The organism is Pseudoselenomonas ruminantium (assembly GCF_900104055.1).
GTDB classification, from domain to species: domain Bacteria; phylum Bacillota; class Negativicutes; order Selenomonadales; family Selenomonadaceae; genus Selenomonas_A; species Selenomonas_A ruminantium_C.
In genome coordinates, this window is record NZ_FNJQ01000002.1 from 1 (window position 1) to 57671 (window position 57671).

The 57671-nt window shown below is 50.6% G+C and carries 51 protein-coding genes, 1 tRNA gene and 1 riboswitch (1 of these 53 running past the window's edge); of the genes, 47 read left to right on the forward strand and 5 right to left on the reverse strand.

Annotation, left to right across the window (positions count from 1 at the left end; all coding sequences use genetic code 11):
• The coding region (locus BLQ59_RS00920) for a helix-turn-helix domain-containing protein (RefSeq protein ID WP_176756682.1) at positions 1-287 on the reverse strand (287 nt) is incomplete at its 3' end.
• Positions 288-398: 111 nt separating this feature from the next.
• On the opposite strand from BLQ59_RS00920, the gene BLQ59_RS00925 reads away from it, so the two are divergent.
• The 6 genes from BLQ59_RS00925 (at position 399) to BLQ59_RS00950 (ending at position 12893) form a co-directional block, all read left to right on the forward strand.
• Positions 399-755 (forward strand): arsenate reductase family protein, encoded by a 357-nt coding sequence (locus tag BLQ59_RS00925; RefSeq protein WP_218122846.1) that lies wholly within the window; start codon positions 399-401, stop codon positions 753-755.
• Between the two features lie 216 nt (positions 756-971).
• On the forward strand, positions 972-4229 hold the full coding sequence (locus tag BLQ59_RS00930) for an ATP-binding protein (protein ID WP_074570871.1): 3258 nt from the start codon (positions 972-974) through the stop codon (positions 4227-4229).
• A gap of 1 nt (position 4230) precedes the next feature.
• On the forward strand, positions 4231-4806 hold the full coding sequence (locus BLQ59_RS00935; RefSeq protein ID WP_074570874.1) for a DUF7680 family protein: 576 nt from the start codon (positions 4231-4233) through the stop codon (positions 4804-4806).
• Positions 4807-4828: 22 nt separating this feature from the next.
• Positions 4829-7951, forward strand: coding sequence for a DUF1156 domain-containing protein (locus BLQ59_RS00940; protein ID WP_074570876.1), 3123 nt, complete (start codon positions 4829-4831; stop codon positions 7949-7951).
• A 146-nt stretch (positions 7952-8097) separates the two neighbouring features.
• Positions 8098-9066: an Abi family protein gene (locus BLQ59_RS00945; protein ID WP_074570879.1), complete on the forward strand. Its 969-nt coding sequence runs from the start codon at positions 8098-8100 to the stop codon at positions 9064-9066.
• A 17-nt stretch (positions 9067-9083) separates the two neighbouring features.
• Entirely contained in the window at positions 9084-12893 is a 3810-nt protein-coding gene (locus BLQ59_RS00950) for a helicase-related protein (protein ID WP_074570883.1), read from the forward strand.
• A gap of 19 nt (positions 12894-12912) precedes the next feature.
• Here BLQ59_RS00950 and BLQ59_RS00955 read toward each other — a convergent pair whose 3' ends face one another.
• Entirely contained in the window at positions 12913-14115 is a 1203-nt protein-coding gene (locus tag BLQ59_RS00955; protein WP_074570885.1) for a Fic family protein, read from the reverse strand.
• 244 nt (positions 14116-14359) lie between these two features.
• On the opposite strand from BLQ59_RS00955, the gene BLQ59_RS00960 reads away from it, so the two are divergent.
• The 8 genes from BLQ59_RS00960 (at position 14360) to BLQ59_RS00995 (ending at position 22580) form a co-directional block, all read left to right on the forward strand.
• Positions 14360-15235: a phosphoribosylaminoimidazolesuccinocarboxamide synthase gene (locus BLQ59_RS00960; RefSeq protein ID WP_074570887.1), complete on the forward strand. Its 876-nt coding sequence runs from the start codon at positions 14360-14362 to the stop codon at positions 15233-15235.
• Positions 15236-15478: 243 nt separating this feature from the next.
• Positions 15479-15964, forward strand: a complete 486-nt coding sequence (gene purE / locus BLQ59_RS00965; RefSeq protein WP_074570889.1) for a 5-(carboxyamino)imidazole ribonucleotide mutase — start codon at positions 15479-15481, stop codon at positions 15962-15964.
• A gap of 56 nt (positions 15965-16020) precedes the next feature.
• Entirely contained in the window at positions 16021-17463 is a 1443-nt protein-coding gene (gene purF, locus BLQ59_RS00970) for an amidophosphoribosyltransferase (protein ID WP_074570892.1), read from the forward strand.
• A gap of 14 nt (positions 17464-17477) precedes the next feature.
• Positions 17478-18530: a phosphoribosylformylglycinamidine cyclo-ligase gene (gene purM, locus BLQ59_RS00975; protein WP_074570895.1), complete on the forward strand. Its 1053-nt coding sequence runs from the start codon at positions 17478-17480 to the stop codon at positions 18528-18530.
• Positions 18523-19131: a phosphoribosylglycinamide formyltransferase gene (gene purN, locus BLQ59_RS00980; RefSeq protein WP_074570897.1), complete on the forward strand. Its 609-nt coding sequence runs from the start codon at positions 18523-18525 to the stop codon at positions 19129-19131. The genes purM and purN overlap by 8 nt, the downstream gene beginning before the upstream one ends.
• 12 nt (positions 19132-19143) lie before the next feature.
• Positions 19144-19737 carry an IMP cyclohydrolase gene (locus tag BLQ59_RS00985; RefSeq protein WP_074570900.1) on the forward strand — a complete coding sequence of 198 codons (594 nt, stop codon included), beginning with the start codon at positions 19144-19146 and terminating at the stop codon, positions 19735-19737.
• A gap of 11 nt (positions 19738-19748) precedes the next feature.
• Positions 19749-21020 carry a phosphoribosylamine--glycine ligase gene (gene purD, locus BLQ59_RS00990; RefSeq protein WP_074570902.1) on the forward strand — a complete coding sequence of 424 codons (1272 nt, stop codon included), beginning with the start codon at positions 19749-19751 and terminating at the stop codon, positions 21018-21020.
• Between the two features lie 141 nt (positions 21021-21161).
• Positions 21162-22580: an alanine/glycine:cation symporter family protein gene (locus tag BLQ59_RS00995; protein ID WP_176756683.1), complete on the forward strand. Its 1419-nt coding sequence runs from the start codon at positions 21162-21164 to the stop codon at positions 22578-22580.
• Positions 22581-22700: 120 nt separating this feature from the next.
• Here BLQ59_RS00995 and BLQ59_RS01000 read toward each other — a convergent pair whose 3' ends face one another.
• Positions 22701-23234, reverse strand: coding sequence for an LptA/OstA family protein (locus BLQ59_RS01000; RefSeq protein WP_074570904.1), 534 nt, complete (start codon positions 23232-23234; stop codon positions 22701-22703).
• Positions 23235-23455: 221 nt separating this feature from the next.
• Here BLQ59_RS01000 and tgt point away from each other — a divergent pair, with 221 nt between their 5' ends.
• The 8 genes from tgt (at position 23456) to BLQ59_RS01040 (ending at position 29357) form a co-directional block, all read left to right on the forward strand.
• Positions 23456-24571: a tRNA guanosine(34) transglycosylase Tgt gene (tgt, locus tag BLQ59_RS01005; protein ID WP_014423902.1), complete on the forward strand. Its 1116-nt coding sequence runs from the start codon at positions 23456-23458 to the stop codon at positions 24569-24571.
• A 21-nt stretch (positions 24572-24592) separates the two neighbouring features.
• On the forward strand, positions 24593-24880 hold the full coding sequence (yajC, locus tag BLQ59_RS01010; protein WP_074570907.1) for a preprotein translocase subunit YajC: 288 nt from the start codon (positions 24593-24595) through the stop codon (positions 24878-24880).
• A gap of 1 nt (position 24881) precedes the next feature.
• Positions 24882-25478: a 5-formyltetrahydrofolate cyclo-ligase gene (locus BLQ59_RS01015; RefSeq protein WP_074570910.1), complete on the forward strand. Its 597-nt coding sequence runs from the start codon at positions 24882-24884 to the stop codon at positions 25476-25478.
• Positions 25479-25484: 6 nt separating this feature from the next.
• Positions 25485-26195, forward strand: coding sequence for a PP2C family protein-serine/threonine phosphatase (locus tag BLQ59_RS01020; RefSeq protein WP_074570912.1), 711 nt, complete (start codon positions 25485-25487; stop codon positions 26193-26195).
• A gap of 48 nt (positions 26196-26243) precedes the next feature.
• On the forward strand, positions 26244-26621 hold the full coding sequence (locus BLQ59_RS01025; protein ID WP_256324563.1) for a hypothetical protein: 378 nt from the start codon (positions 26244-26246) through the stop codon (positions 26619-26621).
• 14 nt (positions 26622-26635) lie between these two features.
• On the forward strand, positions 26636-27877 hold the full coding sequence (secD, locus tag BLQ59_RS01030; RefSeq protein ID WP_074571203.1) for a protein translocase subunit SecD: 1242 nt from the start codon (positions 26636-26638) through the stop codon (positions 27875-27877).
• Positions 27864-28781 carry a protein translocase subunit SecF gene (gene secF, locus BLQ59_RS01035; protein WP_074570917.1) on the forward strand — a complete coding sequence of 306 codons (918 nt, stop codon included), beginning with the start codon at positions 27864-27866 and terminating at the stop codon, positions 28779-28781. Before secD ends, secF begins: the two co-directional genes overlap by 14 nt.
• Positions 28782-29021: 240 nt before the next feature.
• A complete protein-coding gene (locus BLQ59_RS01040) occupies positions 29022-29357 on the forward strand; it encodes a hypothetical protein (protein ID WP_074570919.1) in 336 nt (111 codons plus the stop codon).
• A 51-nt stretch (positions 29358-29408) separates the two neighbouring features.
• Here BLQ59_RS01040 and BLQ59_RS01045 read toward each other — a convergent pair whose 3' ends face one another.
• Positions 29409-30326 carry a serine hydrolase gene (locus BLQ59_RS01045; RefSeq protein WP_074570922.1) on the reverse strand — a complete coding sequence of 306 codons (918 nt, stop codon included), beginning with the start codon at positions 30324-30326 and terminating at the stop codon, positions 29409-29411.
• A gap of 214 nt (positions 30327-30540) precedes the next feature.
• Here BLQ59_RS01045 and BLQ59_RS01050 point away from each other — a divergent pair, with 214 nt between their 5' ends.
• The 19 genes from BLQ59_RS01050 (at position 30541) to BLQ59_RS01140 (ending at position 52263) form a co-directional block, all read left to right on the forward strand.
• The gene (locus BLQ59_RS01050; protein WP_074570924.1) at positions 30541-31032 is read left to right on the forward strand and encodes a CarD family transcriptional regulator; all 492 of its coding nucleotides are present in this window, start codon (positions 30541-30543) and stop codon (positions 31030-31032) included.
• Positions 31033-31143: 111 nt separating this feature from the next.
• On the forward strand, positions 31144-32295 hold the full coding sequence (locus BLQ59_RS01055; RefSeq protein WP_074570927.1) for a PIN/TRAM domain-containing protein: 1152 nt from the start codon (positions 31144-31146) through the stop codon (positions 32293-32295).
• A 57-nt stretch (positions 32296-32352) separates the two neighbouring features.
• Entirely contained in the window at positions 32353-33108 is a 756-nt protein-coding gene (gene ispD, locus BLQ59_RS01060) for a 2-C-methyl-D-erythritol 4-phosphate cytidylyltransferase (RefSeq protein WP_074570931.1), read from the forward strand.
• The gene (gene ispF / locus BLQ59_RS01065; RefSeq protein ID WP_074570933.1) at positions 33105-33581 is read left to right on the forward strand and encodes a 2-C-methyl-D-erythritol 2,4-cyclodiphosphate synthase; all 477 of its coding nucleotides are present in this window, start codon (positions 33105-33107) and stop codon (positions 33579-33581) included. Before ispD ends, ispF begins: the two co-directional genes overlap by 4 nt.
• 15 nt (positions 33582-33596) lie before the next feature.
• On the forward strand, positions 33597-35024 hold the full coding sequence (gene cysS, locus BLQ59_RS01070) for a cysteine--tRNA ligase (protein ID WP_074570936.1): 1428 nt from the start codon (positions 33597-33599) through the stop codon (positions 35022-35024).
• On the forward strand, positions 35021-35509 hold the full coding sequence (locus tag BLQ59_RS01075; RefSeq protein ID WP_074570939.1) for a Mini-ribonuclease 3: 489 nt from the start codon (positions 35021-35023) through the stop codon (positions 35507-35509). The genes cysS and BLQ59_RS01075 overlap by 4 nt, the downstream gene beginning before the upstream one ends.
• 3 nt (positions 35510-35512) lie before the next feature.
• Positions 35513-36205, forward strand: a complete 693-nt coding sequence (thyX, locus tag BLQ59_RS01080; RefSeq protein WP_074570942.1) for an FAD-dependent thymidylate synthase — start codon at positions 35513-35515, stop codon at positions 36203-36205.
• A 4-nt stretch (positions 36206-36209) separates the two neighbouring features.
• Positions 36210-37148: a 23S rRNA (guanosine(2251)-2'-O)-methyltransferase RlmB gene (gene rlmB, locus BLQ59_RS01085; protein WP_256324564.1), complete on the forward strand. Its 939-nt coding sequence runs from the start codon at positions 36210-36212 to the stop codon at positions 37146-37148.
• Positions 37149-37291: 143 nt separating this feature from the next.
• Positions 37292-38041, forward strand: coding sequence for an RNA polymerase sporulation sigma factor SigH (gene sigH / locus BLQ59_RS01090; RefSeq protein WP_014423919.1), 750 nt, complete (start codon positions 37292-37294; stop codon positions 38039-38041).
• Positions 38042-38166: 125 nt separating this feature from the next.
• A riboswitch (molybdenum cofactor riboswitch) is annotated at positions 38167-38307 on the forward strand.
• Entirely contained in the window at positions 38300-39085 is a 786-nt protein-coding gene (gene modA / locus BLQ59_RS01095; protein ID WP_074570945.1) for a molybdate ABC transporter substrate-binding protein, read from the forward strand. Its footprint overlaps the riboswitch before it by 8 nt.
• A 10-nt stretch (positions 39086-39095) precedes the next feature.
• Positions 39096-39767, forward strand: coding sequence for a molybdate ABC transporter permease subunit (gene modB / locus BLQ59_RS01100; RefSeq protein ID WP_074570948.1), 672 nt, complete (start codon positions 39096-39098; stop codon positions 39765-39767).
• Entirely contained in the window at positions 39758-40804 is a 1047-nt protein-coding gene (locus tag BLQ59_RS01105; protein WP_074570951.1) for a sulfate/molybdate ABC transporter ATP-binding protein, read from the forward strand. The genes modB and BLQ59_RS01105 overlap by 10 nt, the downstream gene beginning before the upstream one ends.
• Positions 40805-40931: 127 nt before the next feature.
• A complete protein-coding gene (locus tag BLQ59_RS01110) occupies positions 40932-43193 on the forward strand; it encodes an anaerobic ribonucleoside triphosphate reductase (protein WP_074570955.1) in 2262 nt (753 codons plus the stop codon).
• A 158-nt stretch (positions 43194-43351) separates the two neighbouring features.
• Positions 43352-44146: an HD domain-containing protein gene (locus tag BLQ59_RS01115; RefSeq protein WP_074570957.1), complete on the forward strand. Its 795-nt coding sequence runs from the start codon at positions 43352-43354 to the stop codon at positions 44144-44146.
• 25 nt (positions 44147-44171) lie between these two features.
• Entirely contained in the window at positions 44172-45848 is a 1677-nt protein-coding gene (locus tag BLQ59_RS01120) for a glutamine--tRNA ligase/YqeY domain fusion protein (RefSeq protein WP_074570959.1), read from the forward strand.
• Positions 45849-45890: 42 nt separating this feature from the next.
• Positions 45891-47159, forward strand: coding sequence for an ArsB/NhaD family transporter (locus BLQ59_RS01125; RefSeq protein ID WP_074570962.1), 1269 nt, complete (start codon positions 45891-45893; stop codon positions 47157-47159).
• Between the two features lie 67 nt (positions 47160-47226).
• Positions 47227-47303 (forward strand) — tRNA-Pro (locus BLQ59_RS01130).
• Between the two features lie 72 nt (positions 47304-47375).
• Positions 47376-48932 carry an ABC-F family ATP-binding cassette domain-containing protein gene (locus BLQ59_RS01135; protein ID WP_074570964.1) on the forward strand — a complete coding sequence of 519 codons (1557 nt, stop codon included), beginning with the start codon at positions 47376-47378 and terminating at the stop codon, positions 48930-48932.
• 163 nt (positions 48933-49095) lie between these two features.
• Positions 49096-52263 (forward strand): ATP-binding protein, encoded by a 3168-nt coding sequence (locus BLQ59_RS01140; RefSeq protein ID WP_074570967.1) that lies wholly within the window; start codon positions 49096-49098, stop codon positions 52261-52263.
• 55 nt (positions 52264-52318) lie between these two features.
• On the opposite strand, the gene BLQ59_RS01145 is transcribed toward BLQ59_RS01140, so the two are convergent.
• Entirely contained in the window at positions 52319-52861 is a 543-nt protein-coding gene (locus BLQ59_RS01145; protein ID WP_074570970.1) for an NADH peroxidase, read from the reverse strand.
• A 305-nt stretch (positions 52862-53166) separates the two neighbouring features.
• Between BLQ59_RS01145 and tsaE the strand changes: the two genes are divergently transcribed.
• From tsaE to BLQ59_RS01175, 6 genes are all read left to right on the forward strand, one after another.
• Complete coding sequence (tsaE, locus tag BLQ59_RS01150) at positions 53167-53649, forward strand: tRNA (adenosine(37)-N6)-threonylcarbamoyltransferase complex ATPase subunit type 1 TsaE (protein WP_074570973.1); 483 nt, start codon at positions 53167-53169, stop codon at positions 53647-53649.
• Complete coding sequence (gene tsaB / locus BLQ59_RS01155; protein WP_074570975.1) at positions 53630-54364, forward strand: tRNA (adenosine(37)-N6)-threonylcarbamoyltransferase complex dimerization subunit type 1 TsaB; 735 nt, start codon at positions 53630-53632, stop codon at positions 54362-54364. The genes tsaE and tsaB overlap by 20 nt, the downstream gene beginning before the upstream one ends.
• A 23-nt stretch (positions 54365-54387) precedes the next feature.
• Positions 54388-54879, forward strand: coding sequence for a ribosomal protein S18-alanine N-acetyltransferase (gene rimI / locus BLQ59_RS01160; RefSeq protein ID WP_256324565.1), 492 nt, complete (start codon positions 54388-54390; stop codon positions 54877-54879).
• A 28-nt stretch (positions 54880-54907) separates the two neighbouring features.
• On the forward strand, positions 54908-55939 hold the full coding sequence (gene tsaD / locus BLQ59_RS01165) for a tRNA (adenosine(37)-N6)-threonylcarbamoyltransferase complex transferase subunit TsaD (RefSeq protein ID WP_074570980.1): 1032 nt from the start codon (positions 54908-54910) through the stop codon (positions 55937-55939).
• Positions 55940-56039: 100 nt separating this feature from the next.
• Complete coding sequence (locus BLQ59_RS01170) at positions 56040-57464, forward strand: sensor histidine kinase (protein WP_074570982.1); 1425 nt, start codon at positions 56040-56042, stop codon at positions 57462-57464.
• 3 nt (positions 57465-57467) lie between these two features.
• Positions 57468-57671: the 5' end (the start) of an ANTAR domain-containing response regulator gene (locus BLQ59_RS01175; protein WP_074570984.1), read on the forward strand. Its footprint extends 390 nt past the window's final position; only the first 204 of its 594 coding nucleotides appear in the window; the start codon lies at positions 57468-57470; its stop codon lies beyond the right edge, outside the window.

Genomic DNA, 57671 nt, shown 5'->3' on the forward strand with positions numbered 1-57671 from the left:
CGAGGACTGCGAATTTTGTAATTTTTACAGACATCCAACAGACTCCCTTCACCATTCAAGTAGGAAAGAACCGCTTTTGTCTTCACTTCTGCTGTATAAGTACGATTCTTCTCATATGGCAGGAATGCAGCTTCCCCTTCAGCCTCGTACTGCTTAATCCATCGCTGAATGGAGGCAAGACTTACCTCTAGCTCACGAGCTGCGGCTCGTTGTCCAATTTTTCCAGCTAAGTATTTGCGGATAGTTTTTAATTTATCTTTCGCTGACACTTTTGACTTGTGTAACATAAAAAATACTCCCCCCAATGATGACAGTTTAATTTTTTTACTGTCTCTCATAAGGGGAGCATATCAAATTTGACTGGTCAATCGTGTATCTGAAATTAAGGAGTAAAGAAGATGAAAAAGCTGACCTTTGTATGTTATCCCCGTTGCACAACCTGCCAGAAGGCACAGAAATGGCTGATGGAGAAGGGGATTGCCATTGATGTCCGGGACATAAAGAAAAACAACCCCACAGAAGCAGAACTGCGTAAGTGGCATCAGCTAAGCGGCCTGCCCTTGAAGCGCTTATTCAACACCAGCGGCCTGAAGTACAAGGAACTGGGCCTGAAGGACAAATTGCCCGCCATGAGCGAGGACGAGCAGTATAAGCTGCTGTCTACAGATGGCATGTTGGTAAAGCGGCCAATATTAGTTGGTGATGATGTAGTATTGGTAGGCTTCAAGGAAAATGAGTGGTTAGCAGTGGAATAAGCAAAATGGAAATGAGACAGAGTCCTTTACAAAGCCAATTCTAAAAGGTATACTTTTACATATGGCATTTTTTGAAATCGAAGTCTATTAGAAGATACCATTTTTAACACGAGCACAAAAATTTACAAAGTCAGGAGCTGTGAGGATGTGGACACATGATGAGGCACTATCTTCACAGCATCTTATTTTTATGCCACAGAGGGAAGGATTTTTGCAATGAAGACTGTTATAGAAGCATGCAGGCCGCATCAGGGGCTTATTGATGGAACTCTAAATTTGGAAGTTTTTACTGCAGCTTTGGGGCCAGTAATTGATTTCTATCATAAAAAGGGTAAATCCAATATTGATAGAGTATATACTGATGCGGAGATGTTTTTTCGTGATGCAACTTATCCTACTGATGGCTTGAAACGAATATTAGACAATGTTTTTCGGCGTATCGCTGGTGACATGACGGCTGGTTCTGTGATGAAACTGGAAACTGCCTTCGGTGGTGGTAAGACTCATTCGCTTATTTCCTGTGTTCATATTGCGTATCGTGGTCGAGAGTTGGAACCTGTTACGAAGGGCATTATTGACAGTGATTATTTGCCTGAACCCGGTACAGTAAGTGTAGTTGGTATCGCAGGTGACGAATTACCTGTAAGAAAAACACAGGGGGATAAACTCAGTCCATACACGATTTGGGGTGAGATGGCTCTGCAGCTCGGTGGGGAAAAACTTTATCGGGAAGTGCAAGCAGAGGCGGAAGATTATGCAGCTCCGGGGAGCGAATTCTTTGAAAAGGTGTTGGGCAATCGCAAGGTTATCCTGATGTTTGATGAATTAGCTCAATATGCTGCCCGGTTGGAAGTTGTAATGCCAGGGCATGGATCTGATCAGTTAAGTGCTTTTCTTATGTCCTTAAATAATCATGCACAAAATCATCCAGGAATTGCGGTGATTGTGACTTTAGCCAGCGCCAGTGATGCGTTTGCTAAACAGACAGAGGCGCTTTCACAGAAGCTGAATGAAATTATAGGTAAAAACAAGTTTACAAAAGAGGATGCAGGGGCAATTGCACAGCGTGCAAATAAAAGTGTAATCAGTGTTGTCAATCGCAATGTCAAGGTGGAGACACCTGTGCAGGCCAGTGAAATTGCGCCTATACTGGCTAAGAGATTATTTACTAGCATAGATATGTCAGCTGCAGAGGAAGTAAGTCGTGCCTATGGGGATATGTATGTCAAGAATGCCTCATTATTGCCAGAAGAGGCTAATATGGCAAATTTTGCGCAGAGAATGGTGGAAAATTATCCGTTTCACCCAACGTTCATTGACTTCCTTAACAACAGGTTATCGTTAGCGGAAAATTTTCAAGGCACTCGAGGTGTATTGCGTGTGCTTGCCTTGACAATCCGGGATATTTGGCAGAAAAAATTGCCGATAAGTCTCATCCATACCTGTAACATAGATATGCGCAATGCAGCTACAGTCAATGAAATCTTAGGCAGGACGGGCAGTGCTGACTTGAAAACGGCACTTAATACAGACATAGGTTCCGTAGAAACAACTAGTCTTGGTAGTGGCCTAAGTCAGGCAGAGCGTGCTGATAGGAAAAATCCCCATCCGGATGGGCTTCCGATGTATGAACTGACTTGGAAAACGGTATTCCTTAATAGCCTGGTAGCCAGAGGCGAAGGAAAGACGGCGAAAGCATTCGGCATCAATCAGCAGGATGCACTATTTATGATTAGTTCTCCTGTTTTGCCACCTGCTCAGGTTGATATCGCCTTGGAAGAAATCAGTAATAGTGCCTTCTATTTGCGTTGTGAAGATGGCAAATATTTTGCGCATCAGGATCCTACGCTCAACAGTGTCTTGGCTCAGATCCGGGAAAATGTAAATAGTAAGCGGATTCAGCAGAAGTTAAAGAGTTTGGCAGGTTCCCTATTGTCAGATAATCATTTGTTTTCGATTCAGCAGGATGTACGTCAGCCACAGGATATTCCGGATAACAATACTAAGCCTGCTGTGGCCGTGGTGGCATTGGACGCTCAGGAAATAGATCCAATGAAACTGTTGCAGGAAAAGGGGGATGGTATGCCCCGATTGCATCAGAATATGGTAGTTATGCTGATTCCCAGTACGGTAAAGGTTCTACTGGATAATAGCAGTCAAAATTTGTTTGGTACGGAAAACGATAATAGTCATTCTCTAAGCTATGTGGAGGATTTAGCTCGGCAGGTTATTGCAATTAATGATCTTAAAGATAGGCCAACTGCCTATGGCATCAATGCACATAAACTGGAAGATCCCGAATTTGTGGAGACAAGCAGGGAACGTGAAATGGCGTTGACAATGGAAGTAGCGGCGATGTATAACAAGCTCTACTTTGCTAATGGAACGCAAATAGAATGTCGGGAACTTAGAACTGCGGCTGGTGATTCTGGGGCAACGATTCTCAATCAGGTGGCGCAAACACTGATTGCGTCTAATAAAATGATTCATAAAGAAGCCGGTGGATTTAATGCTACGGATTTGAAGTCCTTACAGAAGATGTTTTTTGCGAATGGGGATCGTATATCTGTAACAGATGTCAAAAATTGTTTCTATAGGCATCGCATGTGGCCGATGTTGGCGAATACAGCTGATTTGGATCGTTTGTTACGTGAAGGCGTGCAAAAAGGTACATGGATAGTTTATGCTATGGGAGATAGCAGCGAAGAACTGCCACATGAAATATATACGCAGGAACAGTTGGTGGATATGAATGCAGATCTTTTGCAGGGCAAATATTCACTTATGACCATAGAGGGGGCGAAACAGCGCCATTGGTTGGAAAAGGATCGTGTACCAGCTGAAAAGATTCAAGCCAAAATAAAGGAAATTTTGGATGTTAGTGGTGCAGCGCCTGTTAGTGACCTTCAGGAGGCCGTAAAAGCAAGCTATGCCAATGCAAAAGATGAGCAGATAATAGAAGGCGTCCGGGAAGTGATGAAAACCGCAGGTTATAGTGCCTATGTGGGAGATGTAAACCAGCAGGACAAACCGGAGAACATGATTGACAGCTATAGTGCGCAATTCCATGATATACAACTTACCGATATTATCATCACACAACGGGAAAAAAGTGAGCGTGGTTGGTTGCAAAACGCAGCAGGTGCGGGCTTTTTGGAAAATATGAGTGATAATGAACGTGCCAATAAACTATACAAGGTATTGAATAATATTAGTGGCTGGTACAATCGTGGTAAGGCGCATCAGGATATTGAGGAACTGGAATTCACGGATTTGCGTCTGCCTAGTGGTGCTACCATGCGTATCTGCTTTAATAATCTGACTCCGATGGATATCAAAAAGCTGGATGAGCTTTTTCTGGATATTCTGGGTGTGGCCAAGGTATCAGATAATACATGCGGCTATATCACGATTCAAGATACTTCGGATGATGAGGATGAACTTATCAAAGAACTTAAAAAGCAAGGAGAATAAGATGTCAGACCTCAGCAAGCGACAAGCGGAAATCATAAGGACGGTAGAGCCTTTATTAAAATCTTCCCCTTGGGTTATGCGGATTACGGTAAGAAAGGATTATACGGGGCCAGTTTTGGTCCTTTCTGAACGTTACAGCACAGAAAAAAAGACAGAGAAGTTGCGGGAGTATGGTTGTATCTATAATGGAGCTTTGCGTTATTGTCGCAAGGCGATACAGATAATGTTATCTGAAGTAACAGATGAAGCAGGTCGCAGCTTGGGTTTGGATGAATTGATTGATGATAAAATTGTTTATCGAGGCAACCTGCCGCTCAATGAAACCATTGGAGCGAAGTTGGCGTTATTGGCCAAGCTTCATCCGCAGGTACGCCGGGCAGATAGACTGGAGCTGATGGCGTGGCGTATCGAGCGCTTCACTCGGGAAGAAACGCTTTATTGGCTTACGAAGGTCAGTGTTCCCACCTATGGCAGACGAGGTATAGAGTGGGCAAAATCTGGACTGAGGCTCATGCTGGCCGGACGGCAGGATGATAAAAAAGTTATTCAGGACATATTGGACAAGATTCGCAAATAATAAGTTTTAGGGAGAGACGGCTATGGAATATCAGCAGAAACTAATCGAGGGAAAATTCCCGTGCCAACAGGTAGGGGCGGAGACCAATAGAGAATTAGCAGTAGGTAAGCAGCCACCGGTACAAAGGCTACATGTCTGGTGGGCACGTCGTCCTCTTACTCCCAGCCGGGCAGCAGTGTTGGGAAGCATTTTGCCAGCAGATACCAATCCTGAGGTGTTTTTGAAGGATTTAGGGATAGTTAAGAAACAGGCTGTAATAGGTAATAAGCGTTGGACTCTGGTGGGAAAAAATCTGGAGCTTATTGAACGAGATGGAAATAGTGAGTATATTCTTGTTACTGAAAAATTAACAAAGGCTATAGCTAAAGAAAATCGTAGAAGGGATATTGTCCGTGAAAAACTTTTCAAGGTGGCTATGGATAATCCTTTGCTAAGAAGAGATGAGACTTATAAAAAATGGCTCGAAGATGTAGAGAATTTAACGTTGAATATGTTGGCTACGTCGTATGATGTGAAAACAGTTGCTGCAAATCCAGCTGCAACCAATGAAAGGTTGAATCTTGCTTCATCTCAGGTAGTAAGGGAATCTTTGGGAAATGAGATAAGGTTAGATGATGAAGACCGTTATGGGTATAGTAGAGCATATAGTACCTATGTAGAACCGTTAGCTGATAATGATATTTGCATATTGGATCCGACTGCAGGTGGTGGGTCAATTCCATTTGAGGCACTTCGTTTGGGGGGTAAAGTAATTGCAAATGATCTTAATCCTGTCGCGACAGGGATTCAGTATGCTACGTTGAGATATCCAAGTATTTATGGAATGGAATTGTTGCCCTACTTAGAAAAATATGGCGATATATTATGTAACAAGGTAAGGAAAGAAATCGGAGATTTTTTTAAGAACCCAGTAGATTCACAAAATGACGCATATCTATATTGTCGTGAAATAACATGCCCTCATTGCGGAGAACGCGCGCCACTTTTAAATTCATTTGCCTTGGCCAAGAAAAAAGATGGCTGGATGGTCGTGCCGAAGATTGAGGGCATAACTGGACATAAGAAAGTTCGGTTTGTTCCTGTGCGGCTTGTAAATGGCAAGGGGCCGAATGGGGAAAATCCTGAAGAAGGAACGGTAAAAAAGGGAACAGGCCGTTGTTTGCATTGTGGACAGGCGATTGACAGTGAGGAAATCAAGCGTCAGGCCAGAGGTGAATCTGATTATGGCACCTGGCAGGATAAGCTTTACTGCGTGGTTGGTGTTCGCCTTCAGCCCAAGAAGGACAAGGCCGGTAATATTATGCGTTATGCCAGCGGTGCCCATAAAGGAGAAATCCGTACAGAGAAGGTAACATTTTTCCGGGAACCAACCGAGGCTGACTTTGCTGCTCTGCAGCGAGCGGAGGAAAAGCTAAAGGAGAATTGGAACCGTTGGGAGGATATGGATCTTATTCCTACGGAGAAAATTCCTGAGATGAATGATAATCGCCCTCGTATCTATGGGATGGAACGTTGGTGCGATATGTTCACTGCTCGCCAGTTGCTGGGCCATCTTACTGCTATGGAAACCTTGCGAGATATGAGCAGGGAGATACTTGCGGTAGAAGGCCAGAATAAGGGGACGGCTATTGTCCATTACTTGCAGTATATGATTGATAAATGCCTGGACTATAATAGCCGACAAACTCGTTGGGAATACACTCGTAGTGTTGTTAAAGGAACTTTTGGCCGTCATGATTTTTCCTTGAAGTGGACGTTTGGTGAGCTTATATATGGTGGCGAAAATTCAGGGCTGGCTTGGGGGAAAAGTCAGGTTTTAGATGCCTATAAGGGAATTTGCGGTTTATTGGAAGGTAGCAAAGCAAAACCGGCCGAGGTATTGCATGGTTCTGCGGCTAATTTATCTGTAGAAGATAAGACTGTGGATATTATATGTGTCGATCCCCCATACTATAACAATGTGCAATATGCCGAGCTTTCGGATTATTTTTATGTGTGGCAGAAACGTACTTTCGGTGAATTGTATCCTGATATTTTTAATCGTCGCCTGACAAATAAGAGGGACGAGGCTGTGGCAAATCCAGTGCGTGATGGTTCTGCTAAGGAGGCTAATGCTGTATATGAACAGCGTATGGGCGAGATTTTTGCTGAATGTCGTCGTGTCCTCAAAGATGATGGTATTTTGACAATGATGTTTACCCATAAAACTCAGGACGCTTGGGAAACATTGACTCGTTCGTTAGTGCTTAATGGGTGGAATATAGCATCTACTTTCCCTGTAGAATCCGAAGGCTCAAACTCAATGCACCAAAAAGATATGGCTGCTGCAGCTACTTCAATATTCATAGCTTGCCGCAAGCGTGACATGACAGAGCGGGAGCCTGCCATTTGGACAGGCTTTGGCGGTACTGGTGTCCGTCAGCTTATTCATAAGGCAGTGGAGCAGAGTTTGCAGGAATTTGCCGTGCTGAAACTGAACGCTGTTGATGAAATGGTGGCCAGCTATGGCAGTGCCTTGAAAGTCCTCTCGGAACATTGGCCAGTTATGGACGGAGATGAATTGGTTTCTCCGACTACAGCCATGCGGGAGGCCAGTACAGTGGTGGCGCAATATCAGATGAGTCGTATCAGCGGTGGACAGATGTCGATAAATGACCTCAAGCCGGAGGCGGGGATTGCGCTGACCATGCTGGGAATCTATGGGACAGGCTCTTTTGCTTATGATGATGCACTCAGCCTTTCTAAGTCTTTGAATATTCGTCTTGAAAACAAGGTAGGCGGCTATCACGAAGAAGATGCCATGATTGGTATCAATGATGAATCTGGCAGCCGCAGCAGACGGGATGATGAGGAAGAAGGTTACTATGCCCCTGTAGTAAAGAAGGGTAGCAAGCTGCGGTTGGTGCTTCCTGAGGAACGCAACCATCGTCGGCTGGCTAATCCTCAGCAAGAATGGGATATCGTGCAGGGCATGATTATGGCCTATCGTGAAGGTGATATTCCTGTGGCCAGAGCCTACTTGCAGAAACATGGTGCTGGCAGTGAGAACAAGCTGTTTAACATTCTGCAGATCTGGGCAGATAACTGTGGCAGCGAAGACCTGCGCAAAGAAACGCAGAGACTTATCTTTGGCTTGAAGGCATAAGATTTTCTTGACATTTTTGTATGGTCAAGTCTATAATATATGCAGAGCGATTCGGGAATCGGTGTTCGTAGCCGTACCCCCGGACAAACGATAGCCCCCTTTGCTTATGGCATGGGGGGCTATTCGTATGTAAAGGAGCAATAGGTATGAATAAACCCTTTAGAACGGTAGATGAGCAAATAGCTATTTTAGAAAGTCGTAACATCATTGTAAGCAATAAAAAATTTGCAAAACAGGTCTTGACATATGAAAACTATTATTATGTAGTGAATGGATATAAGACACCGTTTATAAGCTCTACTAATAATGTGGATGCTTATAAGCCAGGGACATCTTTTTATGAAATAGTGGCGCTTTACTCTTTTGACCGCAGGCTTAGGGAACTGTTATTGCCAGAATTGTTACGCATAGAGCACTGTGTAAAAGCTATGATTATTGATGTGTTTTCGAGGCAGCATGGTGAGGATCATACCACATATTTGCGTCCTGAAGCTTTTAATGCTAGAGGGTTTAGTAATTTTAAGCGTGTCAATGCACTTATTTTCGATTTACTGAAGCTTATTGATAAACAACGGAGACACCATAATGCTATTCAGCATTACATGGATAAATATGGTTCTGTTCCGTTGTGGGTACTATCCAAAGTTATGACTTTTGGTAAAATCAATTCCTTTTATGCTTGTATGTGCAAGGAGGATAAGGAAAAGGTAGCAGGTGCGTTTCATTTATCTTCGTTAGAATTTAAGTCTCTAATTGACTTCATCGCTGTATTTAGAAATAAATGTGCACATGGTGAGCGTGTATATTGTCATATAAGGGATCAAAAAAGACCTACGCCGATAAATAATCTTCCATTGCATGAATTATTAGATATTCCACGTAATGAAAAAGGTTATAAGTATGGTACACAGGATATTTTGGCCTTGTTGATTGCTATGAAGTATTTTTTGCAACCTACACGTTATAAGAATCTGATTCATCATATCGATTATGACTTAAACAAGAAGTTGAATTATCGCTTAAAATCAATAAGTTGTGATGATATACGTAAGATTATGGGATTGGAAAGTGATTGGCAGAGTTTGTCCGTGATGACATTACCAACAGAAGATTGAAAGGCGGTTTAGCATATATGGCAGATTTTACTGATTATCCTTGGCAGGTGAATTATCAGACATCTTCAATAAACGATGATGGTAGTGCTGTGGATATTTTGCGTGACTTCTACATACCGGCTTTAAAGCGGGCAGAAAAATATGACAGAGTAGCTGGGTACTTTCGTTCAACTTCCTTGGCAGCCGCTTCAGAAGGATATACCGCTTTCCTGGACAACCAAGGAGAAATGAGACTTATCGTCGGTGCGGATATGGCACTTGCGGATGTAGAAGCAATTCTAGCTGGGGATAAGACACGATTTGATAATGCATTGCTTAGTGAACTGGAAAATAGTGAGACTTGGCCAGAAAATGTTAAGGCAGGGGTGTCTCTTTTAGCGTATATGGTGGCAAGTGGGCGCTTGGAGGTAAAGGTTGCTTTTCGTAAGCATAGCCGGACTGGAAAAGCACTTTCTGTAGAGGCTAGGGAGGATGGATATGTTCATGAGAAATGGTTTATCATGGACGATAGCAATGGGAATAGCATACGAGGATCTGGCTCACTTAACGAGTCTAGGCAGGCACTGGAGCTTAATGCAGAAAATGTAGATGTAAATTGTTCCTGGGAAGGTGGCCGTGAATTACAGCGTGTCAACAAGGCCAAGGCAGATTTTAACCGGCTGTGGAAAAATGAAAATCCCCATATGGAGGTAATGTCTCTGCCTAAGGCGGTGAAGGAAAAACTGGTAAAGCTCCGCAATCTTAAAGGGCAGTTGACAGAAATCGATGGCACAAGTGCAGCGCATACCAGCAATTTATTAGAGCCGAGCCTTGAAGAATTACTTAAATTTGCTGTGCTGAGGGATGCTCCTCGTATGCCGGGGGGAATATATATTGGTATGTATTCTGCGCCAGTAGAGCCTTGGCCGCATCAGGAAATGGTAAGTCGGCATTTGGTGGAGAGTTGGCCTTATTCCTATATGCTATGTGATGAAGTCGGTTTGGGAAAGACAATTGAGTCGGCTTTGGCCATCCGAAGCTTGCTGCTCGCTGGCAGAATAAAGCGGGTACTGATTGCTGCACCTGCCAGTCTTACATCGCAGTGGCAACGGGAACTGGCAGAGAAAGCTATGTTGGATTTTTATAGCAGCAAGTCTAAGGCGGGGCAGAGTGGAAAAATCCTACATAGAAATTTAGAGGAGAGTGAATACACAGATCAAGATCTTTATGAACCTGAATTAAACATTGTTTCCACAGGGCTGGCCAGCCGTAAGGAACGAAGAACTATGCTGCGACATACAAAAATGGCTGATGTGATACTGGTAGATGAGGCACATTATGCCAGACGCTCCAATACGCAGAAAGGATATATGGAAGAGCCAAAGTACGGCAAGCTTTATGATTGTATTGAAAAAGGTTTTTCTCCCAAAACGAAAAGTTTGTGGCTGGCTACGGCAACCCCCATGCAGATAGATCCGATTGAGGTATATGATCTGACAAAGCTTATGGGAAGAACGGCATATTTCCGTTATGAACCTTATTTGTTAGAGCAATATTATGAAATGCTTTCCAAAATTGCACAAGGAAAAAATTTGAATACAGATGATTGGCGCTTGTTGGGGAGAAGCTATGCGGCTTTGGAAGCCACAGATCCTTATTTATTGCGTCTTTTGGACAAGACAGTAGTAAATGGCAAAAATAGACGAGCCTTGCAAACTTTAGTTATGCGTGAACCAAGAGGCAGTGATGCTAAAGAAGTATTAAAACCATTGTTTGCTGCGGCACCATTGTCCAGGGTAATGATGCGTCATACTAGAAAGCTACTGGAAGAGTACAAAAAGCATGGTAAATTGAAAAGTAATTTGGCTAAACGTCATGTATTGCCATTGGATATTATTGCTTTTAGTTCGCAGGAGAATTATTTCTATGGTCAGCTGGAAGCATATTGTGTTGGCCTTATGCAGCAGATTCATGCTCATAAGGCTGATTCAAAACAAATGATGGCTTTTTATTTGAATTTTCTCCAGCTCCGTTTTGCTTCAAGTTTATATGCAATACAGCAGACACTCATCAGGCGATTGAAGCGAGTAAAGGCAACACTGAAATGTGCGGCGTATGAATTTTCCTCTCAAGATGAATTGCAGGAGTGTTTGAGTGAGATGGAATATGACGGAGAAGATACGGATGAGGATGATATTGGAGAAATATCAGTAGATGCACTGTTGAAGGATCGATCTCATGATGATTTAGTATGGGAACAGGAACGTTTGGAAGAAATGCTGGCCCAGCTTAACTCTATGTCACAGACAACACCAACGAAAATACAGGAGTTGTTGGGGGTGTTATCTCAGAGGCGTATTGCGGGTAGTAACAATCGCATGAAACAGACAGTTGTATTTACGCGATTCTTTGACAGCTTGTATAGTATTCTGTCATTCTTAGATGCCAGGGCTCCTGGCCTTCACGTAGGTGTGTATTCGGGGAAGGAAACAAAATGGTATGATGAAGAAGCTGGGCGGTATTGCCGGGCATCCCGTGAGGAGATAAAGAACCTTTTTTTGGCTGAGAAAAGAGATGTGCTTCTTTGTACCGATGCTGCAGCTGAAGGTTTGAACTTACAGACAGCGGATATGCTTATAAATTTTGATATGGGCTGGAATCCTATGAAAATTGAGCAGCGTATTGGTCGTATAGATCGTATTGGGCAGAAGCACAGGGATATATCAGTTCTTAATATGTGCTATAAAGGCAGCACGGAAGAAATTGTTTATGGTAGGTTGGCCACCCGATTGAAAAAAGCGGGACAGATTGTGGGCGAACAGCAGGTGCCTTTACTGCCTATTGAACCGCAGGATTTCGTTGATTTGCATTCAGGGAAAATTGACGAAAAACAATTAGAAAAAATTGCTAGGGAGCGGCTGAAGAAACAAAAAGAAAATGCCAAGAAGATGGAGATGAGTGCTGAGGATCAGTATGAGATATATCGGAAAGAGCACATATTGATGTTGCAAAAGAAGCAACCAGCGAAAGTGGAAGATTTGCAAAAGGCCATCATGGATTCAGCATATTTGCATTCACTGGGGCTGATGACAAGAGATCTTGCTGATGGTTGGGTACTAGAAATGCCATCGGCAGACAAAATAGAAGGTTGGTGTGGAACTACCAATAGGAATATGGCATCTGCAGGACACCCTTTCATTACTTGGGGAAATAAGTCTATTGATAACATACTTAATAACATGTCTGAAAGACTTGAGAAGTATGATGGTTATGTACGTCGTATCAGCGTTCCATTAGCAGGCAGCGAGGCAGTAGGTTACTTAGTGGCTACTGATGAAGAACCGGTACTGGTTACTTCATATGAGATGCTTGCTGGATTGGGTGTGGCTAAGGTGCTACTTACGGAGGATGATGTAGAAAAAGCTAAAGAAAAGCTTATTAATATGGTAGCTGATGAACAGATACATTATGAACAAAGGGAACAGGCTAGACAGATAAATGAAGAATATGCTTCGATGCAGCGGGAGTTGATCAAATATGTTGCAAAGGGGATGTTGCAAAAAACAGGGGAAGAATTAGCTTTACAGGCAATTAGAAAGCTGGAGGAGCATCCACGTAAGACATATACGTTGCAACTTCCTGAAAGAATGCAGGCATATCGTAATAGAACGTTGTTTACAGTTAGTTCCTCAGGCGGCAAGGTTTACATCTGTACAACACCTGTTCTTAATGAAGCAGCAGTGGCATTGTGTCATCGGGTATCTAACAGGTTGTTGTCTAATCATAAAAAGAAAAAAGATCAGACATGTCAAGACCTTATAGATGGTCTGTTTCATTCGAGAAAGTAAAGTTGCTGGAGATACAAATTTATAAATACAGATTCAACCGATAATAATGTGTTTTTTCCTGTCTGTCGACAATCAACAAGTCGGCAGGCAGTTTTTTTAGGTGGGTATAGATGGTGTTTTCGCTTTTATGCAGGGCTTGGGTAATATCCGTCATGGCAATGCCGTTAGGAGCGAAGATGGTGGCCTGCAGCAGCAGGTCACAGAGGGAAAGTGTAGTCTTGTTGGTAAGACCAAGCAGGGACAGCTGGGTAGCAGCTTTGCAATAATGTTGATATTTATCTTGCAGGCTGTTGGTGGTATGGATGATAGCAGTTTGTGTGAATTCCAGCATGCCGATGATGAAAGGAGTCAGGTCGCCACGGTTGATGTCAGAGTCGGTAATGGTAAAAAATTCATAGTATGTCTTTCGCTGGGATTTCAACAGCACGGATAGTTGCAGGGCCACGGCCGGATGCAGCCTTTGGGCAAGGAAATAGGCCGTGATGAAGCGGGAGAGGCGGCCATTGCCGTCATAGAAGGGATGAATATAACCGAAAAAGTAATGGAAGATGGCCACCCGGATAAATATGGGAATGGTGTGGTCGTTCAGAATTGCCAAGGCTGTATCCATATGACAGATGATTTCATCTTCGGGGAAAATGCCACGATGAACAGTCTTTTGGGAAGCGGATACGATATCCACACTGCTTTTGCGGAAGATTTTGCCGTCGGGGAGATTGTGAGGATTGTCCCGGTTGATTTCATCAGCCATCAGTTCATCGAAAAGCTGGCGGATGTCCTGACTGCAGTTCAGTACCAGCTGTTCGCCACGGATGATTTGTTCGTATTTGTCTACCAGACTGCCTAAGCGGTAATTGCTGCGGGCAGAAGTTGGGAGATTCAGGGCAGTCAGTATTTCTTTGCGGGTGCTGCGGACGCCCTCGATGTCGTTGGTGGATTTTATCTCTTCAATGAGACTGGCACGCAGATAATGAGGCATGGCAAAGGCTGGAAGCTTATGAGCAATGTCAAGGAAGCTGCGGAAGGCGCTCATGATCTTATCCTGTAGAACAGCGATTTTCTCTGTATAGCAAAAGAATGCAGGATTGCTGCGGGAGCGGCCATATTGCTTGATGGACAGAGAGAGCTTTCGGGCGGAAGGACTGTTTAGCCTTTGTTGATAGGTGTCTTCCCATTCCTGGTTGCGTTTGTAATATATATGATGCAGTGATTCATAATCCATGATTAAACCCTCCAAAAGTTTTATTTTTGAGGAGATAAAATTTTTCAACCTCAAAAATCGCGAAAATTGAGGTTGTATAAATTATAGCATAGATTCCACGACAAACAAGCAAAACATAAATCAAGGACACATGTCCTAAAAATCATTGACAGGTCAAAAAAATCTCGTTATTATGGAATAGTCGGAAGGGAACTTTTCACAGTTCCGCAACAACTTTATATTTTTATGGGAGACGATATAACTCATGAAAACCTACAAACCTTTCAAATCTGGTAAAGTCCGTGAAGTCTATGAGGCTGATGGCAGCATCATCATGGTGGCAACAGACCGTATTTCGGCTTTTGACCACATCCTGAAGAACAAGATCACGGACAAGGGCGCGGTCCTGACCCAGATGTCCCGCTTCTGGTTTGATTTCACCAAAGACATCATTCCAAACCACATGCTTTCAGTGGACAATGCGGATATGCCGGAATTTTTCCAGCAGGAGGAGTTTAAGGGCAACAGCATGAAGTGCAAGAAACTGCACATGATTCCGATGGAATGCATCGTGCGCGGCTATATCACGGGCAGTGGCTGGGAAAGCTACAAGGAAAACGGTACCATCTGCGGCATCGAGCTGCCGGAAGGCCTCAAGGAGTCCCAGAAGCTGCCGGAACCGATCTTCACCCCGAGCACGAAGGCAGAACTTGGTGACCACGATGAGAACGTCTCCCTGGAACAGGGCGCAAAGGTTTTGGAAAAGGAATTCCCAGGCCATGGCATGGAATATGCGGAAAAGATTCGCGATTACACGATTGCCATCTACAAGAAGTGTGCAGAATATGCACTGACGAAGGGCATCATTATTGCCGATACGAAGTTTGAATTTGGCGTGGATGAAGAAGGCAATATCGTATTGGGCGATGAGGTGCTGACGCCGGATAGCTCCCGCTTCTGGCCGCTGGAAGGTTATGAAGCAGGCAAGAGCCAGCCGTCTTATGATAAGCAGTTCGTGCGTGATTGGCTGAAGGCTAATCCGGACAGCGACTTCAATTTGCCGCAGGAGATTATTGATAAGACTATCGCAAAATACAAGGAAGCTTACGAAGTTTTGACGGGTAAGACGTTTACCCGCTAAGTTCGAGGCGATACTTTTCTTTGGCGCAAAGAAAAGTACCCAAAAGAAAACGCGGACTGAAATCACATCACGTGATTTACGTCCGCCTGCGCCCTTCCTTGGGCGCTGGGCAACGGGTACGCTTTATCTTTTCGAGGTATCCTCGCAGTTCCCTTTGGGGAAGGTGACACGCGCAGCGTGATGGATGAGGTGTAAGAACGTAGGTTATTTTTTATATAATTGTGGGAAGGAGAATTTACTTTAATGAAAGCAGCAATCATTATGGGCAGCGATTCGGATTGGCCAATCCTGAAGCCGGCGGCGGATATTTTGAAGCAGTTTGGCATTGAGGCTGAGGTTGTGGTGGCTTCTGCTCATCGTACGCCGGCCAAGGTGCGGGATTTTGTACTGTCTGCACCGGAGAAGGGGATTTCTGTCTTTATTGTGGCGGCAGGTGCGGCTGCGCATCTGGCAGGTGTGGTGGCCAGCTATACCATTCTGCCGGTTATTGGTGTGCCCATCAACGCAACGGCTCTCAATGGTATGGATGCCCTGTTGAGCACGGTGCAGATGCCCTCTGGCGTGCCGGTGGCTACGATGGCCATCAATGGTGCCAAGAATGCGGCGATTTTTGCCGTGCAGATTTTTGCGGTGGGCAATGAGGAGCTTGCCGGTAAACTTGCGGCATATCGCGAAAAAATGGTCGAAGAAGTGGAAAAGAAAGCAGCCCGTGTCGCTGCGCAGCTTTGATGCGCACGGCAGTGGACTGTTTTTTAGTAGAAAAAAAGTGAGAGATTAACATAACCATGTATGAAAATGGCTATAACTTAGAACCGAAATGGAAAGAGGAGTGCGGTGTTTACGGGGTGTTTTCCCACACCGAAGATGTGTCGGGGCTGACTTACCTGGGGCTTTATGCCCTGCAGCACCGCGGTCAGGAAAGTGCGGGCATCGCCATCACGGATGGTGCCTGGATGGACGTGACCAGAGGCATGGGGCTGGTCAATGAGGTGTTCCGCCATCAGGTGCCCCATATGGAAAATCAGTGCATTGCCATCGGCCATGTGCGTTATTCCACTACGGGCTCGAGCCTGCTCTGCAACACTCAGCCTTTGATGGTCAACTATGCGGGCGGCAAGATTGCCTTGGCGCATAACGGCAACCTGACCAATGCCGCAGAGATTCGTCATGAACTGGAGCAGCAGGGGACGATCTTCCAGACTTCCATTGACTCCGAAGTCTTCGTGAACCTCATTGCCCGCAGCCGGGCCGAAACCGTGGAAGAAAAAATCATCGAAAGCCTGAAGAAAATCAAAGGCGCTTACTGCCTGACCATCATGACAGAGGACAAGCTTATCGGCGCCCGCGATCCGCAGGGCTTCCGTCCCTTGTGCCTGGGTAAGACCGAGGAAGGCAGCTATATCCTGTCTTCGGAAAGCTGCGGCCTCGATGTGGCCGGTGCCGAGTTCGTCCGCGATATTGCGCCGGGCGAGATGGTGGTCATTGATGACAGCGGCGTGAAGTCCTATCCTTTCGCGATGGATGAGAAGAAGGCTTCCTGCATTTTCGAATACATTTACTTTGCCCGTCCGGATTCCGTGATTGATGGTCAGAGCGTCCATGATGCCCGCTTTATGATGGGCCGGGTGCTGGCCCGCGAGTCCCAGTTCAAGGGCGACATCGTGATTTCCGTGCCGGACTCCGGTACGACGGCAGCCACGGGTTATGCTTATGAGTCCGGGATTCCCTTTGTGGAAGGCCTCATCAAGAACCGCTACATTGGCCGTACCTTTATCCAGCCCACGCAGAAGAAGCGCGATACCAGCGTGAAGCTCAAGCTCAACGCCATCCGCTCCGTGGTGCAGGGCAAGTCGGTCATTATGGTGGATGATAGTATCGTACGTGGTACTACCAGTGGCAAGATCGTCAAGATGCTGCGGCAGGCCGGGGCAAAAGAGGTGCATATGTGCATCAGCAGCCCGCCCATTGGCTATCCCTGCTTCTATGGCATTGACACTTCCGTGCGCAAGGAACTCATTGCGGCTACCAAGACGGTGGAGGAAATCCGTCAGTTTATCGGTGCGGACAGCCTGCACTTCCTGTCCCTGGAAGGTCTGAAATCCTGTGTATCGGCAGTCAATGCAGACGATATGTGCTACGCCTGCTTCAACAGTGCGTACCCCATCGCCGAGGGGGAAAAGCCCGCCGGCGACAGCAAATATGTGTTTGAACAGCGCAAAGCAAAGTGAGGAACAAGAGGACAATGACGGAAAAACTTACCTATAAAGATGCCGGTGTGGATATTGATGCGGGCAATCGTTCCGTAGAGCTCATCAAGAACAGCGTCCGGGCAACCTATCGCCCGGAAGTGCTCGGCGATCTGGGCGGCTTTGGCGGCCTGTTTGCCTTGAACAGCGGCAAGTACAAGGAACCAGTGCTGGTATCCGGTACGGACGGCGTGGGCACGAAACTCAAGCTGGCCTTCATGCTGGACAAGCATGATACCATCGGTCAGGATGCCGTGGCCATGTGCGTCAACGACATTCTGGTGCAGGGCGCAGAACCCCTGTTCTTCCTCGATTATCTGGCCGTGGGCAAGCTGCTGCCGGAACAGGTAGCCGATGTGGTCACCGGTGTAGCGGGCGCCTGCAAGGAGTCCGGCTGTGCCCTGATTGGCGGCGAGACTGCGGAAATGAACGGCTTCTATCCCGAAGGGGAATACGATATCGCCGGCTTTGCCGTAGGTGTCGTGGAAAAGAGCAAGCTGATCACCAGTGCCAAGGTAAAAGAGGGCGATGTGATTCTCGGCCTGCCGTCCTCCGGTGTGCATTCCAACGGCTATTCCCTCGTGCGCCGTATCGTATTTGACCACAAGGGCTTCAAGGGCGACGAATACATGGAAGAACTCGGCAAGACCATCGGCGAGGAACTTTTGACGCCGACGCGCCTGTATCCGAAATCCTGCCTGCCGCTGATTGAGAAATTCGACATCCATGGCATGGTGCATATCACGGGCGGCGGTTTCTACGAGAATATTCCCCGCGCTCTGCCGGAAGACTTGGCCGTGGAAATCGACACGAGCAAATGGGAAATGCCTGCCATCTTCCATCTCCTGCAGCAGTGGGGCAATGTGGATTGGCCGGAAATGTACCGCACCTTCAATATGGGCATCGGCATGATCCTGATCGTGTCTGCGGAAGAAGCAGAAGCCGTCAAGGCGCATTTGCAGGATGCTGACGAAACGGTCTATGAGATCGGCAAAGTAGTAAAAGGCAACCATGATGTAACTTTGCAGGGCGGTGTGTTCGTTGGCTAAGGAAAAATTAGGTGTTCTTTGTTCCGGCCGCGGCACGGATCTGCAGTCCATCATCGATGCCATTGAGGCAGGGCAGGTTCCTGCCGAGATTGCCATCGTGCTGGCGGATAAGGAAGCCTATGCTTTGGAACGGGCCAGAAAGGCCGGCATCGAGGCGGTCTGTGTAGACCGTAAGCAGTTCGACGGCCGGGAGCCCTTTGAGCGGGCGTTGATTGAAAAGCTTGAAGCCGCAGGTGTCACGCTTGTGGTGCTGGCAGGCTTTATGCGGATTCTGACACCGTATTTCGTGGGGCATTTTGCCGGACGCATCATGAATATCCATCCGGCGCTGCTGCCGAGCTTCCCCGGTGCTCATGCCCATCGTGATGTGCTGGCCTATGGCGTGAAAGTCAGCGGCTGTACGGTGCACTTCGTCGATGAAGGCACGGATTCCGGCCCCATCATCATGCAGGCGGCTGTGCCCGTGTTGGATGATGATACGGAGGAAACTTTGGGTGCCAGGGTGCTCAAAGAGGAACACCGGATTTATCCCGAATGTATCCGGCTCTACTGCGAAGGCAAGTTGCAGGTAGATGGCCGTAAAGTGACGATTTTAGAGTGAGGAGTAGAATAAATGCAGATTAAGCGTGCCCTGATCAGTGTATCCAATAAAGAAGGCGTAGTTGAGTTCGCCCGCCAGCTCCATGAAGCTGGTGTGGAAATCATCTCCACGGGCGGCACCATGAAAGCCATCAAGGAAGCCGGCATTCCCGTGACCTATGTCAGCGATGTGACAGGCTTCCCGGAAATCATGGACGGCCGTGTGAAAACCCTGAACCCCTATATCCATGGCGGCATCCTGGCTGTGCGCGATAATGCCGAACATGTGGCGCAGATGGAAAAGCATGGTATCAAGGGCATTGACCTCGTAGCCGTCAATCTCTATCCCTTCAAGGAAACCATTGCCAAACCGGATGTCACTCTGGCAGAGGCGATTGAGAACATCGATATCGGCGGCCCGGCTATGGTGCGCGCTTCGGCCAAGAACTTCAAGTTCGTCACCATCGTCACCAATCCGGCCAAATATGATGAAGTCATTGCCCAGATCAAGGAAAATGGCGGCGTAAATGACCGTACCCGCATGGAACTGGCTCAGGAAGCCTTTGCGCATACGGCGGCTTATGACGATATGATTCAGGACTATCTGGCGAAACAACTGGCAAAATAAGGGGCGGAAGCATGAATATTTTAGTAATCGGCGGCGGCGGCCGGGAACACACTCTGGCGTGGAAGCTCTCCCAGTCGCCCAAGGCAGACAAGATTTACGCTCTCCCGGGCAATCCCGGCATGGCCGATGTGGCCATGTGCGTGGAGGGCATCAGTATTACGGATAATGAAGCCATCGTGGCTTTTGCCCAGAAGCAGGATATCGGCCTGGTGGTCGTCGGCCCGGAAGTGCCGCTGACCAATGGCCTCGTAGATGCAGTCAATAAGGCTGGCATCAAAGCTTTCGGCCCGACGCAGGCAGCTGCCCAGATTGAAGGTTCCAAGGCATTTTCCAAGTCCCTGATGAAAAAATACGGGATTCCCACGGCTAAGTACGAAGTGTTCACCGAGGCAGAGGCGGCCCGGGAGTACATTCGCAAAGAGGGCGCTCCGATTGTCATCAAGGCTGACGGCCTGGCCGCCGGCAAGGGCGTTATCGTAGCCATGACCGAAGAAGAGGCTTTGCAGGCCATTGCCGATATCATGGAAGACAAGGAATTCGGCAATGCCGGTTCCCGCGTGGTCATCGAAGAATTTATGGAAGGCGAAGAGGCTTCGCTGCTGTGCTTTACCGATGGCAAAACCATCAGCCCCATGATCAGCTCCCAGGACCACAAGCGCGCCTATGATGGCGACAAGGGCCCCAATACGGGCGGCATGGGTACCTATGCGCCGGCGCCAGTCATGACGGAAGCCATGGTGCAGGAAAGTTATGACAAGATCCTCGTGCCGACCATCAAGGCCATGGAGCAGGAAGGCAAAACCTATAAAGGCTGCCTCTATGCTGGCCTGATGATTACAAAGGAAGGCCCCAAGGTTGTGGAATTCAATGCCCGCTTCGGCGATCCCGAAACCCAGGTGGTCCTGCCCTTGCTGGAAAGCGACCTGGTGGAAATCATGCTCGCCTGTGCGGACGGCACTTTGGCGGAGCAGCAGATTGACTGGTCAAAAGAGGCGGCAGTCTGCGTGGTCATGGCTGCGGGCGGTTATCCGAAAGCCTATCGCAAGGGTGATGCCATCACGGGGCTGGAAGATGCCAAGGCTGCAGGCGCATTGGTGTTCCATGCCGGGACTGCCCATAAGGACGGTCAGGTGGTAACCGATGGCGGCCGTGTGCTCGGCGTCGTAGCCAAGGCCGAAAACGTGCGGGCGGCAGTGGATAAGGCTTATGCCGGCGTAGAGAAAATCTCCTTCAAGGATGCATTCTATCGCAAGGATATCGCTCATCGTGCCCTGGAACGTTAAGTATACAGAGATTCGATATTTACAAGCTGACAGAAGTCTATTATAATACTACACATAGACGTCAACGAGGGACGCTCTTCTGCGTGATTCATAGCAGAAGAGTTTTCTTATGCGTAAAACGATAAAAAGGGATGTGAGACTATGGATTTTGCAACGTTGATGGCGGACATCAATAACTTCGTCTGGGGACCGGTTATGTTGGGATTGCTGGTGGGCACGGGCGTATTCCTGACCGTCCGTTTGAAATTCCTGCCCTGGCGTAATCTTGTGTATGCTATCCGCATGATTTTCCGTCATAGGGATGAACATGAGGGAGATATTTCGCCGTTCCAGTCGTTGATGACGGCGCTTTCGGCCACTGTGGGTACCGGTAACATTGTCGGTGTGGCTACCGCTATGGTGCTTGGCGGCCCCGGTGCTCTGGTCTGGATGTGGATCAGCGCGGCTTTTGGCCTGTCCACGAAATACGCGGAGTCGGTACTGGCGGTCAAATACCGTGAGACGAATTCCGTCGGCGAGATGTCCGGCGGCCCCATGTACGCAATGCGTCATGGCATCAAGAATAAATTCGTTGGCCGTACACTGGCGTTCCTGTTTGCCCTGTTCGTGGTCCTGTCGTCCTTTGGCATCGGCAATATGACGCAGGCCAATTCCATTGCGGCGGCCCTGTCTTCAAGTTATGCAGTGCCTGCCTGGCTGACGGGCGGCGTGATTGCTTTCTTTGCGATGGTGGTGCTGATTCGTGGCATCCGCAGTATTGGTAAGGTGTCGAGCGTTGTGGTGCCGGGCATGGCGGCGTTTTACTTCGTAGCGGCCACTATCGTGATCATCGCCAATATCGAGGCCGTGCCCGCGGGGATTGTGGAAATGTTCCGCATGGCTTTCTCCTTTGATTCTGTGGCCGGTGGTGTCGGCGGCTCCATCGTGGCTACCATGCTGACCTCCATGCGCTGGGGCGTGGCCCGTGGCGTGTTCTCCAATGAGGCCGGCCTTGGCTCGGCGCCCATTGCGGCAGCTGCTGCCCGTACCGACCATGCTTCCCGTCAGGGATATGTCAATATGACCGGTACGTTCTTTGATACCATGATCGTCTGCATGCTGACCGGTTTGGTTATCGCATCTTCCGGTATGCTCGGGGCCACGAACCCGGCCACGGGCGAGCTGCTCTCCGGTGCGGAACTTACGATTGCGGCCTTCAGCACGGTTTTCGGCGACTATGGCAAGCTGATCATCTCCATTTCCTTAAGCTTGTTTGCATTCTCTACGATTCTGGGTTGGGAATACTACGGCGAAAAGGCCTTGGAGTATTTGATCAAGACACGCCCGGTCATCATGGGCTACCGCATCCTGTTCAGTCTCGTGACCTTTGTGGGTGCGACGACGGCACTCGAAGTGGTCTGGAACTTCTCCGATACCATGAATGGCCTGATGGCAATCCCTAACCTTATCTGCCTCTTGTGGCTCAATAAGGATATTGCCGACGAATGCTTTGAATTCCAGCGCGAAGTCGTGGTGAAGGAAAAGCAAGGGGAAGTCGTGGATATGAACTGCGGATCTTAATAATACATATCAGTACAAAGGCGCCCGCCCCGCTGGTAATACTTTCCTTCACTTTGACAAGCTTGTCAAACGTTACGGAAAGCATCACCAGCGGGGCGGGCTTTGTATATCCTTATTCAGTTAGCGAACCACATCGTCTTTTTCCAGGTCGAATTCCAAATGGCTCGTGGTATTGCTCTTGCCACGATGAACCCATAGCACATGTCCATCAAAGATGACGATATGCGTTTCCCAGTTATACTGCATATTGTCTCCATGAATCACGAGCCCGGGCCGTTCCACGCCACAGCGGTTGCCGAAGAACCAGACCGTATTGCCGGAAAGCTCGGCATAGAGGGCATCGCCCGTGAAAGTGAGTTCCCCTTCGGTGATGGTTGCCCGTCCGTCTGCCCAAACCTGTAGGGTGTTGGCATTGACTTTGGCATTGTTGGCGGCGATGGTGCGTCCTGCACATTGAATGCGCACATTGCCTGTGAGCTGGTAAAGTCCGCTCTCTTCATTATAGCTAGTGCGGTCAGCGCTGATAACAGGCTGGTACCTGCTTTTGGCCATATCGGTGTTTATCGTATGGCCGGGGGTGCCAGCTTCGCTGAGGCCGGGGGCTATAAACATCAGGGAGATGATCAGTAACAGGGAAATGCGTATTTTCATCATCGGTGCCGCTCCTTTACAGATTTTCTTATCTCTATTTTACCCTAAAATAGGGATTTTGGCAAAAATGTCTGCGGAAACATACATCCATGCCAAATTTCTTGTCTTAATTTCTTATTTTATGGTAAAATGATAACTATGCGAGAAATTTTAAACCCCTTAGACATTTAAACCAGGGGCAAAAGTGATTGTATCGATTTCATACAGCTATTGGAGGTTTTTTTTTGGCTGCGATTACTTATGAATTAGTGAAAAAGGACGAGGCCACCGGAGCTCGTGCTGGTATTATCCATACACCGCATGGCAGTTTCCCGACACCGATTTTCATGCCTGTGGGCACGCAGGCATCGGTCAAGGGCGTTTCGCCAGACGAACTGAAGGATTTGGGGGCAGGGATCATCCTCTCCAATACCTATCATCTGTTCCTGCGTCCGGGCATGGAACTGGTCAAGGAAGCTGGCGGCCTGCATAAGTTCATGCACTGGGATGGCGCAATCCTCACGGACAGCGGCGGATTCCAGGTGTTCTCGCTCGGCGATCTGCGCAAGATCACCGAGGAAGGTGTAACCTTCCGTTCTCATATTGATGGCTCGAAGAAGTTCCTGTCGCCGGAAGTTTCCATGGAAGTGCAGATGTGTCTGGGCTCCGATATTGTTATGGCTTTTGACGAATGTGTGCCGTATCCGGCTGACCATGACTATGCCAAGCAGTCCACGGAGCGCACGCTGCGCTGGGCACAGCGCTGCAAGGACGCCATGACGGCGCCGAATCAGGGCTTGTTCGGTATCGTGCAGGGCGGCATGTACAAGGACCTGCGCAAATGGCATGCCAAAGAGATGGTGGAGATGGACTTCCCGGGCTACGCCGTGGGCGGCCTGTCCGTAGGCGAACCGCCGGAACTTATGTATGAGATGTTGGAGTATTCCACGTCTCTGCTGCCGGAAAACAAGCCCCGCTATCTGATGGGCGTGGGTACGCCTGACCATTTGGTGGAAGGTGTGATGCGCGGTATCGATATGTTCGACTGCGTCTATCCGACTCGCGTGGCCCGCAATGGCATGGCCATGACCTGGACGGGACGCCTGGTGATGAAGAATGCCAACCTGACGCATGACCATCATGTGATTGAGGAAGGCTGCGGCTGCTATGCTTGCCGCAACGGTTACACCCGTGCTTATATCCGTCATCTGGTACGGGCAGGCGAGATCTTCGGCCTGCGCCTGCTGTCCCTGCATAATCTCTACTTCCTGGAAGAGTTTGTGCGCCGCATGCGCCAGTCGATTATTGACGGCAAGTTTACGCAGTTCCGCAGTGATTTTTTGGCCAACTATAAACGCTAATTTAAAGAAGAGGTGCTTACTATGACTCCGGAAACCATGACAGCTTTGGGCACTTGGGGCCCTATCTTTGTGATGATTGCCATTTTCTATTTTCTGCTGTACCGCCCGCAGAAGGCGGCCCAGAAACGCCGGCTGAGCATGCTGGACACGCTGGAAAAGGGCAATAAGGTAATGACCATCGGTGGTATCTATGGTACAATCGTGGGACTGGAAGAGAAAGTGATCAAGCTGAAGATTGCGGAGAACACCGTGATCGAGGTTTCCCGGGCTTCCATCAATGCCAATATCACCCAGGACAAGCAGGCCTGAGATGGCAGGGGAGATAAACGGCCCGCAGGCTGAGAAAAAGGCGCTGCGGTCAGAAATCCTGGCCAAACGGCGGGCGCTTACAGCAGCTTACCGCCAAAAGGCCAGCACGCGCATTATTGATGTATTCTGTGCCCTGCCGGATTTCAAAGAACCGCGCAAGGTCATGTGCTATGCCTCGATGGCAGATGAAGTGCAGATCCTGCCGTTGGTTCAGAAATGGCTGGAGGCAGGGGTTACGGTAACCATGCCCCGGGTTATCCGCAAGGGAGAGATGGAGGCTGTGACAGTGCCTTCGCTGGACGCCCTTGTGGAAGGGGAATATGGAATCCTTACTCCTGATCCGGCTAAGTGTCAGGTCGTTGCGCCAGAGGAGCTCGATTTGATTATCGTGCCCGGGGTGGCGTTTGACACTCGTGGGGAACGACTTGGCATGGGCGCGGGGTTCTATGATGCATATATGGCGAAGGCCATTAAGGCGAAGAGGATTGCGCTGGCTTATTCGTGCCAGCTGGTGTCTTCCGTGCCTATGGAAGAGCATGACGCTCTGGTGCATAAAATAATTACCGAGCAAGGGATATATAACTGCTTATTGGGGTGATTTTGTATGGAAGTTAAGATTGGCATGGCGAAGACTTCTAAATATGCAACGGAAGTCTGTGGTGATACCTGCGATATCGTGGAGCGTCCTCATGGGGGGATCTCGGCGATCATTGCGGATGGGCAGGGCAATGGGCTCGCGGCCCATCATACCAGCAGCTGGGTGGTGAACAAGGCGACGCAGTTGATTTCCGACGGAGCACGTGACGGGGCAGTGGCCCGGGCGGTGCATGACTACCTTTATGCCATGAAGGATAAGAAGGTATCCTGCACGCTGACGGTGGTCAGTGCTGACCTCGATACAGAAACGGCCGTGATCAGCCGCAATTCCAACTGCCCCGTGATCATCAGGACGCCGGAGTATGAGACGGTCTATGATGAGAATGTGGAGCCGATTGGCGTCAACCGGCATATGAAGCCATTGATGTATGAGGTGCCGCTGACGGCGGGCATGATTATCGTGTCCTATACGGATGGCATTGCCCATGCTGGGCGGAAACGTCTGGGACATCCGGCGGATTTCGAGAAGATCATGGAGATCGTCCGCAAGAATGAAGCAGAGGATGCCGCGTTCATCGCCAAGAGCATCATGGATTATGCGCTGGAGCTGGATGCGGATAAAGCATCGGATGATATGACGGTGCTTGTTATGGGAGTTACGGATGGTTCACCGTCCAGCCCCAAGATTGAACAGCTTGAGGTAACATATCCATATTAAGTTAAAACGATATACCATTACTACTTTATCTATGTAAACTGGATAGGAGTGATTGTCTTGAAGATTGCGATTGTAGGAGTTTGTGCTTCGGGGAAGACTACGCTGGTTGCCGGACTTAAGGCGGCTGGCTATGATGCTTATAATGTTGCGCAGGAACATTCCGGGATTCATGATTTTTGGGCGAAGCGCCATCCAGATATTTTGGTGATGATTGATGCCACCATGCCCGCTATCCATAAGCGGCGGGTTGTCTATTGGGATGAAAGCAGGCTGGAGGTGCAGCATAAGCGACTGGCAGATGCCAAGGCGCATGCCGACCTCTATATCCAGACGGACCAATACAACGCGCAGCAGGTGCGGGACAAGGTCATCAACTTCATTCAGGAATATAGAAAACGAAAGACAAAAGGGGATGAACTCTCTTGAGAAAGAACAATCTCATGAAGCTGATTGTCTGTGTCGTCGCCATCATTGGCATTTTCCTGGCCTTTGTAAAGCCGCTGGCTTTCTCGATTCGTCAGGGCCTCGATCTGCAGGGCGGTACCCATGTGGTGCTCGAAGCAGAGGACACAGATATTGCAAAAGTAAATGATGACGCCATGAACCGTGTGGTCACGATCATGGAAAAGCGCGTCAACTCTTTGGGCCTTACGGAGCCGATTATTCAGCGCGAAGGTGAGCGCCGGGTGATCATCGAACTGCCGGGCGTCAAAGATCCGGATGCGGCCATCAAGACCATCGGCAAGACTGCTATGCTGGAATTCAAGGATGAAGAAGGCAATACCGTGCTCACGGGTACGGACCTGAAGGATGCCCAGGCGGCAACCAATCAGCAGAGCGGCCAGAACGTGGTCAATCTGGAATTCTCCGATGAAGGTGCACAGAAGTTTGCCGACCTCACGACGAAAAACGTCGGCCGCACGATTGCCATCCTGCTGGACGGCGAAGTGCTGACGGCGCCGAATGTCCGCGAGCCGATTCTCGGCGGCAAGGCGGAAATCACGGGGCAGAAGACGCTGGAAGAAGCGCAGAACCTGGCTGTCGTGCTCCGAAGCGGTGCCCTGCCGGTCAAAGTCAACATCATCGAAACCCGTACGGTTGGCCCGACGCTTGGTCAGGACTCCAAGGATAAATCCGTCTTTGCCTTTGCTGTCGGCATTGGTGCGGTATTGATCTTCATGCTGCTGTTCTACCGCCTGTCCGGTTTTATCGCTGACGTGGCGTTGATGGCTTATACGGTAGTGCTGCTGGCGTTGCTGTACCTGCTCGATGCTACGCTGACTCTGCCTGGTGTAGCTGGTATCATCTTGTCCATCGGTATGGCCGTAGATGCTAACGTGCTGATTTTCGAGCACTTCAAGGAAGAATATCAGATTCAGGGCAAGACTCTGCGTCTGTCCATGGATGCAGGCTTCAAACGTGCGTTCACGACCATCTTTGACTCCAATATCACGACGATTATCGCCGCCGGTGTGCTGTTCTTCTTAGGCACAGGCACGATTCGCGGCTTTGCCATCACCCTTGGCTTGGGCACGATGCTGTCCATGTTGACGGCTATCACGCTTTCGCAGTATCTGCTGAAGCTCATGATCAATTCCAAGATTTCGGAAAATCCCGGTGCATATGGTGCTAACGGCTATATGCTGTGGAAAAAGGAGGACTTGAAGCATGAACAAGCTTGATATTGCCGGACGCTCCAAACTCTGGTTTGCCATTTCCAGCATCATCATCGTCGCCGGACTCATCTGCATGTTTACCCGGGGCTTTAACTTCGGTATCGACTTCACGGGCGGTACGATTATCGATCTGAAATTTGAACGCCCGGTGGCTATCGCTGAGGTGCGTACGAGTCTTGCTAAGTTTGGCCTCGAAGGTTCTCAGATCCAGCTGACCGGCGCAGAATCCGGAGTGACCGAAGCAGAAAATGTCATGATCCGTACAACGGACATGGAAGAGGAACAGCGCAAGGATGTCATGGCGGCCATCAAGACCGATGTGGGCAATTATGATGTGCTGCGCGAGGAAAAAGTCGGTGCCACGATTGGCGGCGAGCTGATTACCAATGCCGTATTGGCCCTTGTGGTTTCCTGGGCGCTGATCATTGCCTATGTAGCGTACCGCTTTGAATGGCGCTTTGGCGTGGCCGCGGTATTGGCCCTCGTTCACGATATCCTCATCGTGCTGGCGGTGTTCTCCTTCACGGGACGGCAGATCGATTCTTCGTTCATTGCAGCGCTGCTGACGATTGTTGGTTATTCCATCAACGATACCATCGTTATCTTTGACCGCATCCGAGAGAACCTCAAGCTGCATTTCCGCCGTGGCGGCGATGTGAACCATCTGGTCAACACTTCCGTATTCCAGACGCTCACGCGCTCTCTGTACACGGTGTTCACGGTTATGTTCACGACGTTTGCCCTGTATTTCTTCGGCGGCGAAACGACGAAGGACTTCGCCTTTGCCCTGCTGATCGGTTTCGGCAGCGGCTGTTATTCGTCCATCTTCATCGCCAGCCCGCTCTGGGTGGCACTCCGTAAGATGGGGGACAAGAAAAAGGTTGTGGCCAGTGCGGCTGCAGCCAAATAATACGATATGCTAAGACGCCCGGTGGGCTGGTAATATTTTTTCTCCGCTTAGACGTAAGCCGTCAAACGTTGCGGAAAAACATCACCAACCCGCCGGGCTTATTGTGTTGTAATGGACTTTGGCTGGACATACTGTTTGATTTTACAGCGAATAAAATTAGTTGTTTGGCAGGAATTGGCAGACACGCTGGAGAACTTACCAACGTAGATATATTTATGGAAAGGGAAAAGGAGGTTTAGTATGTTCAAACGTATATTGATAGCCTTTGCTGTTGCAGTATCACTGATGTTCACCGTGGTGCCGGATGGCTGTGCGGAGGCAGATTCGGTTTATATGGGGACATACAGTGATGGTACGAATGCCTATCTCTTGACGGAAAGTGTATATCTGAAGAGCAGAAGCCCATACACTTTCGATTGCACCATCGTCTACTCGGGAGTCAGCCTGTATTACTCTTTTTATCCCGTGAATGGCAGCCCGTATTACCGTAATTCTGAAGGGTATGAGGGCTATGTTTTTGGGGGCCAGTCGCCGGTGGCTTCGAATATCTATCAATATGTGGTGAATCACTGGTAAAATTCTACAGACAAAAAATGCGGTCCCTGACGTGGGGACCGCATTAATTATTTAGTTGGCCATAACGCTTTGCGCCATGGCTTTCATGGTTTCAATTGCCCGATACCGGTTGGAGTAATGTTCTGTCATGATCACGAGGATTATGGCTCTGCCGTTTTGATAGATAATGCCGCCGTCATCATAGAGCCCGCCCAGTTCGCCGGTTTTATGCGCGATAACAGCCCCAGGAAGTGCTGCAGGGAAACATTCGGTGTCGGTCTGTCCTTTTAGATAGGAAAGCATGATCTCATCCTGTTCGTAACCGACACATTCGTGGTTATAGATGCGCTGAAAAATATTTCCCAAATCGGTTACCGAGGTGTAATTGTCCCGTCCTGCATTTACAGCAGCAAAATCCATCATCTTTCTGGCCAGAGTGGTATCATTGTAGCCGTTGCGCCGGATATAGGCGTTGATGTCATCCATCCCGAGTAAATCGATGATAAGATTGGTGGCGGTATTGTCACTTTCGGTTATCATCAGGCGCAGGACGGTATCCAGCGGCAGGACGGTTCCGCTGGCATAGCCGCAGAGTACGCCGGCACCGCCGACCTTGTCCTTGCTATGGAGAGTTATGCCTGTATTCAGGGCAAGCTGCCCATCACGGACTTTTTCCATAGCATCTGCCAGCAGGAAGACTTTGATCATACTGGCGGAGCGCATGGGCTCGGATTGGTATATATATGGTTCACGGCTTTCCTGAGGATAAGCGGCGTAGAGTGAGTAGCGCGTGCTGTCGGCATTGGATAAGCCTGTAATCGCCTCGGCCAATGCCGTGTTGCTGTTATCTGCATTGGCATGAGCCTCGGGCAGACTTGCAGGCAGCGACGCGGTCTCCTTTGTTAGCAGGCTGGGAAGGATAAACAGCGCCAGCATGATAATTCCTGCGGGTAAGATAAACTTAGGGAAAATGACTTTTTTGCTTCTCATAGTAACACGCCCTTCTTGTTGATATATCTGATTCCTATTGTAACAGATAAGGAAGGATTTTGACTTAGCAATGCTAATTATTCGGCATGAGCTTGATGATTCCTGCTGAAAGTTGCAAAAAAATGTCTTTTGAAAAATTTCAAAATTTATGTTAAAATAATAGCAATGGCTTCCTGGATCGTTATTATTTCTTCTTGATAATGGGGGTGGGTGCTTGTTACAAATCGGTGATAAGGTGGTCTATCCAATGCATGGTGCCGGCATCATTGCCGGCATTGAGAAGTGTGAGGTTTTGGGTGAGGGCAGGTCATACTATGTTCTGCAGATGCCGCTCGGGGATATGAAGGTGATGATTCCTGCGGATAAGGCAGACCATATTGGCCTCAGGGATGTGATTCCGGAAGAACGGGTGGACGAAGTGCGGGATGTGCTTGAGGATGAGCCGGACCGCCTGCTGGGCACCTGGAACCGGCGGTATCATACGAATCTGGAACGGCTGAAGTCCGGGGATATTTGCGATGCGGCGGCTGTAACCCGCAATCTTGTGGTGCAGGAACGGGAACGGCGCATATCAGCAGGCGAGCGCAGGCTTTTAGATCTGGCCCGTCAGATCGTGGTCAGTGAACTCGTATATGCCTGCGATAAGAGTCCGGCAGAAGTAGAGGACTGGATGGATGATATCCTGGCGGCTAATGGAAGCAAGTGAATAAGGGGCAGGTAGTTGCAACTATCTGCCTTTTTTATCGTTGACAGTGGCAGGTGAAATTTACTATACTTAAAGTTATGCAAGTAAATATCATAGGAAGGAGGTGATCTGATGTTAGACCGAGTTTTGCGTTTCTTCATTATCCTGTTGTTCGCGATTGCGGGCGGGGCACTTCTCAATATGGCCACGCCGTTTCTGACCTTTTTTATCAGCACTGAGATCCTGGAAACAGAGATGGGCTTTTTCAAGCTGTCCATTGCTGGTTTCCTGAGCATTCTCTTTGGGGCCGCCCTGGGCGCAGCCTCTGGTTTTCTCTTATCTCCTTTTTTCATCCGCAAACTCAAGGGCTTTGCCGTGTTTGTGGAGGCACAGCTAAACAAGATGCCGACGCATGACGTGATAGCTGGTGCCATTGGTTTACTTATCGGACTCATTATTGCAAATCTGCTGGGGTATGCTTTCTCGAAGATTCCTGTGGTAGGGGAGTATATCCCGGTCGTGTTCAGCATCGTGCTGGGCTATCTTGGCATTCATATCATGATAAAAAAGCGCTCGGAGCTCGTGAGCATCTTTGACTTCATTCCGAAGTTCATGAAGGAATTGGTCAAGATCCGGGAGGCCAAGCAGGCGGCAGCGCCGAAACTAGCGGCGGCTGAAACTGGTGAGCAGCCTTGTTATAAGCTGCTGGATACCAGCGTCATCATCGATGGGCGCATTGCCGATATTTGCGAAACGGGCTTTTTGGAAGGCACGCTGTTGATTCCAGTGTTCGTGCTGGAAGAACTCCAGCATATCGCCGATTCGGCCGATGCCTTGAAGCGGGTACGCGGCCGCCGGGGGTTGGATATCCTGCAGAAAATCCGCAAGGAATCCCGCATGAAGGTGGAAATCACCGAGGTGGATTTCGAGGATATCCCTGAAGTGGATTCCAAACTCGTGCAGTTGGCACAGCAGGTGGGGGGCAAGATCATCACCAATGATTTCAACCTCAACAAAGTAGCGCAGCTGCGGGGCGTGGAAGTCCTGAACATCAATGCTCTGTCCAATGCCGTGAAACCTGTGGTCATCCCTGGGGAAACCATGCAGGTGGCGATTGTCAAATCCGGCAAGGAGGCAGGCCAGGGCGTGGCCTATCTCGAAGACGGCACCATGATTGTCGTGGAAAACGGCAACCATTACATGGGCGAGACCATTGAGGTGGAAGTGACGTCTGCCCTGCAGACAGCGGCAGGCCGAATGATTTTTGCCAAGCCGAAAAATTAAGTATGTGGTTAAGCCTTCCCCTCGGAGGGAAGGCTTAATTTCTTAGGAGTTGATTTCATGGTCAGTGTTATTTTCCCGGCCGCTGGGCAGGGAAAACGAATGCAGGCTGGTATAAATAAAGTGCTCTTGACTTTAGCGGGAGAGCCTATATTGGTGCGCACCTTAAAGACGTTCGCCGCGGTGGAAGAAGTGGGAGAGCTTATCGTGGTAGTCGCTGCTGATGAAGTGGCGACAGTGGAAACGCAGCTGCGCAAGGTACGCGGGCTGAAGCCTTTGCAGGTGGTGGCCGGCGGCAGCGAGCGCCAGTATTCCATCTACAATGGGCTGCAGAAGGTGGCCCAAGATGCTGATGTGGTGCTGGTGCATGATGCGGCCCGGCCCATGGTGACGGCCAAGACCATTCAGGCAGTTATCGATACGGCTCGCACTAAGGGCGGCGCCATTGCGGCAGTGCCCGCCAAGAACACCATCAAGGTGGTGGATGCTGACGGACTGGTGGTGGATACGCCGCCGCGCAGCACCCTTTGGGAAGTGCAGACGCCGCAGGGCTTCCGCAAGGAAATCCTGCTCGAGGCCAATGAGGCGGCCATTGCCGATGATTTCCTGGGCACGGATGATGCGAGTCTCGTAGAGCGCATCGGTGTTCCTGTGGCCGTGGTGCAGAGTGATTACCGCAATATCAAGGTGACCACGCCGGAAGACCTGCTGATTGCTGAAGCCTTCCTGAAATGTACGGCTGAGGATGAAGCACGGAGCCTGCAGGCAGCGGCCGCTGAGGCGCGCGAAGCGTGGTTGAAGGAGGCAAAATCATGACAAGATTTGGCATGGGCTATGATGTCCATCGTCTGGTGGAAGGACGCAAGCTCATTATCGGGGGCGTGGAAATCCCCCATACGTTAGGCCTGTTGGGCCATTCCGATGCAGATGTATTGCTCCATGCGGTGGCAGATGCCCTGCTCGGCGCGGCAGCTTTGGGCGATATCGGCCGTCATTTCCCCGATACAGATCCGCAGTTCAAGGGCGCTGACAGCATGAAGCTGCTGGCGCATGTGGCGGAACTGATCAAGGAAAAAGGCTATGTGACGGGCAACGTGGATGCGACCATCGTGGCCCAGAAGCCCAAGATGAAGGATTTTATCCCGCAGATGAACGCAAATATCGCTCGTGTGCTCGGGATTGAACTAGACCAGGTAAATGTCAAGGCCACCACTGAGGAAAAGCTCGGCTTTACCGGCAGTGAGGAAGGTATCTCCGCCTATGCGGTGGCAGGTATCGAAAAGGTCTGACCAGGAGGAATCTCAATGTTAAAAGTATACAATACCATGACACGCAGCAAAGAAGAGTTCAAACCCTTGAAAGAGGGGGAGGCCAGCATCTACTGCTGCGGCGTCACGCCTTATAACCATCCCCATATCGGCAATGCCCGTCCGTTCGTGACCTGGGATGTGATTCGCCGTTACCTTGCCCACAAAGGCTACAAGGTACGCTATATCCAGAACTTCACGGATGTGGATGACAAGATCATCCGCACGGCCAACGAAGAAGGCGTGAAGTGGAGCGATATTTCCGGCCGTTATATTGACGCATACTTCAAGGCCATGGATGCCCTGAACGTCAAGCGGGCGGATATCTATCCCCGGGTAAGTGAAACGATCCCTGACATCATCGCTATGGTGCAGAAGCTCGTGGACAAGGGCTATGCCTATGCCGTGGATAATGGGGATGTATTCTACCGCGTGGAAAAATTTGCGGGCTATGGCAAACTCAGTGGCCGCAAGCTCGAAGACATGCAGGCCGGTGCCCGCATTGATGTCGATGAGCGCAAGGAACATCCGATGGACTTTGCCCTCTGGAAGGCCGCTAAGCCCGGCGAACCGAGCTGGGACAGCCCCTGGGGCAAAGGCCGTCCGGGCTGGCATATCGAGTGCTCCACCATGTCCCTGAAATATTTGGGTGAGAAGTTCGACTTCCATGGCGGCGGCAGCGACCTGATCTTCCCGCATCATGAAAATGAGATTGCCCAGAGTCAGGCCTGCATCGGGGACGAGCACAGCTTTGCCCAGTATTGGCTGCACAATGGCTTCATCACCATCCATAACGAGAAGATGTCCAAGTCCAAGAACAACTTCTTTACGGTGAAGGATATTTTGGCTGAGTACCCGGGTGAGGTGGTGCGCTTCTTCATCCTGCAGACGCATTACAGAAGCCCGCTGGATTTCAGCGACGAGCGCCTCAAGGAAGCGCAGACGAGCCTGAACCGTCTGGCCCAGTCCAAGGGCTTTATGGATGAACTGCTGGCCAAATCCGGCCAGAGCGATACGGCCAAGGAATTGGCAGACAAAGCTGCCGGCTATGTCAAGGAATTCCATGAAGCCATGGATGATGACTTCAATACGGCCCTGGCCATCAGTCAGATCTTTGCCTTGTCCAAGGACATCAACATTTACTATCAGGATGTCATGAACAAGGGCACGGCTTTCGACAGCGAAAACTTTGCCAAGGTGGCAGCGGCTTACAAGCTTATGACGAGCATTATCGGCATCTTCGAACAGGCAGAGGCTGCGGATGATGAACTGGCCAACAAGCTCATGGATCTCATCATCAATATCCGTCAGGATGCCCGCAAGGAAAAGAACTGGGGCCTGGCTGACAAGATCCGCGATGAACTGAAGGAAGCCGGGGTAATCCTTGAGGATACGCCCAATGGGGTACGGTGGAAAAAGGCATGAAGTTTGACCATTTTAAGATGCTCGTCGAGATGATGTTTCAGCCGGATGGCGACGGGGGCATTTTGCAGCGTTATCAGGATGTGGATGTAAAGCAGCTCAACCCTTTGGTATTGGCCTATGTGGGGGATGCCTACTTCCATCTCTTTATGCGTACGCGTCTGCTCTCCTATGAGCAGGCCAAGGTGCAGGCACTCCACTCCTTCAGCGCCCAGATGGTTTCGGCGGTCTGGCAGGCCAAGGCCTATCAGGGCATTGAGGGAGCACTCACCGAGGAGGAGAAAGCCATCTACCGCCGGGGCCGCAATGCCAAGAGCCATGCGCCGCGCAGTGCGTCCGTGGCCGAATATCATGCCAGCACCGGCTTTGAGGCCCTGCTCGGCAGCCTCTATCTTTCCGAGCAGCATGAACGGCTCTACGAGATTGCGGAAATGTCCTTCCAGATTATCTCGCAGGCCATGATGAAGGAAATACGGGAGAAGAATTAACGAATGATCAAGGTAAAATTACTGAACTATACGCCGGAGCCGGAGCGGGCTGTGGCGATGGCCGCAAGGCTCTGCTACTCGGCTAGTGGTGCCGAGGAATTGGCGGAAAAACTGAGTGACGAAAAGGTGAAGGAAATGGTGCGCCGTATGGTGGCTTTGGGCCATGGCTCCACTTTGGAACACGCCAGCTTCACTTTCGGCATTGAAGGCGTGAGCCGCGTGCTGACGCATCAGCTCGTGCGTCACCGCATCGCTTCCTATGACCAGCAGTCCCAGCGCTATGTGGCAGCTCATGGCTTCCAGTACATCACGCCGCCATCCATTGCCGAAAAGCCCGAGGCTCTGGCCAAATATGAGACGCTGCTCGAAGAAATCCGCAAGACTTATGACGAGCTTACGGAAATGGGCGTGCCCAAGGAAGATGCCCGCTATGTGCTGGCCAATGCCACGGAGACGAAAATCCTCGTGACCATGAATGCCCGCAGCCTCATGCACTTCTTCAACCTGCGCTGCTGCAACCGGGCTCAGTGGGAAATCCGCGAGATGGCCTACAAGATGCTGGCCGAGGCCAAGAAAGTTGCGCCGACGCTGTTCTTCAATGCAGGGGCCAGTTGCGTCAACACAGGGCGCTGTCCGGAAGGTGCCATGACCTGCGGCAAGCTCAGCGAGATGCTGAAACTGCGGGAGAAGGAATAAGATTATGCGAAACGACAATAAAAAGGAAACGACGCGTGCCAAAAGACGCGATAACCAGAAAAATGCGCGGGGCGGAGTGCGCAAGAATGTTCCAGCTGAGCGTTCCAGCCGGGAAAAACTGACGCGTCAAAAATTGACAAGTCAGGCTTTTGCGCACGAAGTCCGGGAATCCCGGAGCGTGCAGGATGTACGGGAACTGCCCGAAGACGTGCTGATTGGCCGCAATGCCGTGACCGAAGCCCTGCGCGCCGGCCGTGGCATCAACAAGATCCTGCTGGCCGACGGCGACCGGGAAGGGCAGGTCAGTGAAATCGTGGCGCTGGCCAAGGAGCGCGGCATTGTCCTGCAGTTCGTGGAGCGCGGCAAGATTGAGTCTGTAGCGTCCGGCTTGCGCCATCAGGGCGTGTTGGCCTATGTGGCCCCGGTAGCCTATGCCGAACTCGACGATATCCTGGCCAAGGCCGAAGCAGCTGGGCAGCCGCCTTTCCTGCTGTTGCTGGATGAATTGGAAGATCCGCATAATCTCGGCGCACTCCTGCGTACGGCCGATGCTACGGGCGTACATGGCGTGCTGATCCCGAAGCGCCGCAGTGTGCCCCTTACGGCCACTGTGGCCAAGACTTCTGCCGGTGCTGTGGAATATGTGCCCGTCGCTCGTATCGGCAATATTTCCCAGACCTTGAAAGCGCTCAAGGAAAAAGGCTTCTGGGTGGCTGGTGCCGATATGGATGGCAGCCAGAATTACTATGAAGCTGACCTGACTGGCCCGCTGGTCCTCGTGGTAGGCAGCGAGGGCAAGGGTATGGGGCGTCTGACCAAAGAGCAGTGTGATTTCATCGTGAAGATGCCGATGGTGGGCAAGATCAATTCGCTCAATGCTTCCGTAGCTGGTTCCATCCTGATGTATGAATCCATGCGTCAGCGTTTGGCAAAGAAAAGTTGATACTTTACAACAAATATTGCTTAAGGGGACTAAAGTCCTATGACCTTCCTTGACTATTACCTTGTAATAGGGGTATAATCAAAACGTATTAGGGGATTGCAAGAATGAAAACTGGGGAAGTTTTCAGTAAAGGGGAACGTGCGATGGAAGCAGAACAAACTACAGAAGATTTATTTGTAGAAGAAATCTACAGTGAATTCGCCAAACTCACGGACGAGGAGATACTGCTGGCCATCAAGGATAGCAACGACAAGGCCGCGTTGGATTATTTGATCAACAAATATCGTAATTTCGTGCGCGCTAAAGCTCGTTCCTATTTCTTGATTGGGGCAGATCGTGAAGACATCATTCAGGAAGGCATGATTGGCTTTTACAAAGCGATACGGGATTTTCGCAATGATAAGCTGTCCTCCTTCCGGGCTTTTGCGGAATTGTGTGTCACACGGCAGATCATCACGGCTATCAAGACCGCAACGAGGCAAAAGCATATTCCACTCAACTCTTATATCTCGCTGAACAAGCCCATCTATGATGAGGATTCGGATCGAACCCTATTGGATGTCCTTTCCGGGGCCAAGGTAACGGATCCGGAAGAACTGGTCATCAGCCGGGAAGAGTTTGTGGATATCGAAAAGAAGATGGAAGAGATCCTCTCCGATTTGGAATGGAAGGTCCTCATGAGCTATCTTGATGGCAAGAGCTATCAGGAGATTGCCGAAGACCTGCACCGCCATGTGAAATCCATTGACAACGCTTTGCAGCGCGTAAAGCGGAAGCTGGAGAAATACATGGAAAAACGCGGGGATGAACTCGACGTAACCACCATCTACCGGGGGCTTAGCTCCATTAACCGCCGCCTGCGCGGCATTGATGAAGACGATTATCTGCGTTGAAATCATTTATAAGAATTGTAGGATTGACCGGTCAATTTTGACCGGTCAGTTTTTTTGTAACAAGAACAAACAATACTGTCTATGACAAATTACATTGAATGGCAAAAATATCTATGCTATAATTTTATTCGTGATATCTCCGAGCCAAGTGATCTAAGGCAGGGCGCATTGCTATGATGCTTGGCCGGAACGGGATTCCGTTCCCGGGTGCAGGGAGAAATCCTTACACCTTCCGCAATTTGAAAAGGAGTGGTAGAAATGAGAAAAATTTTTGCGCTGGTGATGTCTGTGGTGATGATGCTGGCCTTAGGCTGTGGCAGTGAACAGGCTAAGCCGGAGAAAAAGGCTGAGCCCGTGGAACTGCATGTGGCAGCGGCGGCCAGCCTGACGGATGTGATGCAGGAAATAGCGGCAAACTACGAGAAGGAACATCCAAATGTGAAGATCACCTTCAATTTCGGCAGTTCCGGTGCTTTGCAGCAGGCCATCCAGAACGGTGGTCAGACGGATTTGTTCTTCTCGGCGGCGCAGAAGCAGATGAACGCACTGGAAAAGGATGGATTGCTGGCTGATGGGACCCGCAGGGACTTATTGGTCAATGAAGTGGTGCTGATCGTACCGCGTGAGGGCGGCAAGGCAATCACGGATTTCCAGCAGCTGACAGGCGCAGATATCCGGCATATCGCCTTGGGCGAGCCCAAGGGCGTGCCGGTGGGGCAGTATGCTGAGGAAGTATTCACGAAATTAGGCCTTCTTGAGTCCATCAAGGGCAAGGCAGTCTATGGTTCGGATGTGCGGCAGGTGCTTTCCTGGGTGGAATCCGGTGATGCTGATTGCGGTGTGGTCTATGCAACCGATGCAGCCGTGTCCAAAAAGGTCAAAGTCGCAGCCAAGGCACCGGCGGATACCCATAAGCCGATTATCTATCCGGCAGCTGCCCTGAAGGAATCCAAGCATCTGGCTGAAGCTAAGGATTTTTTGGCGTATGCTGCTAATGATGCAAATAAGAAGCTCTTTGAAAAATATGGTTTTGAAGTGAAGTAAGAGGTAGATCATGGAACTGTCACCGCTTTTGATTACCCTGCAGACGGCAGGCGCAGCAACGGTAGCAACGTTCTTCATCGGCATTGGCCTGGCCCTGATGGTGGTGCGCCTGAAGCGCTTTCAGGGACTGGCTGATGCCGTTATTACGTTGCCGATGGTTTTGCCGCCTACCGTTGTCGGTTTTTTCCTGTTATTGTTGTTTGGCAAGCGCAGCCTGATTGGCCGTTTTTTGCTGCAATTCGATATTACACTGGTTTTCACCTGGAAAGCGGCGGTTATCGCGGCCATCGTGGTATCCTTGCCGTTGATGTACCGCACGGCCCGCGGGGCCTTTGAGCAGATCGATCCGCATATCATCCATGCTGCCCGCACCTTGGGCGTATCGGACTGGCGGATCTTCTGGCATATCCTGCTGCCCAATGCCAGGGCAGGGATATTAGCCGGATTGGTGCTTTCCTTTACGCGGGCGTTGGGCGAGTTTGGCGCGACCATCATGTTTGCGGGCAATATCCCCGGTGTCACGCAGACCATGAGCACGGCCATCTATGCAGCGGTGCAGGCCAACGACTATGATCTGGCCGGGGAGTGGGCTATCATCATCGTGGCGTTCTCGCTGTTTTTCGTTGTGCTCATGAACTGGTGGATTGCCCGCAAGGCAAAAGGAGTGGCCGTATGGAATTGAGCGTGAAGATTGAAAAGAAGCTGAGGAACTTCACCCTGCGGGCGGATTTTTCGGCTAAGGATGAGGTCTTTGCCTTGTTGGGGGCTTCGGGCTGTGGCAAGAGCATGACGCTCAAATGTATTGCGGGCATCGAAACACCGGACAGGGGGCGCATTGTGCTGAATGGCCGGGTGCTCTTCGACAGTGAGGCGGGCATCAATCTGAAACCGCAGGCGCGCAAGGTCGGCTATCTCTTTCAGAATTATGCCCTGTTTCCCAATATGACCATTGCCGAAAATATCGCCTTTGTGGCCAGCGGGGACAAGGCTGAAAAAAAGCGCAAGGTGCAGGCGAATCTGGCAAGGTTCAAGCTGACGGAAGTGGCGCAGGCCTATCCCCACGAACTATCCGGTGGCCAGCAGCAGCGTGCGGCCTTTGCCCGCATCCTGGCCGCTGATGTGGAACTGCTGCTGTTGGATGAACCCTTCGCTGCCCTGGACAGCTATCTGAAATGGCAGCTGGAAATGGAACTGGGCGATGTGCTCGCGGATTACGATGGCGCTGCCCTGCTGGTCTCTCATGACCGGGGCGAGGTCTATCGCCTGGCCGACCGCATCGCCGTGATCGACCAGGGGCAGATGGAGGCGGTGCACACAAAGCATGGCCTGTTCCAAGATCCTGCGACATTAGCGGCAACTTTGCTGACCGGCTGCAAGAATATATCTGCTGTGAAACGGATTGCCCCGGATAGGATACTGGCTGTTGACTGGCAGCTGGAACTGCAGGTGGCCGGTGCGGTGTCCGAGGATGTCCGTTTTGCTGGTATTCGTGCCCATTATATGGAAGTGGCCGCCGGCCCGGGCGAAAACACCTATGCCATGGAGGTAATCAAGGTGGTTGAAGATGTTTTTTCCTATTTAATTATGCTGCGCCGGCAGGGGACCGAGGCCAGGCCCCTGCGTCTGGAACTGGCAAAGGATGAATGGCAAAAAATAAAAAATCCCACAACTCTTTATCTGCGCCTGCCTGCGGCGAAGCTCATGCTGATGGAGCACTGAAACGTGATATTTGATATTGCACAACGGGCGGGAATTTGCTACAATATATACCGTTACGACAAGTATTAACCACAATATATAGAGGGGGCGTACGGAAATACCGCAAATATAGTGGTATCCATAATTTATGAATCTGAAAACAGTTACGAAGCGTTCCGGCCATACAGTGCCATACAATCGCGAGAAAATCTATAACGCCATTGCCGGCGCCAATAACGACGGCGGTAAAAAAATGACGGAAAAGGATATCGATGAAGTCACCAGCCAGGTGGAGTGGGATATCCAGAACCGCGAAAACGTCAGCGTGGAAGAAATCCAGGATATCGTTGAACAGGAACTCATGAAATATGACTTCTACGATATCGCCAAGAAATACATCACCTACCGTCAGAAGCATGCCGAGCGCCGTATCGCGCAGAAACATCTGATGTCCTCTTATAAGGATATCTTCTTTGCCGATGCCGTGGATGTGGACTCCAAGCGCGACAACGCCAATATCAACACCGATGCTTCCATGGGCATCATGCTGAAGCTGGGCGCCGAAGGGGCCAAGCATTTTGTGGATAACTATGTGCTGACCGATGAATTCCGCGAGGCCGACAAGGAGAACTGGATTCATATCCATGACAAGGATTTCTCCCTGATCACCTTCAACTGCTGCCAGATTGACCTGTTGAAGCTCTTCAAGGGCGGCTTCTCCACGGGGCATGGCTTCCTGCGTGAGCCGAATTCCATCCGCTCCTATGCATCTCTGGCTGCGATTGCCATCCAGTCCAACCAGAATGATATGTTCGGCGGCCAGTCCATCAATGCCTTCGACTATGCGATGGCTGATGGTGTGCGCAAGTCTTTCCGCAAGGCCGTGATTTCCGAGGCACATAAGGCCTTGATGTACCAGTTCGACACCCATGATTTCGGTACGGAAAAGGAATTCAAGACGCACTTCAAACCGGCCATGGATTTCGCTGCTTGCAGCTATACGGAATCCCAGGAAGATCCCCGGGCTGTTGAATCCGTAGAGGCCATCAAGAAGGCGCTGGAAACGGTGCTTAGCGAAACTTACCAGCTGCCCACTGAGGAAGCAGAACGTCTGGCCCGCAATATTTACCGCATGGCCTGCGCCGATGTGGTGGAGGAAACCCATCAGGCCATGGAAGCGATGATCCACAACTTCAACACGCTCCATAGCCGTGCCGGTGCGCAGGTGCCCTTCAGCTCCCTGAACTACGGCATGGACACGAGCCCTGAAGGGCGGCTGGCCACCCGTGAGGTGCTCAATGCCATCTGGGCAGGCCTGGGCAACGGCGAAACGCCGATTTTCCCGATTTCCGTGTTCCAGCTCAAGGCTGGTGTCAACTACAATCCCGAAGATCCAAATTACGACCTGTTCCAGCAGGCCTGTGAGACCAGTGCCAAGCGCCTGTTCCCGAACTTCGTGAACATCGATGCTCCTTACAATCTCCAGTATTACAAGCCCGGTGACTATAATTCCACCGTGGCAACCATGGGCTGCCGCACGCGTGTCATGAGCAATGTCAATGGTCCGGAAGAATCCGGAAGCCGCGGCAACTTTGCTTTCACGACGCTGAACCTGCCGAAATTTGCCCTCGAAGCCAAAGGCGATATGGACAAATTCTGGCAGCTGCTGGATAAGTACATCGACATCAGCCATGACTACATCCTGGCCCGTCTCGATGTCATTGCTGAAAAGCATGTCTACAACTACCCGTTCCTGATGGGGCAGGGTGTCTGGATGGACAGCGAGAAGCTCAAAGCCGACGACAGCATCAAGGACGTGCTGAAGCATGCTTCCTATTCCATCGGCTTCTGCGGCCTGGCTGAATGCCTCAAGGCCCTGGTCGGCAAACATCACGGCGAAAGTGAAGAAGCCCAGCAGCTGGGGCTCAAGATCGTGGGCCATATCCGTGAGCGCGTGGATCAGTACACTGCTGACGAGCATATGAACTGGACCTGCTTCGGCACTCCGGCAGAATCCACTGCCGGCCAGTTCCAGCGTTCCAACCGCAAGACCTACGGCGTGATCGAGGGCATCACGGACCGGGATTACATGACCAACTCCAGCCATGTGCCCGTTTACTATCCCATCAAGGCCATCGACAAGATCCGCATCGAAGCGCCTTACCATGCTTTGGAGAATGCCGGCCATATCGCCTATATCGAAATGGACGGCGATCCCACGAAGAACGTCAAAGCCTTCGAGCGTCTCGTTCGTGCCATGCACGATGCCGACATGGGTTACTTCTCCATCAACCACCCCGTGGACCGCGATCCTGTCTGCGGCTATACCGGTTTGATTGAAAACGAATGCCCCCACTGCCACCGCAGGGAAGTAGAGAGCGGCCGCTTCACCATCAAACGCATGAAGTAAATAAGATTTTCCTGACTGCTCAGTTTATCGGAAAGATAGACTGAGCAGTTTTTAGATAAATGAAGATAATTTTTTTATTTTATCCGACCTATGGCAAAAATATTCTAATTGCGCTATAATGTTACACTGTAGTGTAATATAGTAAGGAAGGCTGTAAAGTGAAAGAATTACTAAAGAAAATGCATATCTGGATGGACGAGTACATGCATCGCTTTGTTACGGATGACGAAGAAGTCATGCAGGGCATCCGGATCAAGATGGAGCATACCGGCTATGTTACGGCTATTGCCCGGGAGCTTGCGCAGCATTTGCAGCTCAGTGAGCATGATGTGCAGCTGGCGGAAATCATGGGGCTCTTTCATGATGTAGGGCGGTTCCGGCAGTACAGCATCTATAAGACTTTCAATGATGCGCAGTCGGAAGACCATGCGGATCTGGGACTGAAGGTGCTGGCCGAGGAAATGCCGTATATGGCCGACCTGTCGGCGGAAGATGCTGAGCTCGTGCGCTATGCGATAAAGTATCATAATAAGAAGGAAATCCCCGCTGACGCTGCAGGCAAGAAACTGCTCTTTGCGCGGCTCTTGCGTGATGCGGACAAGCTGGATATCTATCGGGTCTTGTCGCCGTTCCTGGACCCGGATAAGGCCGATCAGGCGCCAAAATTCATCCGGGCAGATGCCAGCCAGCTGATCAGTCCGGACTTTATGGTGGCTTTTAAGGAAGGCCAGCAGGCGGATTATCATATGCTGAAAACTCTGGGGGACCGCAAGTTGGTGCGCCTGTTGTGGGTTTATGATGTGAATTTTGCCTGGACACTGCAGAAGATGGTGGAACGTGGTTATATCCAGAAGGTTATCGACCATCTGCCGGAGCAGGAAGGCGTTGACGTGGGCGTAAAGCGCATGTGGAATTATATTGAAGAAAAATGTGCGGCTGCGGATGTAATCTGACCGCCTTTTAGAAGGAGAGAATATCATGGCAGAGAATACGACAATCGCCAATAACTTTGTGCAGAATGCGATTGAGGAAGACCAGAAGAATGGGAAATACACGGAAGGAATCCATACCCGTTTCCCACCTGAACCAAACGGCTATCTGCATATCGGTCATGCCAAGTCTATTTGCCTGAACTTTGGTCTGGCAGAATACAACCATGGCCTTTGCAACCTGCGTTTTGACGATACGAATCCGACGAAGGAAGACACGGAATATGTGGACTCCATTCAGGAAGATATTCGCTGGCTGGGCTTCAGCTGGCAGAAGCGCATGTTCTATGCGTCCGATTACTTCGACAAACTTTATGACTATGCCGTGGAGCTCATCAAAAAAGGTCTGGCCTATGTGGATGATTTGACGGCTGAGCAGATCAAGGAATACCGCGGCACGCTGACCGAGCCGGGCAAGGAAAGCCCTTACCGCAACCGCAGCGTGGAGGAAAACCTCGACTTGTTCGCCCGCATGAAGGCCGGGGAATTTGCCGATGGGGAAAAGGTGCTGCGCGCCAAGATTGATATGGCTTCGCCGAATATGGTGATGCGCGATACGGTCATCTACCGCATTGCCCATGCGCATCATCATCGCACGGGAGACAAATGGTGCATCTATCCGATGTATGACTTTGCGCATCCGCTGTCCGATGCCATCGAGGGCATCACGCATTCCGTCTGCACGTTGGAGTTCGAGGAACATCGTCCGTTCTATGACTGGCTGCTGGAAAATCTGGACTTTGATGTGAACACGCGTCCCCGTCAGATCGAGTTTGCCCGCCTGAACCTCACGAACACCGTGACGAGCAAGCGCAAACTGCGTCAGCTCGTGGAAGAGGGGCATGTGCGCGGTTGGGACGATCCCCGTATGCCGACCATCTCCGGCTTGCGCCGCCGCGGCTTCACGCCGGCAGCCCTGCGCAAGTTCTGTGAGGAAATCGGTGTGGCCAAGGGCAACAGCCTCGTGGATGTCGCGATGCTGGAATCCTGCGTGCGCGCGGACCTCAACGAAAATGCGGACCGCATCATGGCGGTACTGCGCCCGCTGAAGGTCGTGATCACGAACTATCCGGAGGATCAGGAAGAGTGGCTGCTGGCAGACAACAATCCGATTCATGGCGGCCATCGCTTCGTACCGTTCTCCCGTGAGCTCTATATCGAGCAGGATGATTTCATGGAAGAGGCACCGAAGAAGTTCTTCCGTCTGAAGCCGGGTGGGGAAGTGCGTCTCAAGCATGCTTACATCATCAAATGTGAGGAAGTCATCAAAGATGAAGCCGGCAATGTGGTGGAACTGCGCTGCACGGCTGACCTCGAATCCAAGACCGGCGGTGCTACGGCCGGCCGCAAGATCAAAGGTACCATCCATTGGGTAGCCGCCAAGACGGCTGTGCCCGCCGAAGTACGGCTCTATGATTATTTGCTGGAAACCGATGAGAACGGGAACCTGCCCGCTGACTTTATCGGTGCTCTCAATAAAAATTCCTTGGAAGTCATTGAAAATGCCTTAGTGGAACCCAGCGTGAAGCTGCAGGCAGCAGGCAAGCATTATCAGTTCCTGCGCACAGGCTATTTCGTGATTGACCCGGATACCACGCCGGACAAGCTGGTTTTCAACCGCGTGGTCGGCCTCAAAGATACCTGGGCTAAGGAAAAGAACAAATAATCCTACAGAGAAAGAAGTGAAGATACTTTGGAAAGCAGTACAATGATTGCAATCGTTATCTTCGTGGCAGCTTATGCCCTGATTATCTCCGAGAAGGTACACCGTACCATCGTGGGTATCTTTGGCGCCATGCTGATGATCCTCTTCGGCATCATCAGCCAGGAGACGGCAATCCATCACATTGACTTTAATACATTGGGCCTGCTGATGGGCATGATGATTATCGTCAATATCACGAGTGAAACGGGCCTGTTCAATTTCCTGGCCATCTGGGCGGCCAAGAAAGTCAAGGCCAAGCCGGTAGCCCTGCTGGTGGCTTTGTCCGCCATCACGGCTGTATGCTCGGCCTTGCTCGATAACGTGACCACGGTGCTTCTCACCGTGCCCATCACGTTCAGCATCACATCGCAGCTGAAAGTAGATGTGAAGCCCTATCTGATGGCGCAGATCATTTCCTCCAATATCGGCGGTACGGCTACCCTTATCGGTGACCCGCCGAACATCATGATCGGCAGTGCCGTGGGGCTGAGCTTTATGGATTTTCTCCAGAACATGACGCTGGTATCCGTGGTCATCTTCATCGTGGTGCAGGCGGTGCTCGTGGCAATCTATGGCAGTAAGCTCAAGACTACGCCGGAGCTGCAGGATAAGGTCATGCGGCTCAATGCCAAGAGCCAGATTGCGGACAAGGCGCTGCTGAAAAAATGCCTGGCCGTTATCTTCTTCACCATCACCCTGTTCACTTTGCATGGTGCCCTGGGGCTCGAAACGGCTACGGCAGCTCTTACTGGTGCGGGCCTGCTGCTGCTGATTACTTACACGCGCAATGAGGCTATGATTGCCAAGGTGCTCTCCAAGGTAGAGTGGCTGGCCATCTTCTTCTTTGCCGGTCTGTTCGTGCTGGTTGGCGCGCTGGTGGAGACAGGCGTCATCAAGGCGATGGCGGCAGAGGCACTGACTGTGACCAATGGCAATGTGCCCATGACGGCGATGTTGATTCTTTGGATGAGTGCTTTCGCTTCGGCCTTTATCGATAACATTCCTTTTGTGGCTACGTTGATTCCGTTGATTCAGGATATGGGGCAGATGGGCCTTAGCAACCTCGAACCCATGTGGTGGAGTTTGGCATTGGGCGCCTGCTTGGGCGGCAATGGTACCCTGATCGGTGCTTCCGCTAACGTTGTCGTGGCTTCTTTGGCCGCACAGCATGGCAAGCAGATCTCCTTCATCGGCTTTATGAAGGTTGCCTTCCCGGTGATGATCCTGACCATTATCCTGGCCAATATCTACATCTGGATCTGGCATCTGTAATCTTTTGGAAAAAAATTAAAAAAAGCCCTTTACAAGGTGCGTCCAATGTAGTATTATATTACTTGTTCGGGACGTAGCGCAGTTTGGTAGCGCGCTTCCTTGGGGTGGAAGAGGTCGTGGGTTCAAATCCCGTCGTTCCGACCATTTAGTAAATTCGAGAGCTGTTCTTTGGAACAGCTCTTTTCTTTTAATGAATCAGGTAAGGAGAAAGCATCAATGAGTATTTTGAACGTTTCCCATTTATCCCACAGCTATGGCGGCCGGGAGATTTTTGAGGACGTTAGTTTCCGTCTGCTGAAGGGCGAGCATGTAGCGCTCGTCGGGGCCAATGGTGAGGGCAAGTCCACGTTTCTTTCCATTATCACCGGTCAGTTGACGCCGGATGCCGGTACCGTTGAATGGGCGCGCCGGGTGAAGGTAGGTTACTTAGACCAGCATGCGGTCCTGAAACCGGGCATGACCATCCGTGATACCCTGCGCACGGCCTTTGATGATATGGTGAAGGCGGAGCAGGAAATGCTGGCAGCCTACGACAAGATGGGGGATGCCACGCCGGAGGAAATGGATGCGCTGATGCGGGATGTGGGCGATATCCAGGATATGCTCGAGGCTGGCAGCTACTATACCATTGATGCGCGCATCGAGGAAGTGGCCGGCGGTTTGGGGCTTAGGGATATTGGCCTCGATAAACAGGTGGATGAACTCTCCGGCGGTCAGCGCACAAAGGTCCTGCTGACGAAGCTGCTGCTGCAGAACCCTGAGATCTTGATTCTCGACGAGCCCACCAACTATCTGGACGTGGAGCATATCAACTGGCTCCGGAATTATCTTGTGAACTATGAGAATGCATTTATCCTCGTGTCCCATGACGTGCCGTTCCTCAATGCCGTGACCAACGTGATCTATCATGTGGACAATCTGCATCTCGACCGCTATACGGGCAGCTATGAGAAGTTTGAGGAAATGGCAGCCCTAAAGCGCCGTCAGGAAGAAGCAGCCTACGAGCGCCAGCAGGCGGAAATCAAGAAGGAGCAGGACTTTATCCAGCGCAACAAGGCAAGAGTGGCTACCCGCGGCATGGCCAACAGCCGCCAGAAGAAGCTGGACAAGATGGAAGTGCTCACGAAGCGTCAGGAGAAGCCGAAACCGCATTTCAACTTCCAGTCTGACCGCACGCCTTCCCGTTTCGTGATTGAAGCCAAACGCCTGGTGCTGGGCTATGATACGGCGCTCACGAGCCCTGTGGATATCCAGATCGAGCGCGGCAAGAAGATTGCCATCCGCGGTACGAATGGTCTGGGTAAGTCCACCCTGCTCAAGACGCTGCTCGGGATGATCAAGCCTATCAGCGGCAAGATTGAGCAGGGCGAGTTTGTCAGCGTGGGCTACTTCGAACAGGAGAGCGCTGCAGGCAATCAGAACACGGCCCTGGAAGAAGTTTGGCAGGAATATCCCGGCATGACCAATTTTGAAGTGCGGGCGGCGCTGGCTTCCTGTGGCCTGACCAATGACCATATCACGACCAAGATGCTGGCCCTGTCGGGCGGTGAGGCAGCCAAGGTGCGTCTCTGCAAGATCATGCAGAAGCCCGTGAACCTGCTGGTGCTGGACGAGCCGACCAACCATCTGGATGTGGAGGCCAAGAAGGAACTCAAGCGCGCCATCAAGGAATACAAGGGCACTGTACTTCTCGTTTCCCATGAACCGGATTTCTACGAGGATTTCGTGGATTCGGTCTGGAATATCGAGCGCTGGACGACGAAAATTATTTGATTATAGTGGCCTGTGACACAGCAGGAAAAAATACGCTGATAGAGAATTTACACAGTAGAGATTCCTATCAGCGATTTTTTGTGCCCAAACAAGGACGGTGGAAAAGATGCTTCTGGGACGAAAGCTTCATATAAAAGAAATTATTAGATTTTTGCTAATATTTATGGTGATAGTGGGCGTATGCCAGCTGCCGATGCAGACGGCTGTATCGATGGAATTTTTCCCGCATCGTCAGACCGTACGGGTGGGCTTTTATCGCATGTCCGGTTACCATGCCATTGCTCCGGATGGACACCGCTATGGGTATGGCTATGATTATCTGCATCTGATCAGCCGTTACATGGACTGGCGTTATGAATATATAGGCTATGAAAAAGGCTGGCTGGATATGTTCGCGATGCTGGATTCAGGCGAGATCGACCTGATCACGGCTGCGCAGAAGACGCCGGAACGGGCGGTAAAATATATCTTTTCGGATAAGCCCATGGCGTATAGCTCCTTGATGATGACGACGCTGGAATCGAACAAGAAGTACCATCCTGGCAGTCCGGCGACCTATGATGGCATGCGGGTGGGGCTGCTGAAAGGGAATATGCGCAGTGTGGAGTTCATCAAGTTTGCGGAGGAAAATGGTTTCAGTTATACGCCGGTGTATTATGACAGCATAACCAAGGAAGAGGACGGTCTGCGGAGCGGTGAGGTGGATGCCATTGTCACCAGCAGCAAGCGGATCCTGCATGATGAGAAGATTTTGGAACTGCGGAGTCCTACGCCCTTGTATGCCGTTTCGACACCGGATAAAAAAGACATCATCAAGGCTATCGATATTGCCCAATATAAATTGTCCAGCCTTGATCCGGGCTGGGAAGTGGCCTTGTCCAGCCGTTACTATGCTGATGTGTCCGGCCGGATGATGGCCTTGTCACCGGACAGTCAGGCCTTTTTGCAGGGCCTCAAGGATTCCGGGAGGGTATTCCGTGTCGTCATGATGCCGAATGCCAATCCTTATGCCTATTTTGATAAGAATGGCAGGGCACAGGGCATCCTGCCGGATATTTTTGCCTTGATTGCCAAGACGGCCGGCATCCGTTATGAAATCATACCTGCGGCCAATCAGGCAGAATATGAGCGTCTCTTACAGGATGAGAAGACGGATATTATACTGGGGATGAGCGCGAACTTCTATGAAGCGGAAAAGGTGGACTATAAGCTGACGCAGGCAATCCTGCGTTCCTCGATTGTCCAGTTGTCGCTGAAAAATAAAGATGTCGAAGGCAAGATCGGCATGACCGCTAATCTGAAACGGAAACTGACCATGGTCGGGCGTTTGCCGGAAAACGCAACCCGGCAGAATTATGATACCCCCGAGGAAGCTGTGGCAGCCCTCAAAGCCGGGAAATGTTCCAGCGTTTATATGCTGGAGCTTATCGGGGAGAAGTATGTCAACATGAACAAGCATAACAGCTTGCGCATCAGCATTGTCCCCAATCAGAATCTGGATATGCGTCTGGGAATCCGGGCTGCCTACGACCACCGGCTCTTTGAAGTGCTGTCAGCAGCAATGCCGCCGATTGGTTCGCCTGCGGTACAGAATATCATCTATCGGCATACGGCGATACATGCCCGGGAAATGACCTGGGAAGAAATGATTTACAGTTATCCGTTGCAATTCATTTTGCTGGCCATCCTGTTGGTCATGCTGGCTGGTCTGGCCATGGTTACACTGATCCGCAATAATGCCGCCCGTCAGGACGAAAAGCGGCGTCAGGAAGTGGATGCGGTGATGAGTTACGTATGCCGGCTCAACGAGATGGTGGTGAAGGTCGATCTGCGCACCAGTACGGCTACCGAGTACCATATTGACCGGGATGGCCGTGTCTTCGTGGATATCCTGCCCCATAGCATTGAACGCTACACGAATTATCTGCATCCTGATGATAAGGTGAAATTCATGGAGGGCGGCCAGTATTGGAATGAAATGCATAATGCCTTCCAGGAAAAGCGTATTTACTACTGTGAGGTGCGCAAACAGTCAGAGGGCGGTATATACCGCTTCTTTTCCTGCCGTTTCCAGCCTTATTTCCAGAAAGGCGAGCTGGTGGGGTTCTATTTTTACCGGCAGGATATCGATGATGAACGGCGGCAGGAAATCAGCCAAAGGGAAGCACTGACCAATGCGTTGGAAATGGCCCGTCATGCCAGTGAGGCCAAGGGGGATTTCCTCTCCCGGATGAGCCATGAGATCCGCACACCGCTCAATGCCATTATCGGTTACTTGATGTTGGGTTCCCAGGAAAATAACACGGAGGAAGATCTGCGTCAGGTCATCGGCAAGAGCCAGATTGCTGCGCATCATCTGCTGGGGCTGATCAATGATATCCTGGACCTGTCATCCATTGAGCAGGGCAAGCTGCAGCTGGCACAGGACGAATTCTCGTTGAAGGATATGGTGGCGGAGATCCAGGCTATCTTCAATGGGCAGTTGCAGCAGAAGAATATAACGCTGAATATTGATGAACAGGGAGTACAGCATTTCTGCCTGAAGGGCGATTACATGCGCATCAAGCAGGTGCTCATGAATATCTTCTCCAATGCGGTGAAATTCACGCCGGATGAGGGCACGATAAGCCTGGTCATGAAACAGGTCCTGCGGCCGAACAATGTGTTCATCACGACCTTTGAGATCACGGACTCCGGCATTGGCATGAGCAAGGAATACCTCGACAATATCTTCAAACCCTTCGAGCAGGAAAGTGCCAAGGTAGCACGGCGCTATGGCGGCAGCGGTCTGGGGCTGGCCATCAGCCAGAATCTGGTCAAGATGATGCAGGGCTCCATCGAGGTGCGCAGCACGCAGGGCGTCGGAACCAGCTTCTATGTCTCCCTGCCGTTGCAGGCGGTGAAGGAGCTGACGGAGGAAGCCGAAGAAAAAGCGGCAGAAGTGATTTCCTTCGCTGGGATACGCCTGCTGCTCGTGGAAGATAACGAAATGAACCGGGAGATTGCCGAGACCATCCTGGAACAGCATGGTTTTGTCATCGATACGGCGGTTGACGGTCAGGATGCGGTGGATAAATTCACTGCCGAGCCCGCTGGCACCTACAAGGCCATCCTGATGGATGTGCAGATGCCGGTCCTCGATGGCTATGGTGCGACCAAGGCTATCCGCCGCAGCAGCCATCCGGAGGCGGAGACGATTCCCATCATTGCGGTGACCGCCGATGTCTTCACCGATGATGTGGCCAGAGTCATGGCCTGCGGCATGAACGACTATCTGAGCAAGCCCATCGATTTTGACAAATTGCTGGCCAAGCTGCGGAAATATATGTAAACGAAAAAGTTGACCAGTCAAAAATTGACTGGTCAACTTAAAGCCTATGTGATTATCAGCCGAAATAACGATCTAGCAGGCCTTTGAAGCCGCGGCCATGACGGGCTTCATCCTTGCACATCTCGTGAACCGTATCATGAACGGCATCGAGATTGAGTTGTTTAGCCAGCGTAGCCAGCTCCTTCTTGCCAGCGCAGGCACCGTGTTCGGCATCTACACGCATGGTCAGGTTCTTCTTCGTGCTGTTGGTCAGGACTTCGCCGAGCAGTTCCGCAAATTTTGCTGCGTGTTCGGCTTCTTCCCAAGCATAGCGCTTGAAAGCTTCGGCGATTTCCGGATAACCTTCGCGGTCAGCCTGACGGCTCATAGCCAGATACATGCCAACTTCTGAGCATTCGCCCGTGAAGTTCTGGCGCAGGCCTTCGAGGATGCGGGGATCTACATCCTTGGCCGTACCTACATGATGTTCATCGGCGTAGTTCATTTCACCGCTCTGTTCCACAAACTTGGAGGCAGGCGCTTTACAGATCGGACATACATCCGGTGCTGCATCGCCTTCATGAACATAACCGCAAACCGTACAAACAAATTTCTTCATAATATAAACCTCCTAAAATATATTGCACATTGATGATACTCAATTATATGGTGTGCTCATCACCATGCCTTAATTATAGGGGACAGTGGGCAAAAGATAAATGACTATATTTAGCTGTTTAAATAAAATAACTCATAAATTCTTGCGATTATAGCTATTTTCTACGAATTACATAGTTTATTAAGATTATTATCAACGGATAATGATTATAGATTACTGCGCCCAAATTTATATGGTAAAATGGGCATAATAGTGTTACAATGAAAAAGATAATGTTTAATTCTTATACAAGGAGAAAGGAAACTATGTTTACCTGTATGACAAGTTCTCCCGAGGAAACTGGTCACCTAGCCGAGCTGGTGGGGCAGAAGATTCGGGAAGGAACCGTGCTTTGCCTGGAGGGCGACTTAGGGGCGGGCAAGACTTTGTTCGTGCAAAGTTTGGCCAGAACCCTGGGCGTCGAGGGAGATGTGACGAGTCCGACATTCAATCTGATGAATGTATATGAAGGGATTTGCCGCATTTACCATTTTGACCTCTACCGGCTGGAAACAGAAGAAGAACTGGATGATATCGGCTTTTATGAATACACGGAGGAGCCGGAGGGAATCGTGGTCATTGAATGGCCGGATAAGTTCCCGGAATCGCTGCCAGATGATTACATTGAAGTGAGGATTCGCAAGTTAGGCGAAGACAGCAATGAACGGCAGATTGATTTTTCCAGTATCGGCGAGAAGAATCAGGAGTTTATAAAGGAGTTGGAAGACTTTGTCCATACTGGCCATTGATACAGCTACGCAGGTTTCGAGCGTGGCGGTGGCTAAGGAGAGGCGGCTGCTTTCCGAGCTGACCATGCAAGGCAAGCTCACGCATTCGGAAACGCTGCTTCCCCATATTGAAAGTGCATTGAAGATGGCCGCAACGGCCAAAGAAGATCTAGAGGGGATTGCCATCAGCATTGGCCCGGGTTCCTTCACGGGATTGCGTATTGGGCTCGCGGCGGCCAAGGCCATGAGCTATGCCCTGAACATTCCCCTGGTGGGCGTGTCGACCTTGAAGGCGCTGGCCTATCAGTTGCCTGTGCCGGGCGTGCGCCTCATGTGCCTGCTCGATGCCCAGAAAGGCAATGCCTATGTCGAAAGTTATCGCTGGGAGCAGGATGAACTGCAGGTTGTGGAAACCGTCAGGGTGGCAAAAATCAGCGATATCGTTGCTGCCGCTGGTAAGCTTGATGAGCAGGTAATTCTCTTAGGGGATGCCGTGCAGAAGAAGATTGCGGGCAAGCTGGAATTGCCCGCAAATGTCCGCGTGGCGATGCCGCATCTGGTGATGCCGCGGGCGGCTTGTGTGGCGATGCTGGGACAACGCGAACTGGCGGCTGGCCATGTGGATAATGTGATGGACTTAGAGCCGGTCTATATCCGCCGTAGTGAGGCGGAAGTGCTCTGGGAAAAACGCCATCCGGAAGAAGCCAAGGCCACGAAGCCAACGGAAGAAATGTAAGTGAATCAGATTAGCGTATAAGAATGCGAGGAGATGTAATGGACGCTGTTCCTTTAGATAGTACCAATACGGAGCAAATCGAATTTCGGGAGATGGCTCCCGAGGATGCCGATGCGGTGGAAATCGTGGAAAAGGCTTGCTTTGCCATTCCTTGGTCAAGGGAGTCCTTCTGGAAGGAAGCCCAGAATGAGAACACTTTGTATCTGCTGGCTTTGGATGGTGAACGGGTTATCGGCTACGTGGGCTGCTGGATTTCCTATGAGGAGGCGCAGGTCACCAATGTGGCCATCCTACCGGCTTACCGGGGCAGGCGTATCGGTACCCGGATGTTCGGTGAGCTGATCGACCGCATCAAGGAAAAGGGCGTTACGGCGCTCACCTTGGAGGTGCGTCCCACCAATGCGCCGGCGTTGGCACTTTACAAGGGCTATGGCTTCAAGGAAGCGGGCCGTCGTCCGAAATACTATCAGGATAACGGCGAAGATGCCATCATCATGTGGAATACGAAACTTTGATTGTAAATAAAGGTGACGAGTAGTTTTTATGGAGAAGAAAAAGGAAGAACTGCTGACGCTGGCGATTGAGTCCAGCTGCGATGAGACTTCGGCAGCAGTTTTGCGGGGCGGACGGGAGATACTCTCTAACATCATCTCCACGCAGATTCCCATTCATCAGAAATTTGGCGGGGTGGTTCCGGAAATCGCCTCCCGCAAACATATCGTGAATATCATGCCGGTGATTGACGAGTGCCTGCGCGAAGCGAAGGTGGAACTCAAGGATATCGACCAAGTTGCCGTGACCTATGGGCCGGGGTTGGTCGGTGCGCTGCTTGTGGGTGTATCGGCGGCAAAATCGCTGGCGTTCTCGTTGGGCAAGCCGTTGATTGGCGTCAATCATCTGGAGGGACATATCTTTGCTAACTTCCTGGCCACGCCGAATCTGGAGCCGCCGTTTATGGCGCTCGTGGTATCCGGCGGGCATACGGCACTCGTGGATGTGCAGGGCTATAATCGCTTCCGCATGATGGGGCAGACGCGCGATGATGCGGCGGGCGAAGCCTTCGACAAGATTGCCCGAGTGATGGGCCTGCCGTATCCTGGCGGCCCGCGTATCGATGCACTGGCCAAAGAGGGCAATCCCATGGCCATTGATTTCCCGCAGGCATTGACGGAGAAGGGCAATTATGAGTTCAGCTTCAGCGGTCTCAAGTCGGCCGTGCTCAACTACATCAATAGCGAGAAGATGAAGGGGCATGAGCTCAACAAGGCCGATATTGCGGCTTCCTTCCAGCGTTCGGTGATTGAAGTGCTGGTGGGCAAGGCCTTCCAGGCCGTCAAAGAGGCGGGCCGTGATACGCTGGTATTGGCCGGTGGTGTGGCTGCCAACAGCGGTTTGGAAGCACGGCTCCGCGAAGAAGCCGAAAAACGCGGCGTACGCTTCCTCTATCCGAGCAAGATCCTGTGTACCGATAATGCAGCCATGATTGGCTGCCGTGGGTACTATCAGGCACTCGACGGCGGGTACAGCGATTTGTATCTCAATGCTGTGCCGGGGCTTAGTTTGACAGATAAGTAAATAAGTTACGTTCCAATGGCGGAACAGAGATATTTTTCACGCTGTTAAGATGTGGGGAAGGAATATCTCTGTTCCGTTGTGCTATATTTTAGAGGATATTATGAATAAAGATTTTTTGCTAACCAACAAACAAAAGAATATGCTCGACCGCTTAAAGCAGATTCTGCCATTCGTGGCCGACTTGTCCCATGGGCACACGACCATCTATATTCAGGAGGAAGCGGGCAGAAAGCTTCGTCTGCTTGCCCATGCCAATCCGCATACGGTCTATATGCAGACGGCAACGGAACTGGACGAAACAGTCGTGGATGCGATTTCCGAACCGTTGGTCACCGAAGGCTTCCAATCCTCGCAGTTCGTCCATGGCAAGCGGGAGCAGGACTATGGGCACTTTATCGATATGTATGTATTCCCCATCGTGGATAATAATCAGGTCATTGCCGTGATCAGCATCGAAGTGGACAAGGAACATCTGAATATCGATGATTTCTCTCAGCTGATCCGGACGACGCGGGACGTGCTGGATTATGCGGTCAAGGATGTGGATCTCGCACCATTTATTCCCTTGTCGGCCAGTGATGGCATCATCATCACGGATCAGTTCAGCCGCATCATCTTTGCCAGTGCGGCGGCACAGCGAATCTATCGGGTGCTTGGCGTGGGCAGTCTCAAGGGCTGTCATCTGTTTGACCGGCAATTGACGCGTCATGTGACACGGGAGGCCTTTGAGCGGGAGCGGCCCTGGCAGAAGGAGCTTACGGCGGGCGGCTTGTACCTGATCCGGCGGCAGATCGATCTGCAGGCTGGGGGGACGCTTTTGCGGCGGATCGTGGTGCTCTCGGATCTGACGGAAGTCCGGGCCAAGGAGCAGGAAATCCGCATCAAGTCGGCGGTAATCCAGGAAATCCATCATCGTGTCAAGAACAACCTGCAGACGGTGGCCAGCCTGCTGCGCTTGCAGGCTCGGCGCAGCGGTTCGGAAGAAGTGAAGTCAGCTTTGTCGGAAAGCGTCAATCGGGTGCTTTCCATTGCGGCCGTGCATGATTTCCTCTCCCGTCAGCAGGACGAGAGCATGGATCTGCAGCAGGTGATGACGGAGATCTTTGCACAGGTCAGGGCCAGCATGGTGGCGACGGATTTTGAGCTGCGGCAGGAATTTTGCGGCGAGTCCGTGAACCTGCCGCCGAAATACGCCAGCTCACTGGCGCTGGTGCTCAATGAACTCATCATCAATGCTGTGGAACATGCCTTTGCCGGACGGCAGGCGGGACTGGTCGGTTTGCAGGTGGAACTGGCCGATGAGTTGAAGCTGGATTTCTATGATGATGGTTGTGGCCTGCCGGAAGATTTTTCCACGCAAAAGCGCCGCTCGCTGGGGCTCTCCATCATTCGCACCTTGATTGAAGGAGACTTGGGGGGCAGCTTCCGGCTGGAAAATGATGCGAGCGGCCGGGGAACCCATGCTTATATCGTATTGCCGAAGCCGGAATTGAGAGGACAGGTTGTAGCTAGTTTGGAGGAATGAGTTATGCAGGGGAAGAATAAGTCATTGCGTGTAGTCATTGCCGATAATGAATCCATTATCCGTCTGGATATCCGGGAAATGCTCGAAGATGCCGGCCATGAGGTGGTGGGGGAAGCCATCAATGGACGCAAGGCGGTGGAACTCACGCGCCAGCACCATCCGGATCTCGTGCTCATGGATATCAAGATGCCGGAGATGGACGGTATC

Coding starts and splice junctions, on each gene's coding strand:
- BLQ59_RS00925 (WP_218122846.1), top strand. CDS start 399: ATGAAAAAGCTGACCTTTGTATGTTATCCCCGTTGCACAACCTGCCAG.
- BLQ59_RS00930 (WP_074570871.1), top strand. CDS start 972: ATGAAGACTGTTATAGAAGCATGCAGGCCGCATCAGGGGCTTATTGAT.
- BLQ59_RS00935 (WP_074570874.1), top strand. CDS start 4,231: ATGTCAGACCTCAGCAAGCGACAAGCGGAAATCATAAGGACGGTAGAG.
- BLQ59_RS00940 (WP_074570876.1), top strand. CDS start 4,829: ATGGAATATCAGCAGAAACTAATCGAGGGAAAATTCCCGTGCCAACAG.
- BLQ59_RS00945 (WP_074570879.1), top strand. CDS start 8,098: ATGAATAAACCCTTTAGAACGGTAGATGAGCAAATAGCTATTTTAGAA.
- BLQ59_RS00950 (WP_074570883.1), top strand. CDS start 9,084: ATGGCAGATTTTACTGATTATCCTTGGCAGGTGAATTATCAGACATCT.
- BLQ59_RS00955 (WP_074570885.1), bottom strand. CDS start 14,115: ATGGATTATGAATCACTGCATCATATATATTACAAACGCAACCAGGAA.
- BLQ59_RS00960 (WP_074570887.1), top strand. CDS start 14,360: ATGAAAACCTACAAACCTTTCAAATCTGGTAAAGTCCGTGAAGTCTAT.
- purE (WP_074570889.1), top strand. CDS start 15,479: ATGAAAGCAGCAATCATTATGGGCAGCGATTCGGATTGGCCAATCCTG.
- purF (WP_074570892.1), top strand. CDS start 16,021: ATGTATGAAAATGGCTATAACTTAGAACCGAAATGGAAAGAGGAGTGC.
- purM (WP_074570895.1), top strand. CDS start 17,478: ATGACGGAAAAACTTACCTATAAAGATGCCGGTGTGGATATTGATGCG.
- BLQ59_RS00985 (WP_074570900.1), top strand. CDS start 19,144: ATGCAGATTAAGCGTGCCCTGATCAGTGTATCCAATAAAGAAGGCGTA.
- purD (WP_074570902.1), top strand. CDS start 19,749: ATGAATATTTTAGTAATCGGCGGCGGCGGCCGGGAACACACTCTGGCG.
- BLQ59_RS00995 (WP_176756683.1), top strand. CDS start 21,162: ATGGATTTTGCAACGTTGATGGCGGACATCAATAACTTCGTCTGGGGA.
- BLQ59_RS01000 (WP_074570904.1), bottom strand. CDS start 23,234: ATGATGAAAATACGCATTTCCCTGTTACTGATCATCTCCCTGATGTTT.
- yajC (WP_074570907.1), top strand. CDS start 24,593: ATGACTCCGGAAACCATGACAGCTTTGGGCACTTGGGGCCCTATCTTT.
- BLQ59_RS01015 (WP_074570910.1), top strand. CDS start 24,882: ATGGCAGGGGAGATAAACGGCCCGCAGGCTGAGAAAAAGGCGCTGCGG.
- BLQ59_RS01020 (WP_074570912.1), top strand. CDS start 25,485: ATGGAAGTTAAGATTGGCATGGCGAAGACTTCTAAATATGCAACGGAA.
- secD (WP_074571203.1), top strand. CDS start 26,636: ATGAAGCTGATTGTCTGTGTCGTCGCCATCATTGGCATTTTCCTGGCC.
- secF (WP_074570917.1), top strand. CDS start 27,864: ATGAACAAGCTTGATATTGCCGGACGCTCCAAACTCTGGTTTGCCATT.
- BLQ59_RS01040 (WP_074570919.1), top strand. CDS start 29,022: ATGTTCAAACGTATATTGATAGCCTTTGCTGTTGCAGTATCACTGATG.
- BLQ59_RS01045 (WP_074570922.1), bottom strand. CDS start 30,326: ATGAGAAGCAAAAAAGTCATTTTCCCTAAGTTTATCTTACCCGCAGGA.
- BLQ59_RS01055 (WP_074570927.1), top strand. CDS start 31,144: ATGTTAGACCGAGTTTTGCGTTTCTTCATTATCCTGTTGTTCGCGATT.
- ispD (WP_074570931.1), top strand. CDS start 32,353: ATGGTCAGTGTTATTTTCCCGGCCGCTGGGCAGGGAAAACGAATGCAG.
- ispF (WP_074570933.1), top strand. CDS start 33,105: ATGACAAGATTTGGCATGGGCTATGATGTCCATCGTCTGGTGGAAGGA.
- cysS (WP_074570936.1), top strand. CDS start 33,597: ATGTTAAAAGTATACAATACCATGACACGCAGCAAAGAAGAGTTCAAA.
- BLQ59_RS01075 (WP_074570939.1), top strand. CDS start 35,021: ATGAAGTTTGACCATTTTAAGATGCTCGTCGAGATGATGTTTCAGCCG.
- thyX (WP_074570942.1), top strand. CDS start 35,513: ATGATCAAGGTAAAATTACTGAACTATACGCCGGAGCCGGAGCGGGCT.
- rlmB (WP_256324564.1), top strand. CDS start 36,210: ATGCGAAACGACAATAAAAAGGAAACGACGCGTGCCAAAAGACGCGAT.
- sigH (WP_014423919.1), top strand. CDS start 37,292: ATGGAAGCAGAACAAACTACAGAAGATTTATTTGTAGAAGAAATCTAC.
- modA (WP_074570945.1), top strand. CDS start 38,300: ATGAGAAAAATTTTTGCGCTGGTGATGTCTGTGGTGATGATGCTGGCC.
- modB (WP_074570948.1), top strand. CDS start 39,096: ATGGAACTGTCACCGCTTTTGATTACCCTGCAGACGGCAGGCGCAGCA.
- BLQ59_RS01105 (WP_074570951.1), top strand. CDS start 39,758: ATGGAATTGAGCGTGAAGATTGAAAAGAAGCTGAGGAACTTCACCCTG.
- BLQ59_RS01110 (WP_074570955.1), top strand. CDS start 40,932: ATGAATCTGAAAACAGTTACGAAGCGTTCCGGCCATACAGTGCCATAC.
- BLQ59_RS01120 (WP_074570959.1), top strand. CDS start 44,172: ATGGCAGAGAATACGACAATCGCCAATAACTTTGTGCAGAATGCGATT.
- BLQ59_RS01125 (WP_074570962.1), top strand. CDS start 45,891: ATGATTGCAATCGTTATCTTCGTGGCAGCTTATGCCCTGATTATCTCC.
- BLQ59_RS01135 (WP_074570964.1), top strand. CDS start 47,376: ATGAGTATTTTGAACGTTTCCCATTTATCCCACAGCTATGGCGGCCGG.
- BLQ59_RS01140 (WP_074570967.1), top strand. CDS start 49,096: ATGGTGATAGTGGGCGTATGCCAGCTGCCGATGCAGACGGCTGTATCG.
- BLQ59_RS01145 (WP_074570970.1), bottom strand. CDS start 52,861: ATGAAGAAATTTGTTTGTACGGTTTGCGGTTATGTTCATGAAGGCGAT.
- tsaE (WP_074570973.1), top strand. CDS start 53,167: ATGTTTACCTGTATGACAAGTTCTCCCGAGGAAACTGGTCACCTAGCC.
- rimI (WP_256324565.1), top strand. CDS start 54,388: ATGCGAGGAGATGTAATGGACGCTGTTCCTTTAGATAGTACCAATACG.
- tsaD (WP_074570980.1), top strand. CDS start 54,908: ATGGAGAAGAAAAAGGAAGAACTGCTGACGCTGGCGATTGAGTCCAGC.
- BLQ59_RS01170 (WP_074570982.1), top strand. CDS start 56,040: ATGAATAAAGATTTTTTGCTAACCAACAAACAAAAGAATATGCTCGAC.